General features: G+C 46.9%; 44 protein-coding genes. 39 read left to right on the top strand and 5 right to left on the bottom strand.

The window, feature by feature from the left end:
• The first annotated feature begins 901 nt into the window (after positions 1–901).
• From NNL21_RS34560 to NNL21_RS34515, 10 genes are all read left to right on the top strand, one after another.
• Positions 902–1,870, top strand: a complete 969-nt coding sequence (locus NNL21_RS34560; RefSeq protein ID WP_256555678.1) for a beta-propeller domain-containing protein — start codon at positions 902–904, stop codon at positions 1,868–1,870.
• Positions 1,871–2,103: 233 nt separating this feature from the next.
• Complete coding sequence (locus tag NNL21_RS34555; protein ID WP_204822726.1) at positions 2,104–2,934, top strand: copper amine oxidase N-terminal domain-containing protein; 831 nt, start codon at positions 2,104–2,106, stop codon at positions 2,932–2,934.
• 649 nt (positions 2,935–3,583) lie between these two features.
• The gene (ltrA, locus tag NNL21_RS34550; protein WP_204822725.1) at positions 3,584–4,876 is read left to right on the top strand and encodes a group II intron reverse transcriptase/maturase; all 1,293 of its coding nucleotides are present in this window, start codon (positions 3,584–3,586) and stop codon (positions 4,874–4,876) included.
• 236 nt (positions 4,877–5,112) lie between these two features.
• Positions 5,113–5,577 (top strand): hypothetical protein, encoded by a 465-nt coding sequence (locus tag NNL21_RS34545; RefSeq protein ID WP_204822724.1) that lies wholly within the window; start codon positions 5,113–5,115, stop codon positions 5,575–5,577.
• Positions 5,578–5,645: 68 nt separating this feature from the next.
• Positions 5,646–6,125 carry an RNA polymerase sigma factor gene (locus tag NNL21_RS34540; protein WP_204822723.1) on the top strand — a complete coding sequence of 160 codons (480 nt, stop codon included), beginning with the start codon at positions 5,646–5,648 and terminating at the stop codon, positions 6,123–6,125.
• The gene (locus NNL21_RS34535) at positions 6,125–7,075 is read left to right on the top strand and encodes a hypothetical protein (protein ID WP_204822722.1); all 951 of its coding nucleotides are present in this window, start codon (positions 6,125–6,127) and stop codon (positions 7,073–7,075) included. Before NNL21_RS34540 ends, NNL21_RS34535 begins: the two co-directional genes overlap by 1 nt.
• Positions 7,076–7,174: 99 nt before the next feature.
• A complete protein-coding gene (locus NNL21_RS34530) occupies positions 7,175–8,107 on the top strand; it encodes a methylenetetrahydrofolate reductase (RefSeq protein WP_204822721.1) in 933 nt (310 codons plus the stop codon).
• A 155-nt stretch (positions 8,108–8,262) separates the two neighbouring features.
• Entirely contained in the window at positions 8,263–8,676 is a 414-nt protein-coding gene (locus NNL21_RS34525; protein WP_204822720.1) for a GNAT family N-acetyltransferase, read from the top strand.
• 33 nt (positions 8,677–8,709) lie between these two features.
• A complete protein-coding gene (locus tag NNL21_RS34520) occupies positions 8,710–9,054 on the top strand; it encodes an amidohydrolase family protein (protein ID WP_204822719.1) in 345 nt (114 codons plus the stop codon).
• Between the two features lie 32 nt (positions 9,055–9,086).
• Positions 9,087–9,668 (top strand): amidohydrolase family protein, encoded by a 582-nt coding sequence (locus tag NNL21_RS34515; protein ID WP_204822718.1) that lies wholly within the window; start codon positions 9,087–9,089, stop codon positions 9,666–9,668.
• Here the strand turns inward: NNL21_RS34515 and NNL21_RS34510 are convergent.
• Together NNL21_RS34510 and NNL21_RS34505 are read right to left on the bottom strand one after the other, a co-directional pair.
• Complete coding sequence (locus NNL21_RS34510; RefSeq protein ID WP_204822717.1) at positions 9,665–10,225, bottom strand: YdeI/OmpD-associated family protein; 561 nt, start codon at positions 10,223–10,225, stop codon at positions 9,665–9,667. The two genes, NNL21_RS34515 and NNL21_RS34510, sit on opposite strands and share 4 nt — an antisense overlap.
• Before the next feature lie 14 nt (positions 10,226–10,239).
• A complete protein-coding gene (locus NNL21_RS34505) occupies positions 10,240–10,671 on the bottom strand; it encodes a VOC family protein (protein WP_204822716.1) in 432 nt (143 codons plus the stop codon).
• A gap of 327 nt (positions 10,672–10,998) precedes the next feature.
• On the opposite strand from NNL21_RS34505, the gene NNL21_RS34500 reads away from it, so the two are divergent.
• The 13 genes from NNL21_RS34500 to NNL21_RS34445 all read left to right on the top strand — a co-directional run bounded on the left by NNL21_RS34500 (position 10,999) and on the right by NNL21_RS34445 (position 23,154).
• On the top strand, positions 10,999–11,394 hold the full coding sequence (locus NNL21_RS34500) for a VOC family protein (protein ID WP_204822715.1): 396 nt from the start codon (positions 10,999–11,001) through the stop codon (positions 11,392–11,394).
• Between the two features lie 28 nt (positions 11,395–11,422).
• Positions 11,423–11,755, top strand: a complete 333-nt coding sequence (locus NNL21_RS37070; protein WP_507176572.1) for a DUF6199 family natural product biosynthesis protein — start codon at positions 11,423–11,425, stop codon at positions 11,753–11,755.
• A 231-nt stretch (positions 11,756–11,986) separates the two neighbouring features.
• Positions 11,987–12,406 (top strand): GNAT family N-acetyltransferase, encoded by a 420-nt coding sequence (locus tag NNL21_RS34495; protein WP_204822714.1) that lies wholly within the window; start codon positions 11,987–11,989, stop codon positions 12,404–12,406.
• A 178-nt stretch (positions 12,407–12,584) separates the two neighbouring features.
• Entirely contained in the window at positions 12,585–13,391 is an 807-nt protein-coding gene (locus NNL21_RS34490) for a sugar phosphate isomerase/epimerase family protein (protein ID WP_204822713.1), read from the top strand.
• Between the two features lie 17 nt (positions 13,392–13,408).
• Positions 13,409–14,245, top strand: coding sequence for a nucleotidyltransferase domain-containing protein (locus NNL21_RS34485; RefSeq protein WP_204822712.1), 837 nt, complete (start codon positions 13,409–13,411; stop codon positions 14,243–14,245).
• A gap of 155 nt (positions 14,246–14,400) precedes the next feature.
• Positions 14,401–15,564, top strand: a complete 1,164-nt coding sequence (locus tag NNL21_RS34480) for an epoxide hydrolase family protein (protein WP_204822711.1) — start codon at positions 14,401–14,403, stop codon at positions 15,562–15,564.
• Positions 15,565–15,706: 142 nt separating this feature from the next.
• On the top strand, positions 15,707–17,602 hold the full coding sequence (locus tag NNL21_RS34475) for a carboxypeptidase regulatory-like domain-containing protein (RefSeq protein WP_204822710.1): 1,896 nt from the start codon (positions 15,707–15,709) through the stop codon (positions 17,600–17,602).
• A gap of 500 nt (positions 17,603–18,102) precedes the next feature.
• Entirely contained in the window at positions 18,103–18,303 is a 201-nt protein-coding gene (locus tag NNL21_RS34470) for a copper ion binding protein (protein ID WP_204822709.1), read from the top strand.
• A gap of 32 nt (positions 18,304–18,335) precedes the next feature.
• Positions 18,336–20,786, top strand: coding sequence for a heavy metal translocating P-type ATPase (locus tag NNL21_RS34465; RefSeq protein WP_204822708.1), 2,451 nt, complete (start codon positions 18,336–18,338; stop codon positions 20,784–20,786).
• A 24-nt stretch (positions 20,787–20,810) separates the two neighbouring features.
• Positions 20,811–21,659 carry a DUF8832 domain-containing protein gene (locus NNL21_RS34460; RefSeq protein WP_204822707.1) on the top strand — a complete coding sequence of 283 codons (849 nt, stop codon included), beginning with the start codon at positions 20,811–20,813 and terminating at the stop codon, positions 21,657–21,659.
• 25 nt (positions 21,660–21,684) lie between these two features.
• Positions 21,685–22,305: an NAD(P)/FAD-dependent oxidoreductase gene (locus NNL21_RS34455; protein ID WP_204822706.1), complete on the top strand. Its 621-nt coding sequence runs from the start codon at positions 21,685–21,687 to the stop codon at positions 22,303–22,305.
• Between the two features lie 39 nt (positions 22,306–22,344).
• Complete coding sequence (locus NNL21_RS34450) at positions 22,345–22,593, top strand: glutaredoxin family protein (RefSeq protein ID WP_204822705.1); 249 nt, start codon at positions 22,345–22,347, stop codon at positions 22,591–22,593.
• A 36-nt stretch (positions 22,594–22,629) separates the two neighbouring features.
• Positions 22,630–23,154: a GrpB family protein gene (locus tag NNL21_RS34445; RefSeq protein WP_204822704.1), complete on the top strand. Its 525-nt coding sequence runs from the start codon at positions 22,630–22,632 to the stop codon at positions 23,152–23,154.
• Positions 23,155–23,477: 323 nt separating this feature from the next.
• On the opposite strand, the gene NNL21_RS34440 is transcribed toward NNL21_RS34445, so the two are convergent.
• Together NNL21_RS34440 and NNL21_RS34435 are read right to left on the bottom strand one after the other, a co-directional pair.
• A complete protein-coding gene (locus NNL21_RS34440; protein WP_204822703.1) occupies positions 23,478–25,259 on the bottom strand; it encodes a cache domain-containing sensor histidine kinase in 1,782 nt (593 codons plus the stop codon).
• On the bottom strand, positions 25,252–26,781 hold the full coding sequence (locus NNL21_RS34435; protein WP_204822702.1) for a response regulator transcription factor: 1,530 nt from the start codon (positions 26,779–26,781) through the stop codon (positions 25,252–25,254). The genes NNL21_RS34440 and NNL21_RS34435 overlap by 8 nt, the downstream gene beginning before the upstream one ends.
• A gap of 214 nt (positions 26,782–26,995) precedes the next feature.
• Between NNL21_RS34435 and NNL21_RS34430 the strand changes: the two genes are divergently transcribed.
• The 12 genes from NNL21_RS34430 to NNL21_RS34375 all read left to right on the top strand — a co-directional run bounded on the left by NNL21_RS34430 (position 26,996) and on the right by NNL21_RS34375 (position 40,820).
• Positions 26,996–27,892: a carbohydrate ABC transporter permease gene (locus NNL21_RS34430; protein ID WP_204822701.1), complete on the top strand. Its 897-nt coding sequence runs from the start codon at positions 26,996–26,998 to the stop codon at positions 27,890–27,892.
• A gap of 15 nt (positions 27,893–27,907) precedes the next feature.
• The gene (locus NNL21_RS34425; RefSeq protein ID WP_204822700.1) at positions 27,908–28,726 is read left to right on the top strand and encodes a carbohydrate ABC transporter permease; all 819 of its coding nucleotides are present in this window, start codon (positions 27,908–27,910) and stop codon (positions 28,724–28,726) included.
• Between the two features lie 32 nt (positions 28,727–28,758).
• Positions 28,759–30,210, top strand: a complete 1,452-nt coding sequence (locus tag NNL21_RS34420) for an ABC transporter substrate-binding protein (protein WP_204822699.1) — start codon at positions 28,759–28,761, stop codon at positions 30,208–30,210.
• Positions 30,211–30,322: 112 nt separating this feature from the next.
• Entirely contained in the window at positions 30,323–32,350 is a 2,028-nt protein-coding gene (locus NNL21_RS34415; RefSeq protein ID WP_204822698.1) for an alpha-amylase family protein, read from the top strand.
• 30 nt (positions 32,351–32,380) lie between these two features.
• Positions 32,381–33,880, top strand: a complete 1,500-nt coding sequence (locus NNL21_RS34410) for a sulfatase family protein (protein WP_204822697.1) — start codon at positions 32,381–32,383, stop codon at positions 33,878–33,880.
• Between the two features lie 101 nt (positions 33,881–33,981).
• A complete protein-coding gene (locus NNL21_RS34405) occupies positions 33,982–35,001 on the top strand; it encodes a formylglycine-generating enzyme family protein (protein WP_204822696.1) in 1,020 nt (339 codons plus the stop codon).
• Positions 35,002–35,564: 563 nt separating this feature from the next.
• Entirely contained in the window at positions 35,565–36,455 is an 891-nt protein-coding gene (locus NNL21_RS34400) for a polysaccharide deacetylase family protein (protein WP_204822695.1), read from the top strand.
• Positions 36,415–37,251 carry a class I SAM-dependent methyltransferase gene (locus NNL21_RS34395; protein ID WP_204822694.1) on the top strand — a complete coding sequence of 279 codons (837 nt, stop codon included), beginning with the start codon at positions 36,415–36,417 and terminating at the stop codon, positions 37,249–37,251. Before NNL21_RS34400 ends, NNL21_RS34395 begins: the two co-directional genes overlap by 41 nt.
• Before the next feature lie 207 nt (positions 37,252–37,458).
• On the top strand, positions 37,459–38,262 hold the full coding sequence (locus tag NNL21_RS34390) for a class I SAM-dependent methyltransferase (RefSeq protein WP_204822692.1): 804 nt from the start codon (positions 37,459–37,461) through the stop codon (positions 38,260–38,262).
• 208 nt (positions 38,263–38,470) lie between these two features.
• Entirely contained in the window at positions 38,471–38,767 is a 297-nt protein-coding gene (locus NNL21_RS34385) for a metal-sensing transcriptional repressor (RefSeq protein ID WP_204822691.1), read from the top strand.
• A 14-nt stretch (positions 38,768–38,781) separates the two neighbouring features.
• Positions 38,782–40,122, top strand: a complete 1,341-nt coding sequence (locus NNL21_RS34380; RefSeq protein ID WP_204822690.1) for an MATE family efflux transporter — start codon at positions 38,782–38,784, stop codon at positions 40,120–40,122.
• Between the two features lie 80 nt (positions 40,123–40,202).
• Positions 40,203–40,820 (top strand): class I SAM-dependent methyltransferase, encoded by a 618-nt coding sequence (locus NNL21_RS34375; RefSeq protein WP_204822689.1) that lies wholly within the window; start codon positions 40,203–40,205, stop codon positions 40,818–40,820.
• A gap of 359 nt (positions 40,821–41,179) precedes the next feature.
• Here the strand turns inward: NNL21_RS34375 and NNL21_RS34370 are convergent, their stop codons facing one another.
• Positions 41,180–42,313, bottom strand: coding sequence for a hypothetical protein (locus NNL21_RS34370; RefSeq protein WP_204822688.1), 1,134 nt, complete (start codon positions 42,311–42,313; stop codon positions 41,180–41,182).
• A 993-nt stretch (positions 42,314–43,306) separates the two neighbouring features.
• Between NNL21_RS34370 and NNL21_RS34365 the strand changes: the two genes are divergently transcribed.
• The 4 genes from NNL21_RS34365 (at position 43,307) to NNL21_RS34350 (ending at position 47,344) form a co-directional block, all read left to right on the top strand.
• Positions 43,307–43,783 (top strand): DUF1579 family protein, encoded by a 477-nt coding sequence (locus NNL21_RS34365; protein WP_204822687.1) that lies wholly within the window; start codon positions 43,307–43,309, stop codon positions 43,781–43,783.
• 461 nt (positions 43,784–44,244) lie between these two features.
• Positions 44,245–45,282, top strand: a complete 1,038-nt coding sequence (locus NNL21_RS34360) for a hypothetical protein (protein ID WP_256555676.1) — start codon at positions 44,245–44,247, stop codon at positions 45,280–45,282.
• 357 nt (positions 45,283–45,639) lie between these two features.
• Positions 45,640–46,698, top strand: a complete 1,059-nt coding sequence (locus NNL21_RS34355) for an alpha/beta fold hydrolase (RefSeq protein WP_204822686.1) — start codon at positions 45,640–45,642, stop codon at positions 46,696–46,698.
• Positions 46,699–46,753: 55 nt separating this feature from the next.
• Complete coding sequence (locus tag NNL21_RS34350; RefSeq protein ID WP_204822685.1) at positions 46,754–47,344, top strand: TetR/AcrR family transcriptional regulator; 591 nt, start codon at positions 46,754–46,756, stop codon at positions 47,342–47,344.
• Positions 47,345–47,580: the final 236 nt, after the last annotated feature.

The raw sequence follows: 47,580 nt of genomic DNA, 5'->3' as shown, positions 1-47,580 counted from the left end.
GGAGAGCCACCTAAAGCTGCTGTAATTTAAGAGAAAATACGCAAAGACTGAAGTGAGGCTAGGGGAAATGATCCCCTAGCCTCACTTTGTCAACAGTCCCTGTACGCGGCTTTTTTGATTAGCTAGAGCTTTTATATTTATTTTTGTAGTAACCGTGGCCTTGGTTTTTGTGCCCGTAACCTTGGTCGGACGAATTCCGGCGACCGTAAAGCTGCTTCCGACCGCTGGAGCTGTAGCGATTACGTCCATGCTTGGAATGTTGGACAGACGCTAATATTTTTTGGAGAAAACGCTTGAGCATTTCTTCATTCCTCCTTTGGCTTTAGTTTTTACTACGTATAACAGGTCGTGAGGTTCCCAATTTACTCTTCTGAGCTTGTTACGCTAACGGGAGACATGTAAGTTCAAACAACCAGGGAGCAGATCGCCCTAGTTCAGTAACAGAAAAGACAAAGCTTTCTTTTGGTGACCGCGTCGGACGTGTGCTTAATCCATTGTGTAACATTTGGTGGATACAGCAAAGGGTAGAAGAAATCGATTTCGAGGAGATGGCGGGCCGAGCGAAGCAAAGTGAATATATCGAAGCGATGCGGTATGTTCAAAACTCCTTAACGCGGCAGCTGCAAAAACGGTAAGCTGAGGAAGACGCTCCAAGTCTTCCGCTAAACGGAGACTTATAGTTGAACGAAACAAGGAGCAGTTTGCCGCGCAGCTGCTATAATGTTGGAAGTTATTGGGCGTTAATTCCTTTTGTAAGGTCCTGAACCCGTATGGGTCCGCGTATAGGTCGGGTTGACGAAATCTGTGCTTTCCGTGCACTAACCGTGTCCGGGACGGTCGCCTAACCGCCCTCCAATGAATATATCTGAAGTATAAGATGCTTCAAGAGAGGATGTTGGCCGTGCAAGCTGTTTCTCATGATCGCGTTCAAGGATGGATTGCCTATACCTCCAACCGCGGTGGATCGTTCGACATTTGGCTGTACCGACCGCAGGACGGACTTAATTTTCAACTTACACAGGGGCTTGGTGAGGAATTTTCCGTTCCCTATTGGTCTCCCGACAGCAGGAGAATCGCTTTCATCGGTATTGGCAACGTGGTCCACCTGCTGGATACCGTCACGCTTGCCGTAGCCAGGATCGACCAAATTGAACCCTACACGCTGCTGGACTGGTCCCCGGATAGCCGGTCTCTGGCGTATGTCAAAAACGAGCGAATCGTTGTCTATGATACTTTCTCACATAGGAGCTATTCCATCCCAGAGCCGGGAGCAAGCGATGTCCAGTGGTTCCCTTCGGGTACGGAGCTTCTATTTGCTGCTCCGGATTCCACCGGCATCACTCAGCTCTTCCGCATCCGGGCCGATAGCACAGATCGGAGACAAATCACACAAAATACGGACGGACCGCTCCATGACGTTCGGCTTTCCCCGGACGGAACCTTCGCACTTTATACGTTCCCTGGTGCAAGCATCTCCATTATTTCGACGGTGGATTTGGCTACCGGTGCCATCTATACGCTGGAAGGAGGACCACTCGCTAAAAACTATTTTCCGGCATGGTCCCCTGATTCCCGGAGCATCGCCTACAGCGCAACCGCCTATAAGGAGCCCAATTATTATTCTCTCATCCAGATCGACAGCCGCACCGGTCAGAATCAACGGACGTTGGCGGCTTCCGACTGTTTCGCCACTCCCGTCGGCTGGTCGCCGAACGGTATGAAAATCGCATATTTATCGGGATGCACAGGTGTAGAAAGCGCAAGTCAGCTCTGGATTGTCGATATCAGGCAGCAGATGCCGGTAAACGTCGTCAGCGGCGGCCGGATTACTGCCTTACAGTGGTCTCCTCGCGTCAGGTTAAAAAGGTGATGGACACCTTGATTGCAGAGGTTTGGCAAGTTGTTTAAATCATATTCACAAAATGGCGACCTAATGGGGCGCCATTTTTGTTGAACTAGCGGGCAGGTTCCCGCAACAACTCATATGCTTTTCGCGTCAAATTTATTAGATAAGGGGGCGGTATTTGATTCGGTTACCGGTTATCCTTGTAGAACAATTGTTGATTTGATCTTAAATAGAAAATACAGAAGGAGCGATTAATCATGAGGAAGGTTTTCCCGGGTATTATCCTTGCATTGATTCTAATCATTACATCCTCACCTGCTGCTTATGCAGCCAACAATCAAATCAAAATTGACGGTGTAGCTATTGCATCTGACGTGAAGCCTGAAATGAAGAACAATCGAACAATGGTGCCTTTACGTACGATCAGTAAGAATTTGGGGGCTAAGGTCGAGTGGTCGAATTCGGAAGTGACTCTTACTAAAAACAAGATGAAAGTAACTTTAAAACCGAACAGCAGTACTGCGGTGAAAAACGGTGAAAAGGTGCAGCTTGATGTAAAACCGTACGTCAAAAATAATCGCGTAATCGTTCCGCTTCGCTTTATTGCAGAAACGTTTGGCTGTAAGGTCAATTATAGCAATTCCACTGTAACTGTCGAAACCTCGCCATTGGTCATAGATAATGTGCAAGTGAAAGCATTGCAGCACGAATACCATATGACGATGGGCGGCGTAGTCCAACAAATCAACGGGAATGCATATAACGAAGCCATTTATAATAGCTTTATTGAAAACAAAGGTATCAAGGTCGATGCCCCTGCTAAATACTCGTGGAGCGTTCACGACAGCGAACCTGGGTCGTATTATAAAGGTGGACAATTTGATTTTTTGGATGAAAAAGGAAACAGTGTAAAACGGTTTGATATCTATACCTTAGTGCGCTTCGGTGACCCGGATGTTTTGATTTATGACGCTTCTGAGGAGCAATGGTATTTGTTCAACGTTACGGCAAGAGATTCCATTAATCAGTTAATTAATACGACCTCAATAAACGGTTTTCTGACTGTTATCAGCAATACGGTTGTTTAAGCTATACGATATCTATCCCTCTAGAGCCCTATGTTTGTATGGTGCAATTCCTATTAGAAAGAGGACCGGTGTATACGTTTTATGAAAGGTCGCATGGATGCGGCCTTTTTTTGTTAAGGCGTGCCCAGCAAAGCACGCATCTTCTAACCGGTGAAAGTCCGGTCGCGGGAGGGGTCAAGCTCCCGCGTAGCTAGGATACCTGCGCATGGCGAAATCTGTGGGTAGAAGCGTATCGACGGAAGTACCTGTCGGAGACAGGGCGAGCGACATGCCAGGCCGTAACATGAAGTGAATCCTGCCGCGTCGTCAAAAAGGCCTCGCAAGAGGGAAAAGAGGAAGCCGAATCTCGCTTAACTGGATGAAGGCCAAGGAAGCTGTTTAGAACTTGGAGCGACAGCGAAGAATCCTCCGGCGTACGGGGATCGGCATGGTATGAAAGAAGATGCAGTGGACTGGGGAGACCCTCCCCTGCACGGTTTTTTTTTTTTCAGAACCGTAAAGAGGCCCTCTATAAGCTAGCACGGTGAAATGAGCGGTTTGCAGGAAGGGAGTCCGAGGGGCTCATAGTACCAAGGAACCGGAGGACAACACAACCTACGGGAGGGAAGGGGCCCTGCTTTGTTCAAGTTTCTCGAGGAGGTACGAGTCAGTGAATGCCAAGCGGCTAACGACACCAAAGGAAAACGTTCAACAACTCCAAGAGAAACTAGGTCATGCGGCCAAGGAAAGCAAGAAGCGTAGATTTCACGCACTGTATGACAAGGTTTACCGGCTAGACATCCTGTGGGAGGCATGGCGGAGAGTACGAGCGAATAAGGGCTCGGCTGGATTTGACGGGGAGACGTTAGCGGACATTGAGAAGCAAGGAGAAGTGTTCTTCGTGTACGAATGTCAGCGACTTCTTAAAGAAGGGAATTACCATCCGCAACCCGTAAAACGCCATTACATCCCGAAGAAGGACGGAAAGCAGCGGCCGTTGGGGATACCCACGGTCAGAGATCGTGTCATTCAAATGGCAACCAAACTCGTCATTGAACCCATCTACGAGGCGGATTTTCAAGAAACATCTTACGGATTTCGGCCAAAGAGAAGTGCGAAGCAAGCGCTGGAACGTATCCGAAAAGCATGCAACCGCAAGGGGAATTGGGTGGTCGACGTCGACATCCAAGGCTACTTCGACAACATCAATCAAGAGAAGCTCATGAAGCTGGTGGAAATGCGAATCAGCGATAGAAGAATTCTGAAGCTGGTGAGGAAGTGGTTAGGTGCGGGAGTCATGGAGGAAGGAAACGTCAGACGTTCAGATTTAGGTACACCGCAAGGTGGGGTCATCTCTCCATTGCTTGCGAACATTTACTTAAATTACTTCGATCTCCTGTGGGAGCGACATGGCAGTAAGGTTGGGGAACTGACGCGATATGCAGATGACCTCGTGGTGATCTGCAAGACGAAGAAGGATGCGGATCGGGCGTTCGAGCTTATTCAAGCGATCATGGAAAGCCTAGAGCTAACGCTACATCCAACCAAGACGCGCATCGTCGGATTATGGACAGGAGAAGAAGGTTTCGACTTCCTCGGTATGCATCATCGAAAGACGAAAGCCGAAACATCCAAAGGCCGCGTCTATTACACAACCCAACAATGGTTGTGCCGAAAGGCCGAAGAGAGGATTAGAGAGGTCGTGAAGGAGCGGCTAGCTCCGCCGAGTATGCGCCACAAATCATTCCAAGAACACTTGGAATATTTAAACCCGAAAATACAGGGGTGGCGTAACTACTATTACACGGCCTATAGCCAGAAGAAGATGGCAAAGCTGGACTGGTACATCCTTCAGCGACTTACAAGATGGTATGCCAAGAAGCGTCAACGTGCTCGATGGATGAGCTCGTTACGCGAAGTGAAATCATTGTCCATACAATGTGGACTCAAAACGCTATTGTAATCTGCATGCACATGAATGACGAACATCGGAAAGCCGTATGAGGGAAAACCTCACGTACGGTTTGATGAGGAGGGGCAGAAAATTATCTGCCCTTCACTCTAGGTTAGACGCTGGAAGCGGGAAGCGTTGAATAACCGGCTGCGCCTGCGCAGCATGAACGACTTCCAAATATTTGAAACCTTACTAAAGAGGGATTCGTCATTTATGAAGTAAAGATGTGAATAGAGGTGAATGACATGAAGATATGGATCTCCCTTCTGTTATTAATTTTTTCACTGGGGTGTAATGAGCGTAATGAAATACCGAAAGAGCAGTCGGTATTGCAAAGCTATCTGGAGAGCAAAGGCTATCAAGTTATTTCTTATGAAGGGCGTGGATATCGTTACGAACTGACAAAACAAAAAATTATAGAGCTGCCTTACATGATGTACTGGGGATTACAGTCTGTGGATCCCTCCGATTATTTCGGCAAGACCATCAACATAGAACAATTCATTGTGACGAATCATCCCCTTAGCGAAGGAGAGGTTGATGTTGCTGTATTTGAAGTTGAGGGTCAACCTATAGGAGGAACTTCACAGCCACATGGCGATCCATCATACGGTGGTTACTGGTCCTTGGATGGCCATACGCTAGAAGAGCTGCAACCTAAATCCTTTCAGGAGTGGAGAAAGGAATGGGTTGTGAAATATACGGAATAAATATTTGGTTCAGATGTGACCGATCGGCCTGTTGCATGGTGTTAGAGGTGAAAGGAGGGTAACAACACATGCAGACCCATTCGCTTCCGAATGATGTCTTCTCCAGTAAGTATAGTCTGTACGGCAGCATGCTGTTCAAGATTGCCATGGTCCATCTGGGCAATAAGAGTGATGCGGAAGAAGCGGTTCAGGAAGCTTTTATCAAGCTGCTATATAAGGCCCCGAGCTTCGTTGATCTCGAGCATGAGAAGGCTTGGGTGATTCGGGTAATCATCAATATTTGCAAAAACCTGACCGGAAGCTTGTGGAGAAAACGCGTGGTGCATATGGAGCAGATCGAAGCGTACTGCAGTTCGGCCGCAGATGCGGAGCTTGTGGAGAGTGTGCTTCGGCTGCCCTTCAAGTACAAAGCGGCGATCCATTTATTCTACTATGAGGATTATTCGGTCAAACAAATCGCCGAAGCGCTGCGAATCAGCGAATCCGCCGTCAAGATGCGATTGCAGCGCGGGCGCGAGATGCTGAGAATTGAAATGGAGGAAGATTAATGAATAAGAGCGATTATAAGCGGGCCTTCGACACCATAGAGCCGGACGCCCATCTCGGGCAGCGAATAGCTCAGAATCTGGCGGGGACAAGGCAGCCTAACTCATTCGGACGTAAACGAACGGTCATTCTATCCGTATCCGTAAGCTTGGTGGTTGCTGCATGTGCCTGGATGCTCGTGATCGCTGATTTTGGCGGCGGATCCACACCTTCCGTTCCTCCTGAGCAAACGGTTGCTGACGGTTCGGTGTTCATTCCGAAGATCGAGCTGCCCAAGAAAACCAATGCAGCGATGGACATGGTCGGATTATTCATCTATCAAGGGCGGATCTATACCCAGACGTCCTCGCATATTTCGCCTGAAGCTGCCCAAGCCGTACTGGGGGAGAAGGTCGGCCGTACCAAAGGGAATATCGATGAATGGAGCAGCCAGAAGGATTATGCGAAGGAGCTGGCCTCCTCGATTGGCGAGCAGGACATTTTCACGGTCAAGGGCTACGACAGTAATTTTCGCCTAATGACGTATCAAGTTGCCGATGGCCAAATCTGGACGGAATTCTATGAATGTCTGAATGGGATTTCAATTTCCAGCGGAGCGGATGTGCTGCAGAAGCTCAACATTATAGGGAATGAGCAAGCTGTGAAATGGGAGAGTTTTGATAGCTGGAATTATGACAAGAAGCAGTATCAGCAAGTCCCTTTGAACGAAACGCTTCAGAAATTCCTTGAGGCACTAAACGCAGCTAAGCCGATCGAGGCGAAGCAGCTGATTGATCAGGGGATTTACAGCGAGGAAGGCCAATCCCGGAAGTTTCTGTTGTTTACACTGAAGGACCAGAGTGAGGTTCGCCTGGATTTGCATCAGGGAGGTTACGTTCGATATGCACCGGCCGACGTATTCTTTAAGCTGGATGATGCGGCATTCACAGCGGTCTGGGAAATGTTGAAGTAACGAATAAGGAAGGAAATGAAGCCCCTTTGTCGTATTGGTATAACAGCCAGTACCGAGGGGTTTTTGGTTTGGAATTCGAAGGAACGGGGATGTATACGTTTGTTAAAAGATAAAATAGTCCATAAAGAGACGGGTATTATCACATATGGCATGACACCGCCGAAGGAAACCCATGCCCCAGACAAGCTAGCTGAAATCGCACAAAGACAATGTGAACGACTGAAGGATCTCGATATAGACGGTTTAATTCTATACGATGTTCAGGAGGAAACCGACAGACTTGAACAGGACCGGCCCTTCCCGTATTTGCGAACGGTTGATCCAACCACGTACAGCAAGGCGTATTTAAATCAATTAACCGTTCCGAAAATTATTTATCGGTGCGTCGGGAAGTATACGGAGGCTGAATTATCGGAATGGATCACGGCTGACGCCGAGCAAGATCGATTCTCCGTCTATGTAGGCGCTTCTTCGAGTAAGCAAGAAGTTCAAATCGGTCTTTCGGAAGCCTATCAAATAAGCAAGCAATGCAACGAAAATTTGATGTTTGGCGGAGTTGTCATTCCTGAGCGACATGCGAAAAATAACGATGAACATATACGGGTTGCGAATAAAATAAAGAAGGGCTGTCGATTTTTCGTGTCCCAGGCCACCTATAATGTGGAGGCTTCAAAAAACTTCTTGTCGGATTACTATTATTATTGCCGAGAGCAAGAAATAGAGATGGTCCCCATCTTAATCAATCTTGCACCCTGCGGCTCTCAAAAGACGTTGGAGTTTATGAAATGGTTAGGGATTAGTATTCCGAAATGGCTGGAGAATGATCTGATCAATTCAAATGATATCTTGGATAAGTCGGTAAGCTTATCTAAGAAAATTTTTGATGAATTATTGGATTTCGGGATCGAGAAGGGTATTCCGATCGGCTGCAGCGTTGAAAGTGTATCCACCAGAAAAGTTGAAATCGAAGCCTCCATACAGCTGGTTAAGGATATTAAGACGAGTATAGACAGTAGAACGGGTGTAAACTGAGCAATAATCATTAGAGCAGGATGCCGCGGCACCTGCTTCTTTATTTATTAGGGGAAGGTAATATTGTGGTATAAGCAATCTATCCCGCCATTTATCAGGAGCGGTATGGTAAGTTAAATGATATAACTCGAATACCAACAAGGGAGAGACTGCGAATGAAGATTGAGTATGCAACGGAATCGGATTACACGTATATTGTGGATCGTGACAAACATATTTTAGAGAGTTTAATACGAACGAAAATAAAAGCAAATGAAATCTTCATGATTCGCGATCAGGAAGATAGGAATATCGGCTGGATGCGATATGGTTACTTTTGGGATAATACACCTTTCATGAATATGATATGGATTGAAGAAGGCTATCGAGGCAGCGGAATAGGAAAACAAGTGGTTCTCTTCTGGGAAAATGAAATGAAACAAAAGGGTTGTAAGCTGGTGATGACCTCAACCTTAGCCAATGAAGAAGCACAGCATTTTTATAGGAAGTTAGGCTATAAAGATTCGGGATGTCTATTACTTGATCATGAGCCATTAGAGATCATGCTCACGAAAAGTTTAAACGAGTAATGAATCCTGTAGAATGGGAAAGGTGGGGTGATCGTGAGGACAGTGAGACCTGAGCTGTTCGATAAGTACAAGCATCTAGGGCTTATCGATGTACACAATCATGATGCGGATTATTACGCCGACAAAGGGTCGATTGCGATATGGGACAAGTACCATGTCGATAAAACGGTCCTGTTCGGAGCCATATCGGAACCCGCCGCGATGGTGAGCGATCGATTATCGTGGGAGGCGTACACGAAATACCCCAATAAGTTCTACCCTTTCTTTTCCGGATTCTCCATGTATGATGAAGCGGCAGTGGAAATCGTTAAGCAAAGCTCGAGAAAGGGTATTACGGGATCGGAGAGACCGTCGCGGCTTCGACTTATTCCCCATTAACCTCACAATTAAAGTGGAAAGCAGATCATCCAATGGATGGGAATCTGCCTGCCATATATGAACTTTGTGCTTCCTATCGAGTACCGATTCTATTACATATTGATCCGCCTTTCGGAGAGCCGATAATCAAGTTAGAGGAAGCACTTCGTGAATTTCCAGACACTATATTTATATTTGGTCACGCGAATGTCTTTAATCCTCCTGAGAATATGGAGAGTATCCTAAGCCGATATACGAATTTGTACATGGACTTCTTCGCAGGCTTCACCGCTTATGATCCCAGCAATACCTACCCTCTTGAAGACTACATTCCTTTAATCAAGAAATATTCTAAGCGATTCTTATTAAGCACAGACTCTGCGACTGCCCAAAATGTCAACTACGAGAAGGCCATCAATGCCATGTACGAAGTCATCGACTTATGTGAGGATGTTAGCATTGGAGAGCGCATAGGGAGACTAAACTTTCTGGAAATTATTGAGTCTCAACCCGCTACTGCTTCACAGCTAGCTTTACTAAGGCAAGAGACAAATCCAAATTCAATCAATAAGCGGATGGCTAACGAGCTCATCATTGCGCATCAACTAGACATACCCGCTGCACCGTGGGTTTAATACTCTAGAAGACGGCCATCATCATTCCATTGTCCGTACATTTTGTTGATACGGGTATGTTCTATAAACTTTGCCAACCGATTCTGATACAGCGCTTCATCGTTCCGCACGGACTGAATATTATCGATCTTGATTCGAACATATAGTTCCGGCAAGGCTCGAAAATGCTGATAGAGCGCTTCATCCTGACGCAATTGCGTTAAGATGTCTTCATGAATGATAAAGGATTCAGCGCTCATATCGGGCAATACTTTAGCTCCTGCTTCCGTCATGAAGCCTAATTTATCTAGCCGTCGGACGCGTTCTTTATTGAGCTCTGTCCAGCTGCTGTTCTTTTTCCGCGGTGAGAATCGTTGTCCTGTTTGAAGGCCATCCATTTTCTTGCGTGTGCTGTCAATCCAGCCAAAACACAGCGCTTCTTCAACATAATCCAGGTAACGTAAGGAATGATTCTTAGTCGTGATTAACCAACAGTAATCTTCAATATGGTGATGATCACTGAGCCACTTTCGCCATTCTTGTCGCGTGTGAGCTTGCACGATTTTATCGATTACCACTACGCTGGTCACCCCTATTTTCTAAAATTCAATATCTCCAAATAGTGCGGATTGTACATAATACCCAGTACATTGCCGAATGGATCCGTTACGGAAGCTGTGATGAATCCCGAATCGCCACGGTGAATGAGCGGCTCGTACTCTTCAGCCCCCATGGTCTTCAATTGCTGAAGCGTGGCTTCAATATCATCCACATGCCAGTACATAACGGCACCACCGGGGCCACCCTCTGCACGGGGAGGAGCGAAACGACGATCGATCAGACCCAGTTCATGCTGATAGTCTCCCAGACGGAACTCGGCATAAGCGAGTTGACCATCGGGTCCTGAGCGTTCGAAGTAAGGCGCAATGCCCAGCAGCTCCGAATACCACGCCTTTGCCGCCTCCATATCATCCGCCCAGTAACTGATGGTCGCAAATCCTCGTAATGTTTGCAGTGTGCTCATATTCTATTTCCTCCTAAGATAATTATTATTATTTGGTTTTCTATTGCTATTATAAGCGGCCACTACTGACACCTATCTGTCAGTGTTTCTGTTTCTTTATAAAAAATAATCATCGTTTGAAATGAGAACGTACAAGGTGAGCCCGACTACAAGAAATGACGAAGAATATGCAAGCGGGAAACCGATCAGGAAATGTATATATATGGTATCATTAGGTCGTGTATAGACATGGACAAGATGAAAAGGAATGTAAAGACAGTAACTTAGAACATGTATGAAATAAACGGTTGTGATTTACGATTCAATAACAATGGGAGGAAAGCAGTTATGGGGGTAAAAGAACTCGTACTCGGAATTCCAGTTACTAAGTCGGGGAACTTCATCGAGTATGAAAAGGCTATTGAATGGTATGTTAGCGTTCTAGGCTTCGAGCTTATCTGGAAGATGGGAATTGCAAGCCTTAAACTAGCAAATGGACAAGAAATTTTGCTTTTCGGAGAGGAAGAGGATGAAAACAGCCTGTGGTACACAGGGGATGTTAAACAGAATCCACATTACTCGATACAATTCACGACAGGAAACATCGAGGAGCTGCGATCCAATTTAATCAGCAGCGGCGTGTCGGTTGGCGAGATTATTCCCGATCTCGGCGGTGGCGATCGCGGGATGAGGTTCTGCGATCCTTATGGAAATCGTTTCTGGGCAATCGAAAGCCAACAATAGGTGAATCGAATACACAGTTAAGAGCGGGATGACAAAGCACCTGCTCTTTAACATATGGTTCCCCGAGCATCTTTCTCTGCCTAAGCTCGAACAAGAAGAACGAACACAATCTAACAGAAGGTGGTATTCTATGGGAGATAGAGTTATAATTTCATTATTTCTAGTAGTCATCGTAGTGGTCCCTGGCGTACTTTCGATCTTAAAACCAGAGCTTATGTACAAGACATCTGCAAGATACGTATACCCCAAGACACCATCGAAATCTGCGATTAAAAGATTCAAAATAAGCGGATATTTTTCCGTTTGTCTAGGTCTTGTACTAATCATTGTCGCCTTGCTTGGTGGATTTAAAGGCACCTAACCTTGCTTCCGCAATCACTTAACTCTCCTTTACCAGAGGGCATTGCCCCTCAAGACCGCTGAATTTAGCGGTCTTTTCATTTTCATAAAGCTGCCATTTATTAATGGGGAAGTAATATTTTCTTATAAGCAATCTATCTCATCTATACAAAAGGGTAATGTGGTAAGTTATAGGGTAGATAACTCGGTTCATAGCTTGTGATGCATATGAGAATGGGAGCGGAATAATAAGATGGAATTGCATATTTCAAACGAATCCAATAGTGAAGACAAAGTCTATGTAAGAAATAAGATGATTGAGTTTAATTTAAAGCATTTCCCCGATGATCTGAAGGGCAGATATCAAGAGGTAAACCTGTTCCTCAAGAATGCTCAAGGACAAATATATGGTGGAATCGTGGGCGAAATATGCTGGAACTGGTTAGAGGTCCATTACCTATTCGTGAATGAAGAGTATCGTAAATCAGGTTATGGCTCAAAACTTTTATCTGAAGTGGAACAAATAGCTAAAGAGAAGAAATGCGACTTTATTAAACTCGAAACCTTAAGCTTTCAAGCCTTAGATTTTTACGTTAAGCAAGGCTTTGAAGTATTCGGAGTTATTCCCAATGCCGGCACCCATACACATTATTATCTTAAAAAGGACATTTAGCACAGTTGCTTGGGAAGTTGAGAGGAGGCGATTGATACGGATATGCATGCTGCCACTGCAAATAAGAAGATGCTGAAGACATCAGAGTACGCGGCGGAGAGAATACTTGCTTTTCTTATGGATCGATTTGAACATGGGAAAACGGTGAGAGCATGGTAGCAGGAATCGAGGATGCCCTATGAAGCTTGGAATGCCTACCTTGGTCGAATATACATCGATAACGGACAATGTTCAGTTGTGTCACACACTTGGGTTGAACTTTATTGAATTAAATATGAACCTCCCGATCTGCATACCGGAAAATTTAAGTTATAAGGAAATAAGATACTACAAAGATCAATACGGAATTGATTTCACCATACATCTCCCTGAAGAATTGGATGTATCCTCTTATCACCCTTCAATAAGGAACGGGCACTTAGAACGCTGCAGACAAACGATGGAATGGGCTCTTTTATCGGGTATTACAACGCTGAACATGCATCTGAACAATGGGATATACTTCACCTTACCGCAGACTAAGGTCTGGATCAATGAACAGTATGAATCAACCTTTTTGGAGTTGCTCAGTGAATCGTATGAAGAGCTATATCGATTTGCTGAAATGTATGAAGTTCAATTATGCATTGAGAATACGGGAAATTTTCATATTCCTTATATTCGCAAAGCTCTGGATAAACTAAGTGATTTTCATAACTTCTATTTAACGTGGGATGTGGGTCATGATGCGAGAGCGGATTTTCAAGATGAGCCCACCTTCACGCATTACAAGAATCGAATCAGGCACATGCATCTCCACGATTACAATGGGAAGTCGGATCATCAACCTTTATATACGGGTATTGTTCAGATCAATGAAAGTTTGGACTTTGCCCAGAAGAATGATTTGTCCGTCGTTATTGAGGTGAAAACCAGTGAGTCATTAGTCGAATCAGTAGCTGAACTTAGGAAACATGGTTTCCTCGACATGAGTTCTACAACGTGAAAGAACGGAGGATTTATATGGAAGTTCAACAAACAATTACACAGATCGTTGACTCGTTAAAGCAAATAAGGGGCGTAAAGGCTTTGGTTCTGGGGGGATCAAGAGCCAGAGGGACTCATACTCTCCACTCCGATATTGATATTGGCATCTATTACGATTCCAACAGCGAATTATATATTTCTGAACTGCAGCAGGTTGCTGCAGACATGGATGATGCCCGGAGAAATAACCTCGTTACGGAAATCGGTGGTTGGGGACCATGGATTAACGGCGGTGGGTGGCTGCAAGTAAACCATTATCCGGTCGATTTTCTGTATCGCGATCTGAATAAAGTGACATCAGTGATGGAGCAATGTCTTTCCGGGGAAATTACCATCGACTATCAGCCTGGGCACCCGCACGGATTTCTCAATTTGATTTATTTCTCGGAAATCGCGTTGTGCAAAGTGCTATGGGATCCTTCCGGTATTATTGGAGAGCTGAAGACAAGAACGATTCCATATCCGCTTGTATTAAAAAAGGCCATGATTGAAAAGTTTATGTGGGAAGCAACCTTTGCTCTTGAAACCGGAAAGAAGGGCATTCATAAAACCGATTTAGCGTATATCACGGGATGCTGTTTTCGGTCATTATCCTGCTTGAATCAGGTCTTGTTTGCAATTAATGAATGCTATTGGATGAACGAAAAAGGAGCGGTTGCCATTGCTGATTCATTCCGCGTGGCTCCAAGCCAATATTCTAATCGAGTAAATGAATTACTAACTTTAGTCACAGATGACCCGAATAATTTAGAAAAGTCGTTGAAAATGCTGCATGATCTGATATACGAAACAGAGCAGCTTATTATGGTGTAATTTCAAGTATCTGCTTAATGATATGGCGATCAAATACTCAAATTATTTTTTATTCGTGCTACTGACCCTGACATAAAGCTGTCAGGGTCAGTGCTTTATTATAAGAAGTGTAAGGAAGAAAAAATGTTCAATTCAAATTCGAGGAGGCAATTCTAATGACAACGTCTACTCCATTTTCAAACGCAGCAAACACTGAAATTCACCCTTTTCGCATAGCAATTCCGCAAGCGGATTTGGATGACCTGCAATACCGCTTGTCCCATACACGTTGGCCTGATGCTTTATCGGGCACTGAATGGAAATACGGCGTTTCGCTCCCGTATGTGAAAGAGCTGGCTGCCTATTGGCAGATTAAATATGACTGGCGCAAGCACGAAGCGCGCCTGAATGAATTCCCCCAGTTCACGACAATGATAGACGGGGCTCACATTCATTTCCTGCATGTCCGTTCTCCTGAGCCTGACGCACTTCCGCTAATTCTTACGCATGCTTGGCCGAGCTCGATCGTGGAGTTCTTGGATTTAATTGGTCCGCTGACAGATCCTCGGGCGCATGGGGGCGATCCGGCGAACGCCTTCCATCTCGTGATCCCATCCGTGCCTGGCTTTGGATTCTCAGGCTCGTCCCTCGAAGCGGGCTGGAATATATCGCGCATCGCTAAAGCCTGGGCAGAATTAATGGATCGTCTTGGTTATGAGAAGTACGGTGCTCATGGGAGCGACTGCGGCGCGCTTGTTTCCCGTGAAATGGGCATTCAGAAGCCTGAAGGTCTTCTCGGCATCCATGTGCTGCAATTGTTCTCCTTCCCTTCTGGCGATCCGGCAGAGATGGTAGATTTGTCCGAAGACGACCAGTCACGCCTTCAATTTCTTGCAAACTTCCATGAACGGGCAGGGTTCAACGCGATTCAGCAGACTCGGCCGCAGACATTGAGTTATGGGCTCACCGACTCTCCCGTAGGCCAGCTCGCTTGGATTGCTGAACTGTTCAATGGGTTCGGAGACCATGTGGACTTCGTAGAACCCGAGGCTTTACTGACGAATGTTATGTTATATTGGCTGACCAATACCGCCGAATCCTCCACTCGCTTATATTACGAGAATGCGCATAGCGAACAGACAGAGCAAGGTCCGAATACAACTCCGACGGGTGTGGCTGTATTTGGCAATGACTTCAAATCCATGAAGCGCTTCGCAGAACGCGATAACACCAACATCGTGCAGTGGTCGGAATTTGAACGCGGCACCCATTTCGCAGCTATGGACGCGCCGGATCTTCTGGCCCCTGACCTGCAAACGTTCTTCCGCCGCTTCAGATAAAAGCAGAGAATCGGAAGAATCCAAAGGGAGCCTTCAAATGAGCGCTATCTTGGAATAATTGAAAACTTGTTCTTTTCTAATTATGAAAATATTGTTATTTTAGGAAGGTGGAATAGGATAGAGAGATGAAGGGGACTAGACTGTGAGACGAATAGCAGCAATAATGGCCGTGCTTATGGTGTGGGCGATGATGGGAGCGTACACCCTGACCGCCGCCGCTGGCAGTAAGATTGTAATTGATGGACGGGAGCTGGTTCTCTCGAATCCGCCTATACAATTAAAAGGGATGACATGGGTACCCTTCCGAGGCTTGTTCGAGGGATTGGGCCTCCGTGTCGGTTGGGATGCGAAGACGAAACAGATAACGGGTAAATCAACAACAGCAGCTATTGAGGTGCGGTTAGGCAGTCTCGAAGCTCAAGTGAATGGAAAAGCACTGAAGCTGAGCGCGGCTCCGTTCACACAAAGTGGTGTTGCTTACGTACCGCTTCGTTTCGTTAGCGAAGCTGTGAGCCGGGATGTGAGATGGGATCGGCTAACTGGTGTTATTACGATTGGCGGAGGAAAGACGAGTCCAACCGTAACACCCCCGAAGAACGGTAAAGAACCTCCAGCAATCGCTGCCGACCAATTGACCGGCAGCGTATTAAGCCCATTGGGCGAACCCGTCGCTGGAGCTAAAGTTATAGCCATCTATTCAGGCTTGAACGGGGCTGTCACTGTTGATGTAACGACAGATTCGAATGGGCGATATGAAATAAGCGGAGTAAGCAAGGAAAATACGATGTATGTACATGCCGAACCGCCGTTGAACAGCAGAGATTACATGGTTTCCAAAGAAATAAAAGTGCTGAGTTCTGATCGTGTTCATCCGGTCAATATCACGCTGCAGAAAGTGGATGTAACGGGAAGCGTTGTCGATGAAGAGGGCAAACCGGTTGCCAATCAGGAGGTGGTTCTCTTTGAGGGGGAATCACCAACCTCTGATCTGACGTTTATAACGGATGCAAATGGTCAATTTCGTATTGGCGGACTGTCGATAGGAAAGCGATACCGGATCCTTGCATTCGTGGATCCTATCGATTTGATGCCGGAGCCGTATGTCTTTAAGTACGGAGCTGTCGACCCGAAACCGGTCATCGTGGTGAAACAAAACTTTGCAAGCCTCATGGCTGTGAATCAAGACGGGAAGCCAATCGATACAAACCTGTATTCCATGCTAATCCGTAAGGGACAGAATCAATTTGACCCGAATATTAAGCCAACCCTTACGCCTGAAGCTTATATATATAGCGGACTAAAGCCTGGGGATCGTTATGTCGTTGACATACAATTTCGGGACGAGAACAGCAACTACGAGAATCCCGCCCCCTATTCGTTCACGTTCGATCCTTCTGTGAAGGAACCGCTGCTTGTTAAGTTAACGTTGAAAGGTACTGTACAGTTCACGGATACCCGCGTGCAATTCACGGATACCATTGTCGATGAGCAGGGCAATCCGATAGCTCATGCACGCGTTCGAATTATTGATCAAGCAAGTTCCCAAGAAAAGCTCTTTCCAACAGACGGCAGCGGCAAGGTCAGTATAAGCGGTCTCCGTGAGGGCAGGGAATATGTTCAATTTCTTGAACCGTATCCGTGGAGTCCAGATAGGCACCTCTTATATGGAAGAGGCAACAAATTTATATATAATGAAGGCATAACCAGCTTGCCGGAACGGACATTATATGGCGTTCAATTAAAAATAAAAACGGCCGATATTATCGTAGATTCTTCTTATATGTTAACGATCCATGTAACGGATGCAAGCGGAAATCCCATGCCTACAACACTAGTAAACTACGGTTATTATGGTACTGGAAGATTGAAGGAAGGGGAGACTTATAAAATTGAGGTAGTTAGATTACAATTACAATTCAATCCAGTTGGAAGTACACCAGATAAACCAGCTGAGTGGAAGGAGAGGCCGGATCCGGTCACATTCGTCTATAAAGCGGGCATGGACCCGATTGTGTTGAAGTCCAAGACGTCCTCTTAGGTGTGAGGATGCGGGTATGGAAGGAGGTTGGCGGCTAGCCAGCGTCCTTTTCTGATTTCAAACCGGATCCGAATAATAATTGACATGAGAACAAATCTTCACCTATCCCAAACTCGGTGGAGGGACAAGCCCTGTGAAGTCGATCCCGCGGCAGCCGACTAGTTAAGCGGAGTGCACACCACATTTTTGAGAAAGGGCTGTTTACTAAGAATCGTTTACGGTTATAGGAAGGTGAGCAGAACCAGAAGGTGGATTGGTAAAAGGTAAGGTTCGTAACAGCAGCAGAGATGCTGCTTTTTATTTCGAATCACATATAGCATAGGGGGGTATTGTAAAATAACGTTTGACTTATTATAGGGTAGGGGGGTATACTAAAAACACGGAAGGCGATGGATACGAAATCCAACGGATTCATGGAATCGTCCGAGAACTACTACTAGATGAATTTTGCTCAATCGGATCATTTGAATAAATATAACCAATTAAGGGAGATGTTTAAGATGACAAACCAAACCTTACAAGTTGAAGGTATGAGCTGCAACCACTGCGTGATTTCAATTGAAGGCGCACTTCAAGGTATCGGAGCGAAAGGCAAGGTTGATCTTGCAAGCAATACGGTAGATGTCTCGTACGATGAGAACGGGCTAACGATCGAAGCCGTGAAAGAGGCCATTGAAGAGCAAGGATATGAAGTCGTCTAACTAACGGGGAATGCGATAAGGAGCGATAGATTATGGAAGCCAACGAAACGACAACGAATGAGAGCAAACAAACGACGCTGCAGCTCACCGGTATGACTTGTGCTGCTTGTGCGAATCGAATAGAGAAGGGCCTCAGCAAATTGGAGGGCGTCGTTAACGCCAATGTTAATTTTGCTCTGGAGAAAGCAAGCGTGACCTATGATCCGGCAATCGTGAACCGGGATCGGATGGAAGAAACGGTCAAGAAGCTGGGGTACGGTACGGCCAAGGAAACCGTTGATTTCACATTGGAAGGCATGACCTGTGCAGCTTGCGCGAATCGGATCGAGAAGGGCCTGAATAAATTACCTGGCGTTACGAACGCAACCGTCAATTTTGCAATGGAGACGGCTCATGTGGAATTCACTTCTGGCGATATATCGATCAAGGATATGCAGAACAAGGTGCAGCAGCTCGGCTATAAAGCGGTCACCAAACAGGACAGCGCAAATGCTGGCGATCACCGGGTGAAAGAGGTGCGCCGCTACAAACTGAATTTGCTTATTTCGGCCATACTCTCGCTCCCGCTGCTTTGGAGCATGGTCGGTCACTTCTCCTTCACCTCGTGGATTTATGTACCGGACCTATTCATGAATCCATGGATGCAGCTGATTCTGGCGACGCCGGTTCAATTCTATATCGGCAGACAGTTCTATATCGGTGCTTACAAAGCGCTTCGTAACGGCAGTGCAAACATGGACGTATTGGTCTCGCTCGGCACCTCGGCCGCCTACTTCTACAGCCTGTATCTCACAATCGATTGGTATCTCGCCGGTGCTGCAGCGCATCATGGACCTTCTCTCTATTATGAGACAAGTGCAGTGCTGATTACGCTGGTATTAATGGGAAAACTGTTCGAATCTCTTGCCAAGGGCCGTACATCGGAAGCGATCAAATCCTTGATGGGCTTGCAAGCGAAGACCGCGCTCGTAATCAGAGACGGTCAAGAGCTCTCCATTCCCGTGGATGAAGTCCTCACTGGGGACATCGTGCTTGTCCGTCCCGGGGATAAAATTCCCGTTGACGGCGAGGTGATCGAAGGGACATCGTCGGTAGATGAATCGATGCTGACTGGGGAAAGCCTCCCGGTTGAGAAGACAGCCGGCGATGCGGTAATCGGAGCGACAATCAATAAGAATGGCATGCTCCGCATTCAAGCTACGAAGGTTGGCAAAGAAACGGCGCTTGCGCAGATCATTAAAGTCGTCGAAGAAGCGCAGGGCTCCAAAGCGCCGATTCAACGGGTAGCGGACGTTATCTCCGGCATCTTCGTCCCGATCGTCGTTGGGATTGCGGTTATCGCATTTCTAGTCTGGTATTTCTTCGTAACACCTGGCAACTTTGCCGAATCGCTTGAGATCGCCATTGCCATTCTCGTCATCGCTTGCCCTTGCGCACTCGGGTTGGCAACCCCGACTTCCATTATGGCAGGTTCAGGTCGCGCAGCAGAGCTGGGTATCTTGTTCAAGGGCGGCGAGCATCTGGAGCAAACGCATAAGATCAATGCGATTATTCTCGATAAAACAGGCACCGTTACGAAAGGGAAACCGGAGTTAACGGATGTACAGACGAATGCTGACGAAGCGGACTTTCTCCGGCTCGTCGGCGCGGCAGAGAAGAATTCGGAGCACCCGCTTGCGGAAGCTATCGTTACAGGGATTCAGGAACGCAGCATCTCACTGCCGGGAACGGAAGCATTCGAAGCGATTCCGGGTTATGGAATCAAGGCTGTCGTTGAAGGGAAAGAGGTGCTGGTCGGTACGCGCCGCTTGATGGAGAAATTCGAAGTGGACGCGAAGTCTGCTTACGATACGATGGCGAAGCTGGAAGAGGACGGGAAAACAGCGATGCTTGCCGCCATCGATGGACAGTACGCGGGGATCGTGGCGGTAGCCGATACGATCAAAGAAACCTCGAAAGCCGCTGTGAGCCGACTGAAAGAGATGGGCATCCAAGTCATCATGATTACAGGCGACAATGAACGGACAGCGAGAGCTATTGCAGCCCAAGTCGGCATCGAGCATGTATTGGCAGAGGTTCTTCCCGAAGGGAAAGCGGAAGAAGTGAAGAAGCTCCAGGCGCAAGGCAAGAAGGTCGCCATGGTTGGGGATGGCATCAACGATGCGCCGGCCCTAGCAACAGCGGATGTTGGGATGGCAATCGGTACGGGAACAGATGTCGCAATGGAAGCTGCGGATGTGACCCTTATGCGCGGAGACCTGTCAAGCATCCCGGATGCGATCTATATGAGCCGCAAGACGATGAGCAATATTAAGCAAAATCTGTTCTGGGCGCTCGGATACAATACGCTTGGCATTCCGATTGCTGCGATCGGACTGTTGGCTCCATGGGTAGCAGGCGCAGCGATGGCATTAAGCTCGGTATCGGTTGTTCTTAATGCGCTGCGGCTGCAGCGCGTGAAAGTACGTCCTTCCGCCCAGTAGATAAGATGATCGGAGTTGTTAGCCATGAATAAGAAACTCATTCTTGTCGCAGTGGTCCTGACCTTCAGTTTGTTGACCGCATGCGGGAAAACGGACACGAAAGCAGAGGATCACAGCGGACATGGTGCAGAGAAGAAGACGGACGATCATAGCGGACACGGTGCTGCGTCAGATAAGTCTGACAATCCGTTGAAAGCGGCGTTCTCCTTCGAGGCCGGCACGGCCAAAGCCAAGGAAGACACGGAATTAACGATCCAAATCACGGGGGAAGATGGTGCACCAATTAACGAGTTTGACGAGAATCATGAGAAGCTGCTGCATCTGATCGTCGTCAATCACGATCTGTCGTACTTCAACCATATCCATCCTGAATTCCAAGGAGACGGCAAATTCAACGTGACCACTTCCTTCCCGGCGGGCGGGGATTATAAACTATTTGCAGATTTCATTCCAACCGGCGGGTCAGGTGTGACGCTTAGTGAGTGGGTGAAGGTGGATGGAGAAGAAGCGCAGCACACTGCTGTTAAGGCCGATGCCAAGCTGGCCATAGAAGTCGACGGCAAAGCAGTTGAGCTTAATTTAAGCAGCAAGAAGGCAAACGAGGACGTGACGTTGACGTACAATATTCGCGACGCGAAGACGAACAAGGACATCGATAATCTGGAGCAATATTTGGGAGCCGTGGGGCATGTCGTGATCCTATCGGACGACGCGGAGCAGTATCTCCATGTTCATCCGATCGATGAGAAAGCAACGGGACCGGAAGCGAAGTTCGCGACCTCTTTCCCGCATAGCGGAACGTATAAGGTCTGGGGGCAATTTCAGCAGAACGGCGAGGTCTTTACCGTCCCGTTTGTCGTCGACATCCAATAACGGAGAACGAGGAGAGGAGCAGATCATGGGTGAATTCATAAAGATGGCGGTTTCGCCTGTTATTCAAGTTGGGGGCAGCCTCTTTACAGCCGAACAGCTTGCGAAGATCGGAACCCTAACCGATTCCAATGCGAAGATCGAGATGACCTCGTTCAAGCAGCTCTACGTACAAGTGCCGGTCGATCGGCAAGATGCGATCAAGGAGGAGCTTGAGATTGCGGGATTGGAAGTGAATCCGGCGGGCTTCGTCACCAAAGCGCTGATCGCCTGCAATTTCTGCAAAGGGGAAGAAACGGCGGGGCTGGAGACGGCACTTGTTCTGAATGAAGCGATTGCGGGAATCGAGACCCCTACGCCGATGAAGATCGGCTATGCAGGCTGTGCCCTCGGTACGAGTGAGCCGCTGGTGAAAGATATCGGCGTTGTCAAAATGCGGGATACCTTCGATATCTATGTTGGCGGAGAACCGAAAGGCATTAAGGCTAGCCTGGCTAAGCTCCTATGTACAGGGGTAACGAAGGAGCAACTCGTACATGTTATTATCACGATCATCGATTTCTATAAAGAACATGCCAAGGGGAAAGAGAAATTCAGTAAATTCGTTGATCGGATGACACTTGAACGCCTGCAGGAAATTGCTGCTTAAACGTCATAACGGACTATTAAGAACAAGGGAGTGATAATCATGTCTGAATCCGTAAAGATATATACCATCCCGACTTGCAGTGACTGTAACTATGCCAAACGATACTTCACCGACAATAATATTGCTTACGTCGAATATAATTGTGAAAGTGACATCAAATATGCGGAGGAAGTGTTTCATCTGACAGGGAAGCAGGTCGTTCCCACGATTGTAATCGATGAAAAGGTGTTTGTTGGCTTTGCAGAGAATTTATCAGCCATAACGGAGCTCCTTAAGTTAGGAAAATAAGCCTTTGGCGAGCACTCCCGTTACGAGGTGAGAACGTTGGAAATTGACGAATCTATCACTGTGGTTCCATACCATGAGCAATGGACTGCTTTATTCGAGCAAGAGAAAACAATTCTTTCGCGTGAATTTGGGGAAGCGGCTATAGAGATTCAACACTTCGGCAGCACTTCGGTGCCTGGGATGCTGGCGAAACCGATTATCGATATACTAGTCGGTGTCCGGACGCTGGAGATCGGTCATTCCATCTTGGAAGCCTTAGCCAAGCGGGGATATGAGGGATTCGGGGAGTCTGGCGTGAAGGGGAGATTGTATTTCCGATTGCGACCGGAACAAGAACAAGCATTCAATCTTGCCGTCGTGATATGGAACGGAGAGCAATGGATCAACAACCTTCTCATCCGGGATTTCTTAAGGGCAGATCCGGACGCAGCGAGACAGTACTCCGAGCGCAAGCAGAGCACGATCAATAAAGGAATGACGACACTTCTCGCCTATTCCGATGACAAGGCGGAATACGTAAGCCGCTTGCTCGAGCGAGCCAAGCAGAGGTTTCAAACCTGAGGTGTCGCAGCACTTATATAAGTTGAACCTAAACAAGAACAAAGAGTAGACCAGGAAGAATGATTCTGGAGAAGCGCTAGCGTTCGCCTTTGTTCCTGGATTTTAACCTTTAACACTGATTCAAAGAAAACCGGGAACAACAGTGATCGTAAGAACATTCTGCCTGCGCAGCGGGCTGTGCTCATTACGGGTTCAAATATAGACTCTAAACGATCGTTCGATATTTCTTAAGGCTGCCGCAAGGCAGTCTTTTTCATGCCAGAAAAACCACATCCCGGGGAATGTGGTTTTGAGACGATTATCGGGGTTGCCGTGTCGTCTATTCAGATGACAGGCCCTTTATAATCGGCCAGCGGCAGCTTGTAAGTTACGGTCGTTCCTTCCCCTAACTTGCTCTGCAGCGTTATCCCGCAATCGGGGCCAAAGTGCAGTTGAATTCTTTCTTGTACATTGGCGAGTCCAATATGCTCGGTGTCAGGGGCCTTCCCTTGCAGATTGTTCTGGATGCTCAATAGCGTTGGTGCAGGAATACCAGGGCCATTGTCGCTTACTTCCAAGATCATATGGGAGCTCGATTCATAACCGGTAATCTGGATTTGCCCTTCGCCAGGCAGCATCTCGAGTCCATGATAGATCGCATTCTCCACAATCGGCTGCAGCGTTAGCTTCGGAATCGGGTAGCTTAGCAGATGATCCGGTATGTTCACCACTAGCTTGAATTTATCATCATAACGAATCTGCTGAATCTCCACATAGCGGACAACCTGCTTTAATTCCTCCTGCAGAGGAACAATTTGCTCGCCGGTCGAGATACTGTAACGGAACATATCCGACAGCATTTTGGTCATTTGCGCGAGTACCGGAACCTCCTCGATCACGGCGATCGCGTTGATCGAATCCAGCGTGTTGTACAGGAAATGCGGATTGATCTGGGAATGAAGCGCCTTAAGCTGCGCTTCCTTCTGAATGATATCCGATTTGTATACATGATTGACGAGCGTGTGAATTTCTTCGGTCATTCTGTTGAAGCTTTGGGTGAGCTGCCCAACCTCGTCTGTGCTTTGAACATCCAATTGAATGTTAAAATCGCCGTTCTGAACCTTCTTCATCTTTTGCTGCAGCGTTCGTATGGGCTTGGTGATACGCCTAGAAACAAACGTCGAAATGATCAGGGCAATGATCAAGGCCAATAAGCCGATGCCGATCGTTAGATTCCGGTATTTGTTGGAATTGCTCTGAATGCTGCTAAGCGGATCCAACGAAACGAAGCGCCAGCCCGTAGCATCCGAATAAGTGGAGCTGACGAGCATGCGCTGACCGTCGATATCCATCCACGTCGAAGTGCTGCCCTTTATTTTCTCCCCGTCCGCCCATTGCTGGCCGATCTTGTCAATCGCACTGCTGTACACGATCTGATTATCGGCATTCAGAATGATCATGTCTTGCAGCTTAAGCTCGTTCAACAGCCTGTAGATATCCATGACGCTCACATCGATCACGATGCCGCCGAGATCGGATCTCCCGGTGGTGTTATTGATCTTCCGAACCACCGAGAAGACATAGGGGGATGCCTTGGAAGTAGGGAGCAGATAGGAACGCTCGAAGGGCCCTGCGACATAAACCTTCCCATTGAGCTTTAGCGCCTCTCGGTACCACAGCTCCTCCGCAAAGTTCTCTTCCCTGACATAAAGCGGGTCTCGCTGAATCATCGTTCCATTCGAAGTGACAATCGTGACATTGTGAATGTCCGCTCGAATGCCCATGTATCCGTACCATTCCGAGAACTGTTGGAACAGGCTGCTTTTCCAGCGGGTTTGCTCAATGATATCTCCAGGCAAGCCGTTGTTGAGCAGCTGTTGAATTTCCCCCGTATAGATCGCCCGGCTGTACAGCTCGAGTGAATTGAAATATTCCTGCAGCTGTTCCGAGAGCAGCTGCATCTCCAGCAAGCGGTTTTCCTTCGTCTGTGTTTGGGTCATGCTTATGGTCGATACGTACAAGATACTGCCGAGGATCAGCAGCGGGATCATAATAACGAGCGAATAGGAGAATAGCAGTTTATTTTGCAGGCTGCTCTTGAAGCGGGCTATTCGGCTCCTAATCAATTTTCGCATCCTCCTTGTATTGGAGAGGGGTTACACCGCTATAGCGTTTGAACAGCTTGCGAAAATGCTTCAAGTCCTGATACCCGCATAAGACGGCAACATCGCTAATCTTGACGCTCGGGTTGCTGGCGATCAGCGATTTGGCATGCTCCATTCGTAATTGAGTTAAATATTCCAGGAAATTGTGTCCGGTATACTGCCGAAATAACGTGCTGAAGTAACCGGGATTCATATAATAAGCTTGGGCAAGATCAGTCAAGTTAATCGGCTGGCTAAAGTTGGCATCAATGAAGGACTTGGCTTTCTCCACCGATTCTTTCGCCTTCTGGGCAGGGAATTGGGATTCGGTACCCAGATGCCGGATGAAAAAGTCGGCGACGACATCCCGCTTAGCCTCCAGCTCGACGATGTACGGAAGCTTCTTGGCAATTTGAAACGCTTGCATGTAAGTCTGCTCGGTCAGGTTACCGGCTTCGTACATGGCACGTGCACCCCGCAGCAGCACATAGGGATAGATGCTTTCCATGAAGTCGGGATTTAACACCGGCTCGCTTGTATTGCTGTGCAGCTCTTCGAGCTTATTCAAGATCGCGGCACGATTCCCTTGCTTGATAATAATGAACCATTCCCGTTCCCAAGTGGAGCTTAAGGAGAGGGAGGATACGGGTACGGAATCCACTGCTTTCGCCATGGGAACGCGGTTATCCGATGTCTCAGGCAGGCTTGCTTGAAGCGTATAAGCATCGTGGGCCTTAGCAGCCGATTCTTTCAAATTCTCGATTCCGCTGACCAGCGAACCTATACCGGCAAGCTGAAATAAGCCCCGCTGTCCCAGATCGGAACGGAGGTCGGACCATACCGGGGCCATTGCATCTGCCGATCCTGCAGCTACGAATGCGTAATAATTCTCCCTCATGCGCATAAGAAAGATTTCGCAGCGACTCTCAAGATGTTGGAAATGCCCGTAAATCTTGCCTCTGTCCTCCGCGCTGTCGAACATCGCCACAATAAAGTGATCCTCATGCTCGGAGAGCCGGATATCTTCCCAATCCGTGACTAATTGTTCATTCTGATCGTATGCGCCTTCAAGCAGAAGGTAGAAGAACTGTTCCCTTGTTTTCTTCAGCTGTGCCGCCGCTTTCTGGCGGCCTTCCTCCGTTTTGGCGATGAGCTTCTCCAAGATATCATTCAGCTCCGATTGATCGACCGGTTTCAGCAAATAATCCGTTACAGCCAGATGGATCGATTTGCGTACATAGGCATAGTCGTCGAACCCACTGATCACGAGGAACGCCATATGCGGATATAATTCCTTGGCCTGCTCAATCAGCTCTAATCCGCCTAATATGGGCATCCGTACATCCGTAATGACGATGTCCACCTCATGATCGGCGATCATCTCAAGCGCCTCATGCCCATTGGCGCATTCCCCGGCTAATTGCAGATCCAGCTTGTCCCAGGCGATCATCTTGATGATGCCCGCACGCGACAATCGTTGGTCGTCCACTACTAAAACTCGCATCTTACGTCTCACCCCTTTATCTCTGGGTAACCTGTACCGCCGTCCCCAGGACGACGAAGCCGTTTTACTTGTGGAATAGTATATCACAATCCTCTGCCCAGAAAAGATGGGAATCCGTACTGCAAAAAATGCCCCCCATCAGGATCAAAGAATGCCTCCTATACGCATAAAGCGTTTTCACGTAAAGTTTAGACTATCGATTGGAGGACAACATATGACGAACACAGCAAGCTTTTTTCGAAAGCATTGGAAAGGATATGCATTCCTTATCCCCATCTTTCTAGTCCTTGGAACATTCAAATATATACCATTTTTTAATGCGGTGAAGATGTCGTTTTACAATTGGAATGGGGCGAATGTGAAGGAGTTTATCGGCTTCGATAACTTTGTGCGCCTGTTTAGTGATGATACGCTGCACGTCGCTTTGAAAAATATCGGCATGTTTACGCTAAGCGGAGTTGTCATTCAGTTAACCTTGCCGCTGATTGCCGCCGTTCTCGTCTTTCATGTGACGAGTGCCAAGCTGCAGAACGCCCTTAAAGTTTGGTTCGTTATTCCATTGGTTATTCCAAGCATCGTTATATTTCTTACCTGGCAGTGGATTTACGCAGGCGAGTATGGCGTACTGAACCAGTTTCTTGAGTTAGTGGGGCTGGAATCTTGGACACACGCTTGGCTGGGTGAAAGCAAAACCGCAATTTGGTCGGTAATATTCGTGAATTTCCCGTGGATCGGCGGCATCAATTTTCTGCTTTACTTAGCAGGCCTTATGTCGATTTCAAGTGAGTTATTCGAAGTATCCAAGCTGGATGGCATGAATCCATGGCAGCGATTTCTCCGGCTGGAGCTTCCGCTCGTACGCAGTCAAATCAAGCTCGTAATGGTATTGACGATCATCGGACAAATTCAAAGCTTTGAAAACGTTCTCGTGTTAACGAATGGCGGACCAGGGGATACTACCCTTACGCCGGCCTTGTATCTCTATACGACAGGTTTCTCCTATAACGAGATGGGATACTCCTCGGCCATTGGTCTCTCGCTGTTCATCATTCTGCTGCTGCTGACATTCATCAATAATAAATTCATCAAGAATACCGAGAAAATCGACTAGGGAGGGAACTCTATTATGAGAAAAAATCTAATGGCGGTTCCGCATTACGGATCCCTATTTACGCTGCTGATCTTGACGCTCTTTCCTTTCTATATGCTCATTGTGAGCTCGCTGAAGTATACGGAGCAATCGATTCATAATTTCTGGGGGATTTCATTCCCGCTGCGATTGGACAACTACTCGACGGCGTTCCGGCAAATTTGGCCGTTTATCGGGAATACCTTGCTGATTTCATCTGCAATCGTCGTTGGAGTCGTGCTGATTTCTTCGCTCGCAGCCTATTCCTTTGTTCGGTTCAATTATCCGGGCAAACAGATCTTGTTCGTGCTCATCCTATCGTTAATGATGATCCCGGGCTACTTGATCCTCATTCCCCAGTTCCTGCTGGTTCAGAAGCTGGGCATGCTCAACACGTACCAAGGTCAGATATTCCCGCCAATGGCGTTTGGTGCCGCGATGGCTACCTTTCTCATGAAAACCTTCTTCGAAGGGATCCCGAAAAGCTTGATTGAAGCGGCTGACATGGAAGGTGCGGGTGAGGGGCAAATCTTCTTTAAGATCGTCATTCCGCTGTCGCTTCCGATTATTTCAACCGTTGCGATCATTAACTTCCTGGCTGGCTGGAACAACTATATATGGCCGCTCGTCGCGACGAACGGCGATGCCGTCAAGCCGGTTATTCTTGCGTTAAGTACGATCACAGGTAATATGGATCAAGGCATGGGCGTTCAGCTCGCCGGTTATATTATTTCTTCCCTCCCGTTATTGCTGCTATTTATGGTCGCTACCAAACCTTTTATCGCCGGCGTAACTTCCGGTGCTGTTAAGGGCTAGGATAGATAATTTTAAAAAAAGAGGTGGTTCGTATGTTTAAGAGAAAGAGTGCTTTGCTTTCCATGACACTGATCTTATCGTTGGTGTTGGCGGGATGCTCATCGGGTAACAACTCGGGCACAAACAATGATCCGGCATCAGCAGGAACTGGAGCCGAATCGGTCGATCTGACGTTTGCGGTGGAGACGCCTAAGGACGAAGAGACGAAGCAAGTGTGGCAAGAAATTATTGACGGTTACACAAGCAAGCATCAGAACGTGAGTATTAAGCTGGACTATGCGCCCAGCGATGGAGATTCGTTCCGGACGTGGTTGACGACAGGACTCATCGGCGGCACATCCCCTGACATTATCCCTAGCCGTTATACATGGACTCATGAAGATCTGAATAAAGATTTGCTTACGGATTTAACGGCGGAATATGACAAGCCCAATCCGTATGCGGGCGATCGGATTTGGAAAGAAACCTTCACGCAATCCATCTTGAATGAGATGAAGAATCCGATTTCGGAGAAGCTTGCAGGCATTACGCTGCAAACCTTATCCATCCGCGTCTTCTATAATCAAGAACTGTTCCAGAAGAACAATCTTGAAATTCCGAAGACATGGACAGAATTTCTTGATGTACAAGCTAAGCTGAAAGAGGCTGGCGTAACGCCGTTTGCCTTCGCGAATTCCAAGCCGGGTGATAACCATCTCCTGTGGGCTGTTAACATGATGACGAATCAAATTGCGGCTGAAAAAGTGAGAAGCTATGATTTCAATGACAATAAACAGCTGGAGCTCAATGAAATCGCGGCATCGGTTAATGAAGGCGCTGTTAATTTAGAATCGGCGGATTGGACAGGCTTTATGCCGATTATCAAGGATTGGTCGCAATATTGGGCCAAGGGCTACAATGCGATGAGCGGCGATGCAGCGAAGGAAATGTTCTTGCGCGGCGATGCTGCGATGGTACTCGCAGGCAACTTTGAATTAAAAACGATTCAAGATTCGAAAGCACGGAAGTTTGAATTCGGCACGTTTGCATTGCCTTACCTGACCAAGCAGCAAAATCCGAATGCAGCCGAAACCAACTATGAGCTTGGCGGTTATCCGGACCTTGTATTCGCCATTCCGAAGAAAGTAACCGGAGACAAACTGGAGACGGCTGTCGATTTCTTGAAATACCTGTCTTCGCCTGAAGTAGCAACGCTTATGGGCAATAAAATGTATGTGACGACGACGCTTGCCAATGTCGATTTGCCGGTTAATCTGAGCGGCTTCCAATTCGTTGGGCAGCGGATCCTGGTTAACTTCTATGCGGCACACATCGATAAGAGGCTGAATGAAGACCTGGTGAAAATCGGACAGCTTTATTTGGAAGGATCGGTAACGGAAGAGAAGTACAAGTCAGAAATGCAAAAAACGCTTAAGAAAGACATGGAAACCGTATTGAAAACGAACAATTGGACGAAGGAAAACGGTTACGGAACGAAGGAATAGCAGTGTGCTGCCATAGTCAAGGCTGCGGCTAGCTTCAAGAGGAGGAGCGCCCCGAGCGGGTTGTTCCTCCTTACCCTATGACTGAAGTGGATAGAAAAGGAGTGCGATTACGATGAGTACGAGCTGGATTCGCGAGAATATCAGGCAGGTTCATATTGATTTTCACATGCCGGAATTTCCCCGCGATGCGATTACAAACTTCAATGCGGAAGAGTTTGTTTCCCATTTTGTCAGAGCGAAAGCAAACGTGATTGGTGTGTTCACCAAGTGCCACTTCGGCAATGCGTTTTATGATAATACAGTAGGCCATAAGCATAGCGGATTAAAAGGAGACTTCTTCGGAGAGGTAATAACGGAGGCTAAGAAGCATGACATTAAGGTCATTGCCTATTATTCGCTGGGAACCGATGCGCATGCGGTGCTTCATAATCCGGATTGGTACCAAGTGGATGAGCATGGGAAGGTTCGCGGCAGTGAAGGCACAGTATGGGAATTGCCTTGCATCAACAGTCCTTACCGGGAAGAGCTCGTCATTCCGCAGGTGAAGGAAATTACCGAGAAATATGAAATGGACGGCTATCTGTTCGATATTCCGTACATTCATAACCATTACTGTTTCTGTAATTATTGCAAGAAGAAGTTTCTGGAGGAGCACGGGCAAGCGCTGACACCGGAGCTTCTGCAAACGAACCGGGAGCTGGTCATCAGCTTCGGGATCGATTCGGCTGCACGTTGTATGAAGGAAATCCAAGATGTCATCAAGAAGATTCGTCCGGAAGTACTGATCAATTGCAACGGAGCTTGGCGCATGGGAGAACCAGCGGAGGTGAATGCAACAAGCGACTATGGATTATGGGAGTCCCAGCCATCCGCTACGGGCTCATTCCTCGGCCATTCCATTCGGGCTCGTCACATTCGCACGCTGGATGTTCCGGTGCAAATTATGACCGTTCGATTCACCGAAGGCTGGGGATTGATGTCCTGCAAGACGGCCGAGCAGCTCAAGTTCGAATTCGCAAGCATCATGGCGAACGGCGGAATCATCAATATCGGCGATCAGGTGATGCCGGACGGAACGCTGCAGGCCGGTGTGTATGATATTATCGGCGAAGCCTTCCGTTTCGTGGAAGCGCGCGAGGCTTATTGTATTGGAAGCAAGAGCGTTCGTCATACGGCGTTGATCGCTAATAATACGAACAACTGGTACCACGACAAGGATGATGCAGCCACGTTCGGGGCGGCCAAGATGCTGATTGAAGGCCATCAGCAATTCGATATTTACTATAACGGCGATTTCCCGGATCTGGAAGGATATAAAGTCGTGGTGGTGACGGAGAACGTCAAGCTATCCTCCGAATCGATTCAACGGCTGGACTCGTTTGTCGCGAGCGGCGGTTTGCTGTTGGCCGAAGGTGCGGCGACCTATTCCAAGGAAACGAAGGATTTCCAGCTTGCGAATGTGCTTGGCCTGCATTACTTGGAGCGCACGCCGTACCCGTTCGCTTACTTCACGGATAATGAGGAGCTGTGGCAGGGGGTTGCCCGAATCCCTCAACTGGTAGAAGGGGAATTCATCAAGACGATTCCGACAACGGCAGAACCATTAAGTCAGATTCAATGGCCATTGACGGTTCCGGCGGTTAACCGCGCCTTCAGGCATCCGATGCCGCCTGCCGGCACGATCAGCGATTTTCCGGGCATCAGCGTAAACCGTTATGGCAAAGGAACGGCAATCTATGTGGCTGCTCCCGTATTCCGAACGTATTGGAACAGCAATCACTTCTGGGTGCGGCGCATTATGACGAATCTGCTGGATCAATACAGCACAGAGAAGGATTACGAGGTGGAAGCTCCCGTTCATGTTGAGGCGAACATGATGGAGAAGGACGGCAAGAAATATTTGCACCTGATCAATTTTCAAAACATTCATACGGGTGAGAAAGCCAGCTCGTTCTATGATCCGATCGAGAACATTACGCCTGTATACGGCATTCAAGTGTACATTAACGATAAACGGATTCAATCGGCTACCACTCGTCCCGACAACGAACCGTTGGCGACCGAGCAGACCGAGGAAGGAATCGTGTTCACGGTTCCCAAGGTCCATATTCACACGATTATCGAGCTAAGCGAACAATAATAAAAATGCCTGGACGGAAGGTGAAGCGACTTGAACAGTATTGTTATCGTATGCGATACGTTAAGGAGGGACCATTGCGGTCCCTATCACAATGGGCGGCCGCTTAATCAAGTGGTCAGCGCGGAGCAGCCGGACTGGGTTATTCCGACGCCGAACATGGACCGTCTGGCACAGAGAGGCATCGTATTCGATAATGCCTATTGCGGATCGACGCCTTGCATGCCGGCACGCAGAGACATTTATACGGGACGTTATGAGTTTCTGGAGCGAGGCTGGGGTCCGCTGGAGGATGACGACCTGGATCTGCCTAGGCAGATCTCGGGACCGCCGAATTCTTCCTTAAACAAGCAGCTGGACAACGGAAATCCGGTCAGCTATTTCATTACCGATCACTTTCATATGTGGGAGCAAGGCGCAGGCAACTATCATATGGGCTACACGGGCTTCGAGTTTATCCGCGGTCACGAAGCGGATGCTTGGAGAACGGATCCGGTCGAATTCCCTTGCCCCGAATCGGAGAAGAATACGAAATTGGAACGGCATTTCCGTAACGTACATCTGACGCGCAAATCCGAGGAAGACTACTTCTGCGCGCAGATCTTCAGCAAGGCAGCGGATTGGCTGGAAGCGAATCATACGCACGACGATTTCTATCTGCACCTGGATTGCTTCGATCCGCATGAACCGTGGGATCCGCCGGAGGAATATGTGAAGATGTTCGACCCGCGAGGGTATGACGTGGACCGCTTTATTCCGCAGGCTCCTTATGATGAATGGAACAAACACATGACGGAGCAGCAAAAGAATCATGTGCAGGCCTGCTATGCGGCCAATGTCGTGCTGGTGGACAAATGGCTGGGCAAGCTGCTCGATAAGATGGATGAGCTGGATTTATGGAGTAATACCATGCTTATTTTTACCACAGACCATGGCACTTATAACGGGGATCACGGACGTACTGGCAAGCTCCAAACCCACCAGTACGATGCCGTTGCCCATATTCCTTTCATCGTGGCTTACCCGGGCGGGGAACAAGGAGTAAGAAGAGATCAATTGGTTCAATTGGTCGATATTTATCCGACCGTGCTGAGGGCGGCAGGCAAGCCTTGTCCTCCTGACAGGCACGGGCTTGACCTGACTCCCGTGCTGGAGTCAGGCACAGCGCCGCTGCGGGATTATGCGATCAGCGGCATGTTTGGCCGAAGCGTAACGATCACCGACGGCCGCTGGACGCTGCATCAATCGCCGAACGCTGAGAATCAGCCGCTATATTGGTATGGAACTGCCGTGGCCAAATTCATTCCGTATGATCTGGGTCCTTACGTGGACGGGAAGCGATTGGTGAGTGACTGTGCCTCGTGGCCGACGCCAACCTGGTTAAGCGATAAGAGCACAGATCCCAGCGAGCTCGTTAATTTAGCGGATCAGGAGCAGAAGAAGGCTGCTGAACTGCAGCAGGCATTGAAACAAACGTTAGTGAAGCTTCAAGCGCCCAGCGAACAATTAGAGCGATTGGGGCTGCAGGATTAGGCTTGACTGCTTGAATAGAGTAAGGGTAAACGACCGCTCCGGCGGTTGTTTACCCTTATCCGAGAGGTGGGAACATGTTCTTCAGATGAGGAGGTTGTGTCATGTCTGACCACAAGGAAACTTCGTCTTGCTGCTCCGCAAGCCGCGATGCCATGCAACCGAATAAACCTGCCCATCAAACGGAGCCGCACGGGGACGTCTCGCCGGCTAGGGTGGAATCGGGAGCTCCGCCTGATTCGGGACTGGCCGCTGACCGTTATGAAGGCATGGTATTCATAGAGGGTGGTACCTTCCTGATGGGGAGCAATGATCGGGAGGGATTTGCCGAGGATGGCGAGGGCCCTGTGAGAAAGGTGCACGTTCCTTCCTTCTATATGGATGAAACCGCGGTTACGAATGAGCAGTTCGGGCAGTTTATTGCGGCAACCGGTTATCGGACGGAGGCTGAGAGGTTTGGCTGGTCGTACGTCTTTCATCTGTTCGTGACACCGCAGTCGCAAGAGCAGAAGGCATACCGCGCAGCTCCTCGTGCGCCTTGGTGGTGGGCTGTTGAGGGATCGGATTGGTCTCATCCTGAGGGATTAAACTCGGATGTGGAGGAGCGTGGAGACCATCCCGTCGTTCATGTAACTTGGAACGATGCGGCCGCCTATTGCCGATGGGCGGGCAAGCGACTGCCGACAGAAGCTGAATGGGAATATGCCGCACGTGGAGGCTTGGTTCAGAAGAGGTATCCATGGGGCGATGAGCTGAAGCAGGGCGGAGAGCACCGATGCAATATTTGGCAGGGCAAATTCCCGCAGGTCAACCATGCTAGTGACGGTTACGCGGGAACCGCACCCGTCCGATCTTACTCACCCAATGGTTATGGCTTGTATAATATGGCGGGTAACGTGTGGGAATGGTGCTCAGACGTGTTCGATCCGGCGTATCACTTGACCGGTGAAACGGACAATCCCATTGGGCGGGGGAACAGCGGCACGAGGTCGATGCGCGGCGGCTCCTACTTGTGTCACAAATCCTACTGCAACCGGTATCGGGTTGCAGCCAGAAGCCGCAATACGCCGGACAGCTCATCGGGGAATACCGGCTTCCGCTGCGTGGTTTCGGATCGTGTATAATGCGGCCCGCATTGTCATGACTGTGTATGAATAGACTTGAATGGATTGACGGATTTCAACTAAGCAAGGCCTTGATTCTCTATTTAATGGAGGATTGAGGCTTTTTTCTGTCGGAAACGAACACATTCCGTTGTTAACCCAATAGGAAGAGTGATATCTATCCGTTTGAAGTAACGGGATGAATAACTCAAAGAAACCGCAACTTTTTCCTTTCGTGCAGATCATTACTAACTATTAAAATTAGTAAATTTATTGGGCGGATATTCGATACGGGGTGGAAACCCTAGCCCTTTACTCTATTCGATTTTATAAATATTGCCGATTCGTTTAAGTCTGCCGGATTCCATCCCCTTCAGCTTTGTAAACGGCCTATACTCAATCAGGTATTCCAATTCTAGGAATTTTAGTTTATGATACAAATTGTATCTTTCGAAGAAAGAGTTCGGCTCCGACCGTTTACATGCACACCCGAATACCTGGGTCGCTCCGGAATCCGTTTGATTTTTTGAAAACGGGATGCCGAGAACCTAGAATTGCAGGTATCAGTGGAAGGGGACAGCGTTTTGGGGAAGTCGATTATATTTACTGTCGACCTTGAGGATTGGTTCACAGACGGGAGACAGATCCAAGTTGAGAGCTGGGACAATTATGAACTGATGATAGAGACCAATGTGTATGCCATATTGTCCCTGTTAGCGAAGCATAATGCGAAGGCGACTTTTTTTATATTAGGCTGGATCGCTTACAAGAAACCTCGTCTTATTCAAGAAATACATGCAATGAGACATGAGGTTGCCTCCCATGGATACGCCCACGAGCTCGTGTATACGTTATCCGAAGAGAAATTTAGAACTGACGTTAGAAGATCCAAGCTAACGTTAGAGGATATAATTGGGGCGGAAGTAATCGGCTACCGTGCCCCCTGCTTTTCTATGACTCGATGGGGGCTCGACATTCTGAAGGAAGAAGGGTTCATCTATGATTCCAGCATTGTTCCAAGAACCTATCATGACCTCTATTCGAGGCTCTATGAGAGCGTGGAGAACCCCTTCTTCGAAATTATAGAACAGTTCTGGGAAGTATCCCTGCCAACGTTGTCTATCGGACCCCTTCAAATCCCTTGGGGTGGAGGGGGTTACTTTCGTTTCTACCCGTATCCCCTATTTATATATGGAGTACGCAAATGGATTTCCTCTGGAAATCCGTATATCTTCTATATCCACCCTTATGACTTAGACCCCGAACAACCAAGGCGAACGGACTATTCCAGGCTGAACAGGCTGCGGCGCTATTATGGCTTGAAATCTACCCGTAATAAGCTTGAGAGACTAATCGGCCAGTTCGAATGCAAGTCGATCGTGGAATATTATCCTCTACTGCAACAACAAAATAATAGGAAATGGGAAACGCAATATGAAGAAGATGGACAACTATTCGCGCATTCTCCTCAATGAACAGCTGCTATCCTGTGCCGCATATTATTTTTGCAGGGACGCGGGTTTAGGCAAACGATACGCGATTGACGAGCCTCAGCTGGAGTCTATTCAATATTTACGGCGAGAGGGGATATTGAACGGGACCGCCGATCAGGTTGTAAACCGGGAGTTAGGATATGCATGCTACGAGTATTATAGACAAAGCGTTGCTCCCGATGAGTTTGACAGCCTATTATTGCAGGAAGCGGAAGGAAGGGAAAAAGTCTTAGACCTATGCTGCGGTCCGGGGGCGACTGTGCATGCTTTGTTAAGAAGTGATTCTGAGCGAATCGTCTACGCTGTAGACCATAATCCGTTCTATTTATCCCTTCTGCGCAGCACGTTGCCATCTCGGTATGAGCAGGGCGGACAGGTTGTTGTACAAGATGGCGACGCCCACCATGTTGAGCTGAAGGATCGGACGCTGGATTTCATCGTTTGCAGGACTTCGCTTCAATACTTGCATATTCCTTCTGCTATTGCAGAGATGTATCGACTGCTGCAGCATGGAGGGAAGGTGTTTCTGGTCGTACATGGCTTAGGTTATCTTCCCGACTATTTCCTAGCTAGAAAGCAATTGGGTAAGATTACGCAGCGCTCAAGAGGCGCCGGCGGGGTAAGTGCGTTAAAATTTCTCACCTTCGGTTCGTTGAAGCAGAAACTTGAGAATGCAGGCTTTACCTCTATTCAATATATAGAGAGCAGCCCGTGGATGTTTGCGGGATGGCTGCCTATCTACTTTGGGGTTTCGGCTGAGAGAAGCCGCGGCAACTGACACTGACGGATCATTTCGGATACAAAAAAAGATACGTACAATAAAACAGCAGAAGGATCCGCCGCGACGGATCCATTTTCACGTTTACGTTTAGGTGATAGCTGAACAACGGAGAATTAAAGGGCTGTCATGGGTTATGCTGTTTAATGTATAGTAAAGTAAAAGTTGGATTATTTTAGAAATCACTTTTAAATGAGGAGAAATTAGATGGATAAAAACACAAAAATCAATCGTTTGCGCTGGAATGAAGCAACTTCAATTCACGAAAAGTCAGATTTTTATGATGTCGAAGGGTTTAAAGCAGGGAAATCAACGTTAAAATCAATTGAATTAGTAGAGTTAGGTGATTTAGAAGGAAAATCTATTCTGCATTTACAGTGCCATTTTGGATTAGATTCTCTCTCTTTGGCGAGAATGGGGGCAAAAGTAACTGGAGTTGATTTGTCCGATGAAGCAATAGAGTTGGCCAAAAAATTAAGCAATGAAACAGGAGTTCATGCTGATTTTATTTGTGCAGATATTTTGCAACTTCCTGATGTTTTAGATCGACAATACGATATTGTTTATACTTCTTACGGAGTTTTATGTTGGATTTCTGACTTAAATCTTTGGGGGAGCATTATAGCTAAATACTTAAAACCAGAAGGAATTTTTTTTATGGTTGAGGGTCACCCAATAGGAAACATTCTTGAATATAATACGATAACTCAAAAATTTGAAGTAGAATATAATTATTTTTTTACAGATCCCATATTATGTCGTTCAAATACTACATATGGGGATCGCAGTGTTTTAATGGAAAACGAAGAGTTTTATCAATGGGATCATAGTGTGGGAGAGATATTAAATTCATTAATTAAAAATGGATTATATATTTTGAAATTTGATGAGTATCCGTATTCTGCATATGAAAAATTTGAAGGAAAGATGATATATGAAAACGATGGTTGGTGGAAGATTAAAGATGAAGTTAAAATACCTTTATTATTCTCAGTGAAAGCCACAAAATAAGCAGTCTTCTTAACAAGACTTCGCTCAACTAACGGGTGCGATAGCTTAATAAACAACTAAAACGAGGCTGCCGACAAGGATCGGAAGCCTCGTTTTGCTAACGGACGCAACAGTCACATACTTCGAATTTTTGATGTAATAATGAGATTTTTTATTTACATTATCCCCCCCGGGGGGATAAAATGAGGACGACAAGGGGGGCACAATTATGAGCGAAAAACATGAGCATAACCATAATCATCCACACAAGCATACACAAAAAGTTGTGAACCGATTAGCAAGAATTGAAGGACATGTGCGGTCCATAAAGGATATGACTAGGAACGGAAGAGATTGTTCGGAGGTTCTCTTACAGATTGCAGCAGTGCGCAAAGCCTTAGACAATACCGCCAAATTGCTACTAAAAGATCATCTAGAGGGCTGCGTTGTAGAGGCCGTTCACAAAGGTAATGAAAAAGAGGTTCTTTCTGATCTTCATAAGGCACTTGACCATTATTTGAAGTAGGGGGAATGCTGGCTATGGATTCGGAAAATATGTTAAGGCAACACACAACAAGGAAGCAAAAACTATATATCATTCTTGCCCTTGCCGTTCCAGCTATGATTGAGAACCTTTTACAGACGGTTGTGGGTTTTATAGACACCTTATTTGTATCCAAAATCGGTCTTGTTGAAGTGACGGCGGTCGGCATTTCTAACGCAATAATTGCCATATACATAGCAATTTTCATGGCACTTGGAACAGGAGCATCTTCACTCATCGCAAGAAGTGTTGGGGCAAACGATTACGCTAAGGCGAAATTGATTGCCAAACAGTCCACATGGATCGCTACAATCACCGGCTTGTTATTTGGACTCATTTCATTGCTGTTTGCAAGGCCATTACTCCAGATTATGGGGGCAGAAACAAATGTATTAGAGGCAGCTGTTACATACTTTACAATCGTCGCGGTTCCATCAGTCTTTATTTCCCTTATGTTCGTTTTTGGTAGCATTCTACGGGCGGCTGGAGACACGAAGACGCCGATGAAAATCAGTATTTGGATCAATATTGTACATGTTGTTTTGGACTATGTGCTTATATTTGGGGTTTGGAAGTTTGAAGGTTGGGGGATTGCGGGAGCAGCCTGGGCAACAGTCATCGTAAGGATTATTGGTAGCATAGCTCTTTATCGTTATATAAAAAAATCTAAGCTGTCCTTTCCAATGTTCACGGGAATCGTTTTGAATGAACATACAAAAGCGTTACTAAAATTATCAACGCCAGCAGCAATTGAACGCTTAATTATGCGGTTAGGTCAGGTTTTATATTTCGGACTTATTGTTCATATCGGTACAAATACATTTGCCGCACATACGGTCGCAGGGAACATCGAAATATTTTCTTATATGCCAGGCTACGGATTAGCAGTTGCCGCTACAATATTGGTGGGACAAAACCTCGGCGCAAATCAAAAAAAGGAAGCCTACGCGTACGGAATGCTGACTACTGGGGTCGCGGTTGCGTTTATGTCCTTTGTAGGCGCACTCCTGTTCTTCTTTTCTTCTTGGTTTGCTGCTTGGTTTACATCAGAACCTACCGTAATCAAGATGGTTTCGACTGCACTTAAAATTGATGCTTTTGCGCAGCCTTTCCTCGCTGTTGGTTTGGTGCTGACAGGAGCACTGCAAGGAGCTGGTGACACGAAAAGTCCAATGTATTCTACGGCTATTGGTATGTGGGTAATCCGGGTGGTTGGCGTTTATGTACTGGGCATCCAATTAGGTATGGGTATTGCAGGAATATGGCTTTCCATTACGATCGATTTATTTGTGCGAGCTGTTTATTTATTTTACCGATTCAGAAAGCAACTATCATAATTCTGTCGCTCCTCATTGATCCCAGCGTAAGGCTAGGAAGCCGATGAAAAAATACTAAGCTTAAGAAGGTGAATCTTACAATGAAAATCCGTCTCACACGATTTATTGAAGCTTATTACGGAAACCCGAAAGGTATCTTTGGTTTGTGGATAGGTGAAAAAATGGTGAAACAGCATCAACCTGAGACATTCTGGACAATAGATCTGATAAAATTACAACCCAACGATAAAGTATTGGAGCTTGGGTGTGGCGCAGGGTTTGCCATTCAACTGCTTCAAAATCAATTAACGGATGGACACGTCATTGGTATTGATCTATCTAAAACTATGGTCCGTTCAGCAACTATCCGTAATAAAAAAGCAATAAAAAGTGGCAGAGCAGAGATAAGATATGGGAGTGCGGAAGAAATCCCCTACCCAAATAGCAGCTTCGATAAGGTCTTTAGCATTCATTCAATCTATTTTTGGGATGACTTGCCTAGAAGCATAAATGAAATATTCCGAGTGCTTAAACCTGGTGGCTCAGTAATAATAACCCTTTCATATGGAAAGGGAGGGGTGGTATATAACCACATTCAGAATATGATAGATCAGCAAATTATTCCGTGTATGCTTCGAGTTGGATTCTCGAATACTAATCAAATCATAGGACCTGACTCTAGGGTTTTCAATACGGTCGCAGTTACAGGAGTTAAGTGACGTATTTAGAACGATATAATTAATGTTTGTTCAACTAAACGGATACGATAGCTTAATAAAGACAAGAGGCAGCCGGCTCGAATGAGAATGAACGGCTGACTTTTCCACGCTAACGGGCAGAATAGTGGCAGCAGTCTGGACTTTATTTTCAACGAATACTAGTCATTGAGGGCTTGATCCCCCGTGACCGTCCCTATAACCAATGGAATCTGGATGCAGGTTCCATTGGGGATTTTACGGGACTAGTTCTGGGACATATGCTCAAAAATCTTCGGTTTTCCGTTCCCCTGCTGACCGATTGAAAGGGCGGGTCCGCTTAAAGTCTCCGTCGGCCATACGGGGGCGGTAGTAATGAAGTATTAGCTTTGAATGGCGAACAACGAATTGCTAGTCATCCGGTACCAGGCGCCATTCTGGTATTGGAACTTCATACCGCTGGACACACGCACATGTGTATCCGTTTGAGAGGAATAAAGGTACGTTTTGGAGTATTTCAACTTCCCGTAGTACACCGTGTATACAACCGAGCCGTCCGCGCCCAACTGATTGATGGAGATGCCGTCTCTTGAGTACCACGACTGTTTCCACGTCTGTGAAGGGGTTTCAAAGATCGGTTTGGTTTCGCCTTCCGGCGACCGGACATACAAGGCCCAATTATCTTTTTCTTTATTATACTCCTGATAGGCAATCCAGCCGTTATTGATCTGATAGGATGGTCTCGGGTTGGGAAAAAAGCCATACCAAGGATTTAGGGCTAATGTGGTAATATTGTCATCGGCGTCACGCAATCGGAGCAACCACTTTTCGCTACTGTTCCTTTTAACCTGGTAGATCATGTTTTTCCCGTCCATCAAAGGTCCGCTGTAGGTTTGGTAGCCGGCAGGCAGCACATATGTCATCAACGTACCGTCGGGAAGCGACTTGTAGAGGTTCGAATGATAAGTTGGATCCGTATAAACCACGGTTCCGTCAGCCGACAGATCAAAGCGATTTGTACCTTGAAAACCCGAATTCGGTAAGGTACGGGACTGTCCCGTAGCTAAATCCAGCACTCTATTGGTAAATACCGCAAAATTCCCTTTCACATCATAAACATCCCCATATGGATAATTGCCATCGATCAGATTTCGAACGTTTCCGTCGTTCCAATAATAAACAGAATGATAAGTAGGCCATCCGCTAGAGTCTGTAATAGATAAAGTAAAGACTACACCTTCAGTGGATAACTTTGCCGAATAGATCGTATGGTCAGACCCGGTGGCATCGTACACCTTTACTTGGCTTCCATCCGTACGGTTATGCAACCAGAGCACCTTATTACCGGTTTCTTTCCAAATAATACGGCTTTCGTCAAAGCCAAGGATGGTTCCGTTGAATTCGTTAAGGAGCACCTCGGAACTCCAATCATCAGCGGCCGATGCCTGCAACGGCGGAAGCAGAATCAGCACCAACAGCGTAAATGCCCAAACGAAAGGTATAAATCCTCGTTTCATTAATGCACCTCACCTATAAACTTATTTTTGTTGACTATCCATCGGTATTTCGTTTTAAACTTGTTTTGATTAAACACCCCCTTGTTGTGTCGAATTGACAGTAAAACATGGTGTAGTTGAGAAGGCAGGGTCTGAAAAAATAACATTCAGCAGAATCACCGAAAGATCATTATCTGAGGCCCTTACGGGAAGTCATGTCTATGTTGTTTCTTTCGGTAAGAATGAGGAAGGTTATTCAATTTGAATAACAACATACTACAATATATTCGTATTGAATACTCTTTTTTGGGGGTAAATGACAAAATTAACCAAACATTTGTAATTCCTGAAAGTTTCAGGCAATGGGCGACTACTAGGGCATTAGTTACCGAGTCGGGAATTGATGCATTTTGTACTATTTATTAAGCTAATAACAGGACACGGTAACGAGTTCTAACGCAAAAAAAACCGACCTTTTGCAGATGCGAACAGGGTCGATTTTTTTATATTGTTTGACGGAAATCACTCGAATCAACTTATTATTGTATGGTACGAAGTCGATTCGGTCGGTTACTACTTTGTTTGCAGGGCGGAGGGTGAATTACTCAAAGAAGGCGAACACACACATAACCCCCGCTGGGTCACCATAGACGAACTGGCAGAACGGATACAAAATAATCCGTTGCAATTTATTAACATCGACTGTGCCGCCATCATGTTCTACTTAAAACATCGTGTAATATCCTTCCAGTTATTGAAACAATTAGATCCTTTCTGTTACGCTAACGGGTACGATAGTTGAATAAGAAACATGGATGAGCAGGCGCTGTGGTGGCCTGCTCATTTTATTAAGCTAACTGGCAGGATACAAGCAGGCTCCAGTAGTTTCTTCAACTTCCGAAATAGCAATCGATAAGAAACCGCATTATCTGTAAACTTGTAGAATAAAAGGAGATTTTAAAATTCATTTATAAAGAGTGGCAACCGCCCTAACTATGAAGGAGGAACATATTAGTGACAAAGAAAGATAATTCCCTTGCTCCACACGATCCGCCCAAGCCAGATCTTGCGCTCACACGCTTGAATGTGTTCATAGGCAAATGGAATACGGAAGGACTGATTAAGGCGAGTCCGTCCGGGCCGACTGCCAGGTTGAAGGCAATTGATACTTACGAATGGCTACCTGGCGGATTTTTCCTTATTCACCACGTGGGTGGCTATATGGGTGACGAAGAGGTTAAGACTATCGAGATCATAGGTTATGATACTTCTAGCGAGACGTACTTTACGCACTCTTATGACAATCGAGGCAGCGTCGGTAAGTATCAAGCGAATCTACTCGACGCCGTCTGGACAATTGCAGGAAAATCTGAGCGCTTCACGGGTATGTTTAGCGATGACAGCAACACCTTAACTGGCAGGTGGGAGTTGTCAGGCGATGGCGAGAGTTGGGAACCTTGGATGGATATCAAGTTGACGAAAGTCGTTTAGCTGAAAAACGCCCCAAAACGTATAAACTCTTGGGGATCAATAGCGGAACTAACCACAAACAAGTGAGGATCTGAAGTTCCCGGCATGTATCGTTCAACTAACGGGACACGATAGTTCAATAAAACACACAAGGATCCGCCACGGCGGATCCTTTTCACGTCTCCCTCGTCGATTGAGCTAACGGGCAGATTACGCTAATGGATTCAGACTAACATAATAATCTTATCGGCTCTTTACATGTGTTTGCCACGTTATTAACTCGCTTTAGAGTTCCTTCCTTTTAAGCGTTTGATCAATCATATTTAAGACTAAGGTCTAGCTGGAAAATAGACCTTAGTTTATTTTCGGCAAAGAAATGTTTCTGTAAAATTTATAACTGAGATCGAAAATAAACTTCCCCGCAGCAAGCTGCGGGGAAGTAGACCTTCAGAGATTAAAACTTTAGGGAGCTGGTCCCATCAATGTCTTCAAATAACCAAAATCACATTGGAGAAACAATGGCTAAGATGGATGGTGCCAATATTGCGAGATCGGTTGATAAAGACTCGACCGTCCAATCTTATTTTCAAGTGTGGGCTGCACTCGGGGCCTGCGCCGTAACCCTGCTAGCCGTTATATTGAAACCCCTTTTTCCAGACAGTCCAGACTATACAAAGGGATTTGCTCCAATGTGGGTTACGGCATTCGCCGCAATAATTGGAGTGATCGCTTTGCTGCTGTCAATGGGTTGGACGCGAGTAAGACTTGTACCACGTCTACTCGTGCTAATCAGCGCATGGAGCGCTTCTATTCTGCTAATCTGGTCATCAGCTGGTATCGTCTTTGACGCACTCCGCACGGCCGCTGTGATTGGAATACCCGGTTTGCCACCTGTCGTTGACTGGTCAGGCTTTGTGTCCCGGGCTATAAGCCTCACAGGGGCAACGTTACTGGCAATGGTCACCATCTCTTTTCAGCGCGTATCCCGCGGTGCATGTGTTGCGTGTGGCCAAGGGCCCTTGATCAAGAGGAAGATTCGCTCGAATGCGTGGCTTGGCTATGCCGCTTTCATCCTTTCATTTCCATATCCTTTGCTGAAAATCTACTGGACACTTGGTGGGACCTTAGGGGGCGGTCAAAATTTCGGCCATCATTCTGCGTTTGGTGAAATTCTGGTTTTTGGTGCTAGTGCATTGCTTTCCCTCGCTCTTGTCCAAAGATGGGGGCGCTTATTCCCCCGTTGGGTCCCGTTTTTTGCTGGCAAAAAAGTTCCTCGCAGGATTTTTATCATTGGAGGTTGGATTGCTGCCTGTATGACAGCTCCTATGGGGCTGCTGGCGATATTTGGGACTTTTATGCAAGCACTAGGTCTGGCTGATGGTCCTGTGCGTTTTGATGGCAACGGATTGATGGTATCCATGGTGTACGGAGGGTGGATGTTGTTAGGTATCGCACTTGGTGGAGCCACCTGGGGCTATCAGCAGCAAACCAGAGCCAGTTGCGTACAATGTGGCCGATAACTTTATTTATAAGGGGGGCCATTTTTATACTGGGATAAAGTTTTCAAATTTGATACAAAAGGTGACATGGTTAAAATTAAGGAAGTTAATGCGGTATTCAAACCATGGGCAAATGGGACGCGTTTTTGTGCTAGGTATAAGCTGGCGAAGTCAATGAGTTCATTACGCTAACGGGACACGATAGTTCAACGAAACAAGGAGCAGTTTGCCGCGGCAGCTGTTCCTTGTTTTTATTAAGCTAAAGGGCAGCGCAGTTATTTCACACGATTGACAATATGCGGAAAATGATATACTTTAAATTGAGTGAGTTACTCACTCATAAAATTTCCCCATTCACTTTAGAAGGAGATGAAAAAAATGAGTAAAACGAACATCCTGCCTGATTTATTACTCCGAAACCGCAACCGACGCAAAAACACAAAGCTACTTGAGATTCATACGCCGAATCGTATCATTGAAGGCCATTACGTTAAAATCGGCGGCATCGACCAGTGGGTAACAATACGGGGAGAGGATTATCATAATCCTGTTGTATTGTTCATTCATGGCGGACCGGCTTCCCCATACTCCATTTTCAGCCCATTGCTGCGTTCTTGGGAGAAACATTTCACCATCGTGCAATGGGATCAGCGAGGCGCTGGCAAAACGTTTACGAGGAACGGAAAAGACGGAAGCGGCCCCATCACCTTTAGCCGCCTTGCTCAGGACGGGATCGAGTTGGTAGAGTACCTGTGCAACAAAATCCAACAGCAGAAAGTGATTCTCATCGGCAGTTCGGTAGGCAGCCTGATCGGAATTATGATGGCGAAAAGACGTCCCGACCTATTTTATGCCTATGTCGGTACCGATCAAAATTCTCCGGATCCCCAGTATCTCACGCACCAATTGACGATGGACTCTCTCCGCAATGCAGGCCATGCGAAGGGGGTTCAATTGGTCGAGAAAATGGGGCCGGATCCAACACGATGGAGCCGTGAAGATTTCGAACGGAGGAATCAATACCTCGTTAAAGTGATCAACGACGTGCCAAATATGATTATGGACCTTATTTTGCCGTCTATGCTTTCTTCCCCAGAACACAAGTTCAGCGATCTCATCGATTTTTTCAAAGGGATGAAATTCTCCCTTGACCACCTTTATAACGAGTTAGTGGCTTTTGACTTCGATGAGGTTGGACTGTGCCTTAAATTGCCGTTCTTTATTATGCATGGCGATAAAGATATCATTACGCCGATTGCAACGGCAAAAGCATACTTCGACAAAATTGAAGCTCCTTTCAAAGAATATGTACTGATTCGTAATGCCGGTCATCTTGCTTGTTTTGCCCGTCCGGAGCAATTCCTGGAGGAACTTATTAACCGGGTACATCCTCTAGCCACCGCTACAGAGAACGAAATTGCAAAGGGGATAATTTAGCGATTTCATGTTACGATAAGGATAACTCTTTCATAAGATTGGAGTTTGAGGATCATTGTCTCCATTAAATAAACACCAACTGAATCAGATCCGCGACGAACGCAGAGAACAGATTAAGCAAGCGGCGCTAATACGATTTGCTCGGCACGGATACTTGGGAACGAAAACGAGCATGATCGCTGCGGAAGCCGGCATCAGCGAAGGTCTTATTTTCCGATATTTCAAATCCAAAGACGTGCTTTTCACAACGCTCGTTCAGGAGTTAATCGAAGAAGCGAAGTTGGAAACCGAGAACCTTCAATACTTGCCTGGCTCTCCATTTGAACAAATCAAAGCCTTAACCACAGGTATGCTTGATGAGAGCAGCAAATATGCATTTATGCTAATTCTAAGAGCACGCAAGACGGATGAAATTCCAGAAGAGGCCGCACGGATTCTTGAACAACATTCAGAGGATGTTATACTCGAGAGGCTGATTTCAATATTTATTCAAGGGCAGGAAGCTGGAGAATTCTCCCCGGGAGATCCACGGAAATTATTGGCTTGGTATTTTTCCATTATCAATTGTCTTATTATGGAGGAAGTTGCGATGGAGGAGTACGGGTTACCGAATGCGGACTACTTAATGCGTTTTTTGAAAACGTAACGTTACGCAAATGTTGAATTAACCGGTCATAGAAAACGCCAGGTCATTACGCTAACGGGGAACGTTAGTTGAACGCAACAAGGAACAGTTTGCCGCGGCAGCTGTTCCTTGTTTTATTAAGCTAACGGGCAGCATTCCTATTATGAAGAAATACGAGGTTTGAGAAAGAAAAAGACTCCTTGGTATGATGTTAATGGGTCCACGACGCTGGCGGGCTGACGGATCCCAAAAACAAA

It is taken from the genome of Paenibacillus mendelii (assembly GCF_024498075.1).
GTDB lineage: Bacteria > Bacillota > Bacilli > Paenibacillales > Paenibacillaceae > Paenibacillus_Z > Paenibacillus_Z mendelii.
Note: the sequence above shows the minus strand (reverse complement) of the source record. Positions and strands in the feature narration are given on the sequence as shown.

Bases quoted from the DNA above. Each gene is read 5' to 3' on its own strand.
- NNL21_RS34555 (WP_204822726.1), top strand. From the start codon at position 2,104: ATGAGGAAGGTTTTCCCGGGTATTATCCTTGCATTGATTCTAATCATT.
- NNL21_RS34545 (WP_204822724.1), top strand. From the start codon at position 5,113: ATGAAGATATGGATCTCCCTTCTGTTATTAATTTTTTCACTGGGGTGT.
- NNL21_RS34540 (WP_204822723.1), top strand. From the start codon at position 5,646: ATGCAGACCCATTCGCTTCCGAATGATGTCTTCTCCAGTAAGTATAGT.
- NNL21_RS34535 (WP_204822722.1), top strand. From the start codon at position 6,125: ATGAATAAGAGCGATTATAAGCGGGCCTTCGACACCATAGAGCCGGAC.
- NNL21_RS34525 (WP_204822720.1), top strand. From the start codon at position 8,263: ATGAAGATTGAGTATGCAACGGAATCGGATTACACGTATATTGTGGAT.
- NNL21_RS34515 (WP_204822718.1), top strand. From the start codon at position 9,087: ATGGATGGGAATCTGCCTGCCATATATGAACTTTGTGCTTCCTATCGA.
- NNL21_RS34505 (WP_204822716.1), bottom strand. From the start codon at position 10,671: ATGAGCACACTGCAAACATTACGAGGATTTGCGACCATCAGTTACTGG.
- NNL21_RS34500 (WP_204822715.1), top strand. From the start codon at position 10,999: ATGGGGGTAAAAGAACTCGTACTCGGAATTCCAGTTACTAAGTCGGGG.
- NNL21_RS37070 (WP_507176572.1), top strand. From the start codon at position 11,423: ATGACAAAGCACCTGCTCTTTAACATATGGTTCCCCGAGCATCTTTCT.
- NNL21_RS34495 (WP_204822714.1), top strand. From the start codon at position 11,987: ATGGAATTGCATATTTCAAACGAATCCAATAGTGAAGACAAAGTCTAT.
- NNL21_RS34490 (WP_204822713.1), top strand. From the start codon at position 12,585: ATGAAGCTTGGAATGCCTACCTTGGTCGAATATACATCGATAACGGAC.
- NNL21_RS34485 (WP_204822712.1), top strand. From the start codon at position 13,409: ATGGAAGTTCAACAAACAATTACACAGATCGTTGACTCGTTAAAGCAA.
- NNL21_RS34480 (WP_204822711.1), top strand. From the start codon at position 14,401: ATGACAACGTCTACTCCATTTTCAAACGCAGCAAACACTGAAATTCAC.
- NNL21_RS34470 (WP_204822709.1), top strand. From the start codon at position 18,103: ATGACAAACCAAACCTTACAAGTTGAAGGTATGAGCTGCAACCACTGC.
- NNL21_RS34465 (WP_204822708.1), top strand. From the start codon at position 18,336: ATGGAAGCCAACGAAACGACAACGAATGAGAGCAAACAAACGACGCTG.
- NNL21_RS34460 (WP_204822707.1), top strand. From the start codon at position 20,811: ATGAATAAGAAACTCATTCTTGTCGCAGTGGTCCTGACCTTCAGTTTG.
- NNL21_RS34455 (WP_204822706.1), top strand. From the start codon at position 21,685: ATGGGTGAATTCATAAAGATGGCGGTTTCGCCTGTTATTCAAGTTGGG.
- NNL21_RS34450 (WP_204822705.1), top strand. From the start codon at position 22,345: ATGTCTGAATCCGTAAAGATATATACCATCCCGACTTGCAGTGACTGT.
- NNL21_RS34435 (WP_204822702.1), bottom strand. From the start codon at position 26,781: ATGCGAGTTTTAGTAGTGGACGACCAACGATTGTCGCGTGCGGGCATC.
- NNL21_RS34430 (WP_204822701.1), top strand. From the start codon at position 26,996: ATGACGAACACAGCAAGCTTTTTTCGAAAGCATTGGAAAGGATATGCA.
- NNL21_RS34425 (WP_204822700.1), top strand. From the start codon at position 27,908: ATGAGAAAAAATCTAATGGCGGTTCCGCATTACGGATCCCTATTTACG.
- NNL21_RS34420 (WP_204822699.1), top strand. From the start codon at position 28,759: ATGTTTAAGAGAAAGAGTGCTTTGCTTTCCATGACACTGATCTTATCG.
- NNL21_RS34415 (WP_204822698.1), top strand. From the start codon at position 30,323: ATGAGTACGAGCTGGATTCGCGAGAATATCAGGCAGGTTCATATTGAT.
- NNL21_RS34405 (WP_204822696.1), top strand. From the start codon at position 33,982: ATGTCTGACCACAAGGAAACTTCGTCTTGCTGCTCCGCAAGCCGCGAT.
- NNL21_RS34395 (WP_204822694.1), top strand. From the start codon at position 36,415: ATGAAGAAGATGGACAACTATTCGCGCATTCTCCTCAATGAACAGCTG.
- NNL21_RS34390 (WP_204822692.1), top strand. From the start codon at position 37,459: ATGGATAAAAACACAAAAATCAATCGTTTGCGCTGGAATGAAGCAACT.
- NNL21_RS34385 (WP_204822691.1), top strand. From the start codon at position 38,471: ATGAGCGAAAAACATGAGCATAACCATAATCATCCACACAAGCATACA.
- NNL21_RS34380 (WP_204822690.1), top strand. From the start codon at position 38,782: ATGGATTCGGAAAATATGTTAAGGCAACACACAACAAGGAAGCAAAAA.
- NNL21_RS34375 (WP_204822689.1), top strand. From the start codon at position 40,203: ATGAAAATCCGTCTCACACGATTTATTGAAGCTTATTACGGAAACCCG.
- NNL21_RS34370 (WP_204822688.1), bottom strand. From the start codon at position 42,313: ATGAAACGAGGATTTATACCTTTCGTTTGGGCATTTACGCTGTTGGTG.
- NNL21_RS34360 (WP_256555676.1), top strand. From the start codon at position 44,245: ATGTCTTCAAATAACCAAAATCACATTGGAGAAACAATGGCTAAGATG.
- NNL21_RS34355 (WP_204822686.1), top strand. From the start codon at position 45,640: ATGAGTAAAACGAACATCCTGCCTGATTTATTACTCCGAAACCGCAAC.